Source organism: Variovorax sp. HJSM1_2, from assembly GCF_049316285.1.
Taxonomy (GTDB): Bacteria; Pseudomonadota; Gammaproteobacteria; order Burkholderiales; family Burkholderiaceae_C; genus Rhodoferax_B.
In genome coordinates, this window is sequence record NZ_JBMOXA010000024.1 from 1 (window position 1) to 56,530 (window position 56,530).

Here is a 56,530-nt window from a genome sequence, read left to right on the forward strand (position 1 = left end):
TCTCAAAAAGAAAGCCGGATTCTCCCTCAGGATATCCGGCTATCTATTGTGGATTACCGCAACACCGTCGACCCGGCGGCGTGCGGTATCCATTTGACGCTTACTTACTTCAGCAAAGCCTTGAGCAGCTTGCCCATTTCAGATGGGTTACGCGTCACAGTGAAGCCGCATTCTTCCATCACAGCCAGCTTGGCATCTGCGGTGTCGGCGCCGCCAGAGATCAGCGCGCCAGCGTGGCCCATGCGCTTGCCGGGAGGTGCGGTCACGCCGGCGATGAAACCAACGATAGGCTTCTTCATGTTGGCCTTGCACCAGCGAGCCGCGTCAGCTTCGTCTGGACCACCGATTTCACCGATCATGATGACGGCGTCGGTGTCTGGATCGTCGTTGAAAGCCTGCATCACGTCGATGTGCTTCAAACCGTTGATCGGGTCGCCACCGATACCCACAGCCGAAGATTGGCCAATGCCCAGTTCGGACAGTTGTGCCACGGCTTCATAGGTCAGCGTGCCGGAGCGCGACACCACGCCGATACGGCCCTTCTTGTGGATGTGGCCGGGCATGATGCCGATCTTGATTTCGTCAGGCGTGATCAGGCCGGGGCAGTTGGGGCCCAGCAGCAAGGTCTTCTTGCCACCAGCGGCTTCCTTGGCCTTCATGCGGTTGCGCACTTCCAGCATGTCCTTGACTGGAATGCCTTCGGTGATACAGATGGCCAGGTCCAGGTCGGCTTCAACGGCTTCCCAGATCGCGGCGGCAGCGCCTGCTGGCGGCACGTAGATCACCGACACGGTGGCGCCGGTTTGACCAGCGGCTTCCTTGACGGAGGCGTAGATCGGGATGTTGAAGATCGACTCGCCGGCCTTCTTCGGGTTTACACCAGCGACGAAGGCGTTTTTGCCGTTTGCGTATTCCTGGCACTTTTCCGTGTGGAATTGACCGGTCTTGCCGGTAATGCCTTGGGTGATGACCTTGGTGTCTTTATTGATAAAGATCGACATGATGTTTCCTTAGCCTTTCACTGCGGCGACAACTTTTTGAGCCGCTTCAGCCATGCTGTCGGCGCTGATGATGGGCAGGCCGGATTCGGCCAGCATTTTCTTGCCCAGCTCTTCGTTCGTACCCTTCATGCGCACCACCAGTGGCACCGACAGGTTCACGGCCTTGCAAGCCGTGATCACGCCCGTGGCGATGGTGTCGCACTTCATGATGCCGCCGAAGATGTTGACCATGATGGCCTCGACCTTGTCGTTCTTCAGCATGATCTTGAAGGCTTCGGTCACCTTCTCGGGGGTGGCACCGCCGCCCACGTCGAGGAAGTTGGCCGGCTCTGCGCCGTACAGCTTGATGGTGTCCATGGTGGCCATGGCCAGACCGGCACCGTTCACCAGGCAGCCGATGTTGCCGTCCAGGCTGATGTAGGCCAGGTCGAACTTGGAGGCTTCCACTTCAGCCGCGTCTTCTTCGTCCAGATCGCGGTAAGCGACGATTTCTGGGTGACGGAACAGGGCGTTCGAGTCAAAGTTGAACTTCGCGTCCAGGGCCATCAGGTTGCCCTTGGAGTCGCAGTTCAGCGGGTTGATTTCCACCAGCGACGCGTCGGTGTCCATGTAGCACTTGTAGATCTTGGCGAAGATGTCTACGGCCTGGTCAACGGAGGAACCGGTCAAACCGATGGCTGCAGCCACTTTCTTGCTCTGCTCGGGGGTAATGCCGGTCAGCGGGTCGATCATCTCGGTGACGATCTTCTCGGGCGTGGAATGCGCCACTTCCTCGATGTCCATGCCGCCTTCGCTGGAAGCGATCAGGGCCACCTTCTGCGTCGCGCGGTCGGTCACCAGCGATACATACAACTCGTTCTTGATGTCGGCGCCGTCTTCGATGTACAGGCGACGCACCTTCTGGCCTTCGGGGCCGGTCTGGTGGGTCTTGAGCTGCATGCCCAGGATCTCGCCAGAGATGCGCTTGACGTCTTCAATCGTCTTGGCAACCTTCACGCCGCCGCCCTTGCCACGGCCACCGGCGTGGATTTGTGCCTTCACCACCCAAACTGGGCCGCCGAGTTTTTGCGCCGCTTCAACAGCCTCTTGAACGGTGAATGCAGGAATGCCACGTGGCACCGGCACACCAAAATTGCGCAAGATTTCCTTGCCTTGGTATTCGTGAATCTTCATGAGGACTCTCTCAGGAATGGATGGGGTTTGCCCGGCTGGAAAAGCTCAACTTTTCAGGGCAGGCGCTCGTAAAAAACCCTTGAATGTATCATGCTGCAACGCACCAAACCAGGGTGTCGTTATTCTCTACCCTTCAGCGACCTTGTAGGACATTCCCATGCAGAAAGTTTTTATTGATGGCGAAGCGGGCACCACGGGCCTGCAAATTCGCGAGCGCCTGCAGTTGTTGCCTCAGATCGAAGTGGTCAGCATTGCCCCCGAATTGCGCAAAGATCCGGCCGCCAAAAGCGCGCTGATGGCCCAGGTGGATCTGGTGATCCTTTGCCTGCATGACGATGCCGCGCGTGAATCGGTCGCCATGATCGATGCGCTGCCCGGCAAAAAACCCAAAATCATCGACGCCTCCACTGCCCACCGCACCGCGCCGGGCTGGGTGTTCGGCTTCCCCGAATTGGCCGCTGGCCAGCGTGAAGCCGTGCAGAACGCGCAACGCGTGGGCAATCCCGGCTGCTACGCCACCGGCGCCATCGCGCTGATTCGCCCCCTGGTTGATGCCGGCCTGATCGCCGCCGACACCCCGCTGTGCCTGCCTTCGGTGAGCGGCTACTCGGGCGGCGGCCGCAGCATGATAGAGGCCTACCACGCCGGCACGGCGCCGCTGTTCGAGATCTACGGCCTGGGCCTGGCGCACAAACATCTGCCGGAAATCATGGCCTACACCGGCCTGCAACGTCGGCCGATCTTCGTGCCGTCAGTGGGCAACTTTGAGCAAGGCATGTTGGTACAACTGCCTTTGCACCTCGATCTGCTGCCCGGCGCACCCAAGGCCGCCGATTTGCATGCTGCGCTGCTACGCCACTACGCGGGCAGCGAATGGGTGACGGTGGCAGAGCCCGCCAGCGACGGCAAGCTCGACGCCCTGGCACTGAACAACACCAACAAGATGGAGTTGCGCGTTTTTGCCAACGAAACCTACCGCCACGCGGTGTTGATCGCACGCCTGGACAACCTCGGCAAGGGTGCCAGTGGCGCGGCCGTGCAGAACCTGAAGCTGATGCTGGGCATCAGCTAAACGCCACAAGGGCCCCAAGCCAGGGGCCCGGACGATCTGCCTACAGATCGTCTTCCAAACCCTCAGGCCCGTCGCGCACCACGCGGCGGATCACCTCGGGGGCAAAACCCCTGGTGAGCAAAAACCGCATCTGGCGCACCTTCTCGCGTGCGGCGACTTGCCGGGCGATTTGCGGATCGACCGGCGCTTCGTCAACAGCGCTTTCGTCTGCGGCCACCAAGCGGTGGCCGTATTTCTTGCGCCACACCTCCAGCGCCCGCTCGTATTCGGTGTCGCGCAGCGATTGCACCGCTTCGCTGACCAATGCCTGGCCCAAACCCTTGCGCTGCATCTCTTGCGCCACACGCGCGGCGCCCATACGGGCGCTGCGGCGGTGCACCACCGAGGCGGCCGCCCGCTGGTCGCTGATGAAACCCTTGGCCTGCAACTCGTCCAGCGCCCTGGCCAGCTCGCCCGGCTGGGCTTCATGCGGGGCGAGTTTGCGCTCCAGCTCGTAGCGCGAATATTCGCGGCCACTGAGCAAGCGCAGGGCGCGGCCTTTCAGGCTGATGGGAGGCACTGCCCGGCGCGCCGACTGTTCGTTCATTTGCTTCAACTTCTATAGCTACCCGCGCCTATTGGATAAGCGCAGGAATCCTATTTACTCCTCAAGCTTGGCTTCGGCCTTGGACTTCTTGGCGGGCTTGGTTTCTTCCGCTTCTTCCACTGGCAACAGTGGAATGCCCAGCGACTCGCGCACCTTGTTTTCAATCTCGATCGACAGCGTCGGGTTCTCACGCAAGAACTCGCGCGCGTTGTCGCGGCCTTGGCCGATTTTTTCGCCGTTGTAGGCGTACCAGGCGCCAGCCTTGTCGATGATCTTGGCTTCCACACCCATGTCGATGATTTCGCCGTGGCGGCTGATGCCTTCACCAAACAAGATGTCGAACTCGGCCGTCTTGAACGGTGGCGACACCTTGTTCTTCACCACCTTGACCTTGGTTTCGTTGCCGATGGCGTCGTCACCCTTCTTGATGGTGCCGGTACGACGGATGTCCAGGCGCACCGAGGCGTAGAACTTCAGCGCGTTACCGCCGGTGGTCGTTTCGGGCGAGCCGAACATCACGCCGATCTTCATGCGGATCTGGTTGATGAAGATGACCATGCAGTTGGCCTTCTTGATGGTGGCGGTGAGCTTGCGCAGCGCCTGGCTCATCAAACGCGCTTGCAGGCCGGGCAGGCTGTCGCCCATTTCACCTTCGAGTTCAGCCTTGGGCGTCAGCGCGGCCACGGAGTCGACCACGATCAAATCAACCGCACCCGAACGCACCAGCGAGTCGACGATTTCCAGCGCCTGTTCACCGGTGTCGGGCTGGCTGATCAGCAGGTCTTGCAGGTTCACGTTGAGGTTTTGCGCGTATTGGGTGTCGAGGGCGTGCTCGGCATCCACAAAGGCGCAGGTGCCGCCGAGTTTTTGCATTTCAGCAATGACCTGCAAGGTCAGCGTGGTTTTACCGCTGGACTCTGGGCCGTAGATTTCGATCACGCGGCCACGGGGCAGGCCGCCTACGCCCAGCGCGATGTCCAGGCCCAGCGAGCCGGTGGACACCACCTGGATGTCTTCGATCACCTCGCCTTCACCCAAACGCATGATGGTGCCTTTGCCGAACTGCTTTTCGATTTGGGCGAGTGCGGCTTGCAGGGCCTTGGCTTTTTCAGCGCTGGCGGCGGTTTGGGCTTTGACGGGTGCGTCCATGAGAGTTTCCTTTTAAATCAATGAGTTGGCGCATCTTTTTTACTGGAATTGATCACAGGCTGGATGCTTGAACAGTATTCTATGGCACGAGTCTTAATTCATTTCTACTTTTTATAGTCAGTTTGCCTTATCATTTTTCAAATGACAGATTCAGCTGATTTAGCGCACGAAAACCTTCAGGCCATGCTGGAAGAAACCGGCTGGCGCGAGACCCATCTGGGCCGCCTGATGGGCGACGCGTTGCGCCGTTTTGACGCGCGTGTGCTGAGCCTGATGGCGCATAACGTCGAAGTGCCGCTGGCGTTGAGCAACCTGGCCGCCAAGGCGCAGGTGAGCGCCGCACACGTGCACATCACGCGCCACCTGCCGCCCCAGGGCGCGCGCCTCACCGAACTGGCCGAACGCGCCGGCATGAGCAAACAGGCCATGGGCGATCTGGTCGACCAATGCGCCGCCTGGGGCCTGGTGACGCGTCAACCCGACCCGCTGGACGCGCGCGCGCGGCGCGTGTTGTTCACCGCCACCGGGCTGGCGTGGCTGCAGGCGTTCAAAGACGCAGTGGCCCAGGCCGAAGATGAATTCCGCACGGCGGTGGGGGCCGAGGTCGCCGCCGTGGTGGCGCTGGGCCTGGAGGCTTATGCGGCGTGACGCCCGCGCGTCAGCCAGCGCAGCGTTGTCAACTTCATCGAAGGTAGGCAACCTAGAATTTTCAGCGCACACTTACCAGTTGATGTTTGCCGAACACATTAAGAAGAACTCCAGGAGACAAGCTCATGCGCATCCTCATCGCTGAAGACGACCAGGTGCTGGCCGATGGACTGCTGCGCGGGCTGCGCGCTTCTGGTGCCGCCGTGGACCACGTCGCATCCGGCACCGAAGCCGACGCCGCCCTCATGGCCAACAGCGAGTTCGATTTGCTGATCCTGGACCTGGGCCTGCCCAAGATGCACGGGCTGGAAGTGCTGCGCAAATTGCGCGGGCGCAATGCCTCGTTGCCGGTGCTGATCTTGACCGCTGCCGACAGTGTGGAAGAGCGCGTGAAGGGCCTGGACTACGGTGCCGACGACTACATGGCCAAACCCTTCTCGCTGCAGGAACTGGAAGCGCGTGTACGCGCCCTCACGCGCCGCGGCATGGGCGGCACCACCAGCACCATCAAACACGGTCCGCTGCAATACGACCAGGCCGGCCGCGTGGCCACCATAGACGGCAAGATGGTCGAGCTCTCGGCACGCGAACTCGGCCTGCTCGAAGTGCTGCTGCAACGCGCTGGCCGCCTGGTGAGCAAGGACCAGTTGGTGGAACGGCTGTGTGAATGGGGCGAAGAAGTGAGCAACAACGCCATCGAGGTCTACATCCACCGCCTGCGCAAGAAGATTGAGAAGGGGCCGATCCGCATCGCCACGGTGCGTGGCCTGGGCTATTGCCTAGAGAAGATTCAAACCTAAAAACGTAGCGCCTTACGCATCACCCATAAGCGTTAGAGGTCTTTTTCACCTAAATTTTTAGCCATCTCCATTGAAGATCTTCCAGCGTGAGCAGCGCTCTCTTTTTGGCGAGATCCTCGACTGGATGCTCACCCCGCTGCTGCTGCTCTGGCCGGTGAGCCTGGGGCTGACTTGGCTGGTGGCGCAAAGCATTGCCGGCAAGCCGTTCGACCGCGCGCTCGAATACAACGTGCAGGCGCTGTCGCAACTCATCGTCGTGCCGATGAACAACCGCGCACAGTTCAACCTGCCGCAACCGGCGCGCGAAATCTTGCGCGCCGACGACTCCGACCAGGTCTACTACCAGGTGCTGGGCGGGCGCGGCGAGTTCTTGAGCGGCGAGCGCGACTTCCCGCTGCCCGCAGAAGAAGAAAAAACCATAGACGGCGTGGTGCAGCTGCGCGACGACGAATTCCACGGCATGGGTGTGCGCGTGGCCTATATGTGGGTGCGGCTGGATGTGGGCGGCACGCAGACCGCGCTGGTGCAAGTGGCCGAAACACGTGAAAAGCGCTCGGTGCTGGCGGCCGAAATCATCAAGGGCGTGATGCTGCCGCAGTTTGTCATCCTGCCGCTGGCGGTGTTGCTGGTGTGGCTGGCACTGGCGCGCGGCATCAAGCCGCTGAACCTGCTGGAAGAGCGCATACGCGCGCGCAGCCCCGACGACATGAGCCCGCTGGACGAAAAGGCCGTGCCCATCGAAGTGGCGCCGCTGGTGTCATCGGTGAACGACCTGCTGGAGCGCCTGGCCGACTCCATCGCCACGCAAAAACGCTTTCTGGCCGACGCCGCGCACCAGCTCAAGACCCCATTGGCGGGCTTGCGCATGCAGGCCGAACTGGCGCAGCGCGAAGGCACCAGCACCGACGACCTGAAGCGCTCGCTGCAGCAAATCGGCCGCGCCAGCATCCACGCCACCCACACCGTGAACCAGTTGCTGGCCCTGGCGCGCGCCGAAAACAGCGGCGTGAGCATGAGCACACAAACCTGCGATCTGGCGCGCCTGACCATGGAGGTGGTGCGCGACTCGGTGCCACGTGCGCTGGATAAACGGGTGGACCTGGGCTACGACGGCGCCGAACCCGGCAGCCCGGATGTGCTGCTCGACGGCAACCCCACGCTGCTGCAGGAGCTGGTGCGCAACCTGGTGGACAACGCCCTGAACTACACCCCCACCAGTGCCGAGCGGCCGGGTGTGGTCACGGTACGGGTGCTGACCGCGGCGATTGGCAAAGTGCTGTTGCTGCAGGTAGAAGACAACGGCCCCGGCATTCCCGAAGCCGAGCGCGAGCTGGTGTTCCAGCCGTTCTACCGCACGCTGGGTTCCGAGGCCGATGGCTCCGGCCTGGGCCTGCCCATCGTGCTGGAGATCGCCAACCAGCACGGCGCCCACATCACGCTCGAAGAGGCGCAACCCGGCGCCAAGCTGCCGGGGCTGCGCGTCAACGTGCACTTCACGGCGGTCAGCGGCAGCTAGGTTCGGCTTTCAAAAACCATAGCTGCTCGCGCTTGCCCAGACTTCGTTAGCGGCAGATTTCCCTCAAGCCGTATGGGGCCGAGGCACGCCGCTTGCTTGAAGCCTCACACTCCACTCTTAAATCCAATCCGCACATGCAACGCCGCTCGCTTCTCGCCTCCCTGGCAGCCGCCACACTCTCCAGCACACTGGCGCCCCCCGCCTTCGCCCAGGAAAAACGCGCGCTGCGCCTGGTGGTGCCGTTTCCGCCCGGAGGCGCCACCGACATCACCGCGCGCGCCTTGCAGGAGCCGCTGCAGCGCATCCTCGGCCAACCGGTGGTGATAGACAACCGCGCCGGCGCGGGTGGCTCCATCGGCATGGCCGAGGTGGCGCGTGCCGCCGGCGACGGCCTCACGCTGGGCGTGGCCACACTCTCCACCCACGGTGTGAACCCGGCGGTGTTCAGCAAGCTGCCCTACCAGCCGGTGGCCGACTTTGCGGGCGTGACCGAAATCGTCAAGGCGCCGGGCGTCATCGTGGTCAATCCCAAAGAGCTGCCGGTGGAGAACTTCGCCGCGCTGGTGAAGTACCTCAAGGCCAACCCCGGCAAGGTGTCATACGCCACGCCGGGCACCGGCACCATAGGCCATATGTGGGGGGAACTGTTCAAAAGCAGCACCGGCACGTCGATGGTGCACATCCCCTACCGCGGCGCGGGCCCGGCGTTGAACGACGTGTTGGGCGGCCAGGTGTCGGTGTACTTCGACCAGGTGGCTTCTTCGCTGCCCTATGTCAAAACCGGCAAGCTCAAAGCGCTGGCGGTTTCCTGGCCCGAGCGGCTGGACGTATTGCCGGACGTGCCAACTTATGCTGAACTCGGCTATGCCAACAACAATGAGCCGTCGTGGTTTGGCCTGGTGGCACCGGCCGCCACGCCCGCGACCAGCGTGCTGCGCATACAGCAGGCGGTGGCCCAGGCGATCAAGGAACCAGCGGTACGGGAACGTTTGGCCGGCCAGGGGCTCTACCCTTCAGGCAGCACGCCCGCTGAGTTCTCGCAGCAGATCGTGAAAGAGATCGAGAAGATGAAAAAAGTGGCGGCTTACGCCAAGATCCAGCTTGAATGACCGCCGCTGGTTGCCGTTTTCATCTTCTCGATGACCAGCTTTGAGGTTTGACGCGCTGACCACCAGCGCCAGGCCCGGCCCGTCCGCAAGACGCGCCGGGCTTTTTTTAGGCCGTTCGGAATCCGCTCAGGGCGGCGCCGGCAATACGACCAGCACGACCAGTACGACAACTCGCAGCAGCGACGCCAGAAGTGGTTTGGGGGGGCGCGCTCAGTTGCAGCTGCGCAGCGGTTTGCTGGCCAGCACACTCACCAACTGTGTCTCCACCTGGCTGCGCAGTGCGGCTGTGGCGGCGGGCAGGTGCAGCGTCCAGGCGGGGGTGTCGCCGCGCTCCTGCACCACACGTGCGGTGCGCACGCCTTGGCTGCCGAGTGCCGTCAACGCGCGGTGCGCGGCTTCTTCGGTGGAGTAACGGCCAAGCGACAGGCCGGGTTCCAGCGACGGGTTGTTGGGGCGGTCAAAGTCGACCTTGCGCGCACGCAATTCGGCGCGTTTTTTGTCTAGCGCGTCGTTATCGGCAAACTTGCCCATGTAGACCATCCAGCGGCCACTGACGGGCGTGGCGTCCAGCGTCCAGCTACCGGCGGGCAGGCTGGCAGCGGCGCGGCGCAGGGCGTCGGTTTGGGCTTCGTCAAAGGCGCCGGCCTGCAGGCACACCGTAGGCTCCGGCGTGGCACTGGCCGCGCTGGTGGAGGCGGCCTGCACGGGCGCTGCAGACGCCAACGGCGCGCTAGGCGCGCTGGCAGCGGCCGCAGCCGATGCGTCGGGCGCGCCAGGCTTGGGCGCCTCGCTGGGGGTGAGCACCTGCAGCTTCTCCGGCGCCACCTGTTGCTCCAGCCGCTGCGGCTCGGTTTGTGCCACCGGCCCCATGCCCAGGGCCAGCAGGTAGTTGTGCGACCAGGCGTAGTAACCGGCGTTCGCCAGCAGCAGCACCAGCACCGTCAAGCGCAACATGTTCAGCCTTCCGTGGGCGGTGCAGCGCGTGTAGGCCGCACGCTCACCTCGTTGCTGTGTATGGCTTGCAAGCCCGTGGCGCTGCGCACCAGCAGCACACCGTCGTCGCCCACACCTTCGGCCGTGCCGGCGGTGCCATCGCTCAGCAACACCTCGCGGCCCAACAAGATATCGCGGCGCGCAAAGCGGCTGCGCAGCGGGGCGAAGCCGTGCTGCTCGAACGCCAGCAGGGTGCTCACCAGCGGCGCGGCAATACGCGCCAGTGCGGCGGGCGCATCCAGGCCGGGCACCAGGTCTTGTAAACCCACGGGCGGGGTGGACAAACCGTCGCTCTGCGGCGCCTGGATGTTGATGCCCACGCCCACCACGACAAAACGCGCAGAACCCGGCTGCGGCAAGTTGGCGGTTTCCACCAGAATGCCACCGAGCTTGTGGTCACCATCGGTCCACAGGTCGTTGGGCCACTTCAGGCCCACACGCTTGGGCTGGGGCGCATCAGGCGCAGGGATTTGCGCCTGCAGGCTTTCGGCCACGGCCACACCGACGGCCAGCGACAGGCCCGACCAGTCTTTGGGCGCCAGCGGCAAACCGAGCGAGAACATCAGCGAGGCGCCCACACTGTTGCGCCAGGGCCGGTCCATGCGGCCACGACCGGCGGTTTGGTTTTCGGCCACCAGCAACACCGGCTCACCCTGGCCCGCGCGCGCGCGGCGCATGAGTTCGGAGTTGGTCGAGTCTATGCTGGGCACCACCTCCACCGTGAACGTGGGTAGTTGCGGGTAGACCGCTTCCCAGATCGCCTCGGCCGGCCAGCGCATCACGGGCGGCGGCTCCCGCTTTTAGCGGTTTTGGCGGCTTTTTCAGCCTTCACGGCCTTGGCGGGTTGGGCCGGCTCGGCCACCGGCTTGCGCCAGCCGCGTTTGGGCGCCAGCAGCGTGCCGCGGCAGTTTGCACTGCCACACCAGCAGGGGTACTCGGCCTTGAGCTTGGGTGTGTAGCGCTCGTCGATGATCAGGCCGTAGTCGTAAAACAGCTCACTGCCGGCGGCAATCGGCACCAGCGCCTTGATGAAGATGCGGCCGTCGACTTCGTCGGCCATGCAATTCGGGTCGCAGGCGTGGTTGATCCAGCGCGAGGAATTGCCGCCAAACTTGGCATCGATCACCCGGTCGGCATCGATGTGGAAGTAGAAGGTGTGGTTGGGATCTTTGGGGTCGTGGGGGTGGCGATCCTGTGCTTCTTGCCAGGATACGATTTCGCCCACGTATTCGATGATGGTCTCGCCTGCAGCAATGTCCTGCACGGCAAAGACGCCCTTGCCATGCACCCCGGAGCGGCGGGTCTGCACGCGGCGGCCACTGGGAACGGCAGCCTTCACGGCCGTAGCCTTTGAAGCCTTGGAGACCTTAGGTTTGGCAGCTTTTTGGGTGGATTCTGGAGGCACGGGCAAAACTCTGTTAACTTAAAAGGGCACGGGTGCGCGCATATGCGTGCGCGCGCAAGAGCCCATTGTAGGAGCCTGCCTTCTGTTTCGTGGACACTGCCCCCAGATATTGGGGCGTTCATCCCCCAGACCGGGCCGCTCCGCAGCCGAATTCGAGAACGAACAAAAGTTATGACTAAGACCTTGGTGATCGCTGAGAAGCCTTCGGTAGCGCAGGACATCGTCCGGGCGCTCACACCGACAGCCGGCAAATTTGAGAAACACGAGGACCACTTCGAGAACGAGAGCTACGTCGTCACCAGCGCCGTGGGCCACCTGGTGGAAATCCAGGCGCCCGAGCAGTTCGACGTGAAGCGCGGCAAGTGGAGCTTTGCCAACCTGCCGGTGATTCCGCCGTTCTTCGACCTGAAGCCGGTGGACAAGACCAAGTCACGGCTGAACGCCGTGGTCAAGCAGGCCAAGCGCAAAGACGTGTCGCAACTCATCAACGCCTGTGACGCGGGCCGCGAAGGTGAGTTGATCTTCCGCCTGATCGAGCAATACGCCGGTGGCGCCAAACCGCTGGGCAAGCCGGTGCGCCGCCTGTGGCTGCAGTCGATGACGCCGCAGGCGATCCGTGACGGCTTCAGTGCCTTGCGCTCCGAGCAGCAGATGAAGGGCCTGGCCGATGCCGCGCGTTCACGCTCCGAGGCCGACTGGCTGGTGGGCATCAACGGCACACGCGCCATGACCGCCTTCAACTCGCGCGACGGCGGCTTCTTCCTGACCACCGTGGGCCGGGTGCAAACGCCTACGCTGTCGGTGGTGGTGGAGCGCGAAGAACAAATTCGCAAGTTCGTCAGCCGCAACTACTGGGAAATCCACGCCGGCTTTGAAGCCCAGGCTGGCACCTACCCCGGCAAATGGTTCGACCCTGCCTGGAAAAAGGGCAGCGCCCCGTTGCTGCCCAATGGCGAACCCGACCCCGAGCAACGCGCCGACCGCGTGTGGTCTGAAGCCGAAGCGCTGGCCATTGCCAATGCATCGCGCGGCAAGCCCGCCAGCGTCACCGAGGAAAGCAAGCCCAGCACACAAGCCAGCGGCATGTTGTTTGACCTGACCTCGCTGCAACGCGAGGCCAACGGCCGCTTTGGCTTCAGCGCCAAAACCACGCTGGCGCTGGCGCAAAGCCTGTACGAGCGGCACAAGGCGCTGACTTACCCGCGTACCGATTCGCGCGCCCTGCCCGAAGACTACCTGCCGGTGGTGAAAGACACCATGAACATGCTGGCCAACAGCGGCATGAAGCACCTAGCACCGTTTGCCAAGCAGGCGGTGGACGGCAACTACGTCAAGCCCAACAAGCGCATCTTCGACAACGCCAAGGTGTCGGATCACTTTGCCATCATCCCCACGCTGCAGGCGCCTAGCGGTTTGTCTGAAGCCGAGCAAAAGCTCTACGACTTTGTGGTGCGGCGCTTCTTGGCGGTGTTTTTCCCCAGCGCCGAATACCAGGTCACCACACGCATCAGCACCGTGACCGAGGCAGGCAAGAACTACGCCTTCCGCTCCGATGGCAAGGTGCTGGTCAAACCCGGCTGGATGGCCATCTACGGCAAGGAAGCCACGACCGACGAAGACGAAAAAGACGGCAAGAACCTGGTGCCCGTGCAAGCTGGCGAGAAGGTGCGCACCGACACGGCTGACGCCAAGGGCCTGAAGACCCGCCCACCGGCACGCTACTCCGAAGCCACGCTGCTCGGCGCCATGGAAGGCGCTGGCAAGGCCATAGACGACGAAGAACTGCGCGCCGCCATGCAAGAGAAGGGCTTGGGCACACCAGCCACGCGCGCAGCCATCATCGAAGGTTTGATCGCCGAAAAATACATGCTGCGCGAAGGTCGCGAGCTGGTGCCCACCGCCAAGGCCTTCCAGTTGATGACGCTGCTGCGCGGCCTGGGCGTGGAAGAACTCTCCAAGGCCGAACTCACCGGTGAATGGGAGTTCAAGCTGTCGCAGATGGAGCAGGGCAAGATCAGCCGCGAGACCTTCATGGCGGAGATCGCCGCCATGACCGAACACTTGGTGAAGAAGGCCAAGGAATACGACCGCGACACCATTCCCGGCGACTACGCCACTTTGGCCGCACCATGCCCCAACTGCGGCGGCGTGGTGAAGGAAAACTACCGTCGCTACACCTGCACGGGTGCGGCGGGTGCTGCCGAAGGCTGCGGCTTTTCGTTCGGCAAATCGCCAGCGGGCCGCACCTTCGAGCCGGCCGAGGCCGAGCAATTCTTGCGCGACAAAAAGATAGGCCCGCTGGACGGTTTCCGCTCCAAGGCGGGCTGGCCTTTCACCGCCGAAATGGCGTTGAAGTTCGACGAGGAAACCAAGAACTACAAGCTGGAATTTGACTTTGGCGACGACCGCGCGGGCGAAGAAACCGGCGAGTTGGTGGACTTCAGCCAAAGTGTGTCGCTGGGCCATTGCCCCAAGTGCGGCGCGCCGGTGCACGAGCACGGCAGCAACTACGTCTGCGAAAAGTCGGTGCCAACCACGGCCCAGCCTACACCCACCTGCGACTTCAAGAGCGGCAAGGTGATCTTGCAGCAACCCGTGGAACGCGCACAGATGGAAAAACTATTGAGCACCGGCAAGACCGACCTGCTCGACAAGTTTGTCTCCATGCGTACCCGCCGCGCGTTCAAGGCCTTCCTGGCCTGGGATGCCGAAGCCGGCAAGGTGAACTTCGAGTTCGCGCCAAGCAAGTTCCCGCCGCGCAAGCCAGCGGCCAGCAAGACCGGCAACGCCACCGCCGCACTGGCCAAGAGCGCCGCCAAAACGCCAGCGAAAAAGGCCGCCGGCAAAACCGCCGCCAAGACTGCGGTGAAGAAGGCCGCCGCCCCCAAAGCGCCGCGTAAAACCGGCGCTGGCCTGACGCCCAGCGCCGAGTTGGCGGCCGTGATTGGCAACGACCCGGTCGCCCGCACCGAGGTCATCAAGAAGATGTGGGACTACGTCAAGGCTAACGGCTTGCAGGATAGCAAGGACAAACGCGCCATCAACGCCGACGCCAAGCTGCGCCCGGTGTTCGGCAAAGACCAGATCACCATGTTCGAGCTGGCCGGCATTGTCGGTAAACACCTGACCGCGTCCACCAGCGAGGCCTGATGCCAGAACAAGACTTACCCTCGCGTGCCCTGCCGCTCAGCGGCGCCAGCAACTTCCGCGACCTGGGCGGCTACCAGGGCATGGATGGCCGCACGGTGCGCTGGCGGCGTGTGTTCCGCTCCGACCACCTGGCCGGCCTGACCGCACAAGACCAGGCCACGCTGGCCGATTTGGGTGTGCGCCACGCCGTGGACTTTCGCGGCGAACACGAGCGCAGCAAACAGGCCTACGCGTTGCCCGAGGTGCACCACGTGCCGCTGACCATAGAGCCGCGGGTGATCCGCCGCGTACAGGCCCTGCTGGACGCGGGCACGCCGCCCAGCGCGGCCGAGACCGTGGCCTTGATGCAGGACACCTACCGCGGCTTTGTGCTGGACAACGCCGAGCGCTTCACGGCCTTCTTCCAATTGCTGCTGGCACACGACACACCGCTGGTGTTCCACTGCACCGCCGGCAAGGACCGCACCGGCTTTGCCGCCGCGCTGTTCCTGCTGGCGCTGGGTGTGCCGCGTGAGGTGGTGATGCAGGACTACCTGCTCACCAACACACTTTACCGCCGCCCTGCGGGCCTGGAAAGCCTGGCCCCGCCCCATGTGCTCGACGCGCTGTGGCGCGTGGAGGAAAGCTACCTCGACGCCGGCCTGGCCGAGGTCGACGCCTCGTTTGGCAGCCTGCCGCGTTACCTGCAAGAGGTGCTGGGAGTGGACGCGGCCGCGCTGCAAAAACTGCAAACGCGCTACTTGCAGGGTTGATAAAGATCGGCTGCCGCTGCTGGCGCGACAAGCGCATTTTCTTTTTGCGCAGGCCTCAGCTGCCGTCAGGATGTGCTCCCGCTCACAAGTTCCCAAAAACCGACCCCATCCACATCTCGTTGAGATCGGGAAAACGCCATTCCGCCGGGTCTTCGCGGCGCACGATCTTGTCGCGGCAGTTTGGCGCCGAGAGGTCTATGAGCTTGGGCATGATGCGGTTTTCCGTCACGGTGGAGTAGAACGCCCGCACACGCGGCGTCATCAAGGATTTGGTGCTTTGTTCGATGACGATGGCCAGCAGGCCTGATGCGAGGCGGACCAGCGAGCCGGTGGGAAAGATGCCCACACTTTTCACGAACGCGTGGAACACCTTCTGGTCGAAGTGGCCTGGCGCCCATTCGGCCATCTTGCGCAGCGATTCGGCGGGATCCCAACCGGCTTTGTAAGGACGATTCGAGGTGATGGCGTCGTAGACGTCGCACACCGCGCCCATCTTGGCGTAAAGGCTGATCTCCTGGTCGCGCAGGCCCTTGGGGTAGCCCGAACCGTCGACCTTCTCGTGGTGGTGCAGGCATACGTCCAGCGCCACGGGGTCCACGCCGGGCGCATTGCACAACATTTCATAGCCGCGCAAGGGATGGTCCTGGATGGTTTGGTATTCGGCGTCGGTAAGCTTGCCGGGCTTGTTCAGCACGGCCATGGGCATCTGCACCTTGCCCAGGTCGTGCAGCAAGCCGGCGACACCGGCCGAATGCACCTCGGCGTTGTTGAGGCCGAGTTGCCGCGCCAGCACCACCATCAGCGCACACACGGCAACCGAGTGCATATAGGTGTAGTCGTCTGCGGTCTTCAAGCGCGCCAGGCTGATCATGGCGGCGGCATTACGCGTCACCGAATCGGAGATTTCGGCCACCAGTGTTTTCACGCCCACGGTGTCGATGGCACGGCCCATACGTGCCTCCTGGAACATCGAGGACACGGCCTTTTTCGACAGGGCGCAGATTTTAGCGGCTTTGTGAATCTCGCGCGCCAGCGCTACCGGTTCGTTGCGGCGCTGGTCCAGGTCGGCCAGTTGCCCCAACTCGCTGTCGACCTGTTCCTCGACCTCGGCCTTGCTCAGCGAGACCGTGCCCGCAGGCACGTCTACACCCTTGGCGACATCGATCCAGACCTCGCGCACGCTGGTGCTCAGGATGTTGTCCAGCTCCTGGGGCTTTTGCAATACAAAGCCCGAGCGCCAGAACGGATGCTCCACCCAGGCACCACAAAACTCTTCTATATACATGCCCAATCTGAGCTGTTGAACGCTGATTCGCTTGAGCATGTCGTGAGTTTCAATCGATTTCTGGGGTGGCCATAGAGCCCAAACCCCGAGCCTATGTGGTGCGGCCCGGACGGGAACGGTGGGGCCAGCACGGTGCCCAAGCGGGGCTCACCTCGTCGTGCACAGCTGCGGCCCTTTGCTTGCGCAGGCCGCCAGTGTCGCCATGGCTGAGCGAAAAATCGTGTCGGGATTGTGTCTGGGCTTTGGGACCAACCCCAGCCAACGGAGGACGCGGCGCACGCCCAGATCCAGATGCATTTTCTGCCGTTGGCGCAGCAGAAGCATGCGGTGGAAGCTACAAAATCAATAGTGTTTTGGGTCAAGCCATGGCGGGATCGCAACGCCCCAGCGGGTCCAGTATGACTTGCAGGTGCGCTTCGGCCAGATGCGGGCCAAGGCGCTCGCCAAGATCGCGCACAGCGGTGAATTGGCCATCCAGAAAAATAAAGGTCAGCCCTTCGGCAATGTTTTGCAGCGCAGCCTCTACCGTGGCCAGGCCGTGGCCGTTGGTGTGGTTGCCATCGAGTTCATAGGCGAAGCCATCACCTTGTTCGCGCAGCCAACCGAGATCTATGACCTTGTGGCGCACGTTGCTGGCGTAGACGCGGCCTTGGATGGTGAAGAGGGTAAAGGTTTGCGGGGGTTGCGCTTGGGCAGCGGCAGCACGGGCCATGGAGGGTCTCCTACGGTGAACGGCGGAACCCCCATCCTAGGCCGCACCGTTCACCAGCCCTGTAGGAAAAGGCCGCTGATGTGGCGCCGTGGGAGTTTGCGGCTAACGCAACAACGCCTGCCGCAGCAGGCGCGCCGCGCGGTCGCGGATGCGGCCGGGCAGATGCTGCGCGGGTTGCGGACGGCTACGCGCGGCGCGCGCGGCCCCCAGAAAGTCGTACAGGATGGCGGTGTCGTCCAGCGTGTTTTTCTGGTCGCGTTTGTGGAACTCGGGATGCCATTGGGTGGCGGCGATGTAGCCGCGGTTGAGGCCATCGCGCCGGCGTATGGCTTCGGGCACACGGTCCGGCAGGCTCCAGGCCTCAACCTGAAAGTCGGGCGCCAGGTCCTTGATGCCTTGGTGGTGAATGCTGTTGACCCGCGCGCGTCTCACCCCGGGGTAGAGTGCCGCCAGGCGGGTGCTTTGCACGATTTCGATTTCGTGGAAATTCTGGTCGTAGGTCACCGGGTCACGGTGGCGCAGCGAACCCTCCAACTGGGTTTCTATGTCTTGGTACAGCGTGCCGCCAAAGGCCACATTGATGAGCTGCAGGCCGCGGCAGATGCCGAAGATGGGTTTGCCGGCCTGGGCAAAGGCTTCGACCACGGCGAGGTCGTAGAGGTCGCGCACCCGATCGCCTATCCAGGCGTCCTGCAGCGGCTCTTCACCGTAGGAACCAGGCCAGACATCGGCGCCGCCGTGCATCACCACACCATCCAGCCATTCGGCGTAATGCGCCAGCGTGGCGTCGCCACGTGCGGTTTCGCCGGTAGGGCAAGGCACCATCACCACCATCGCGCCGTAGGACATGATCCAGTGCGCAATGGACTGCTCGACATACTGCAAGGTCTTGCCGGTGAACAACGAACGCGTAGGGTCGGCGTGGGAAAAACAGGCGGACAAACCAATTTTCAGTCGTTGAGCACTCATCTCGGATTTCCAATCTGGCTATCAGACAATTGCACAGGCAGTGACGTGCAGTTTAGGGTGAGGTCCCCAACTCGGCAATTGGTTCAGTGCGCGTTGTAACGCTGCGTCAACGCCTGCAACGCCAGCAAAAGTTCATCGACCACGGGGGCCCAATCACCCTCTCGTGTTTGCCGAAACAGCCGCATCACACCCGGGTACCAGGGCGAGTCGGTGCGCTGGTCCAGCCAACGCCAGTCGGTCTGGTAATGCGGCAGCAGCAGCCAGCATGGCTTGCCCAAAGCGCCGGCGAGATGGGCCATGGCGGTGTCCACAGAAATCACCAGATCGAGTTGCGCCACCAGCGCGGCAGCATCGGCAAAGTCGCGCATCTGCGGCCCGAGATTGACCACCGGCAGCCCGGCCGGTGGCTTGGCGGCCTCGTCTTCACCCGCCGCTTTTTGCAGGCTGATGAAGTGCACGCCGGAGACTTCGCCCAGCGGCGCAAGGCACAACAACGAGGGCAGGGAGCGGTCCGCATCATTTTCAAAGCGCGGGTTGCCCTTCCACACCAGGCCTACGCGCAGACCGCCGGCCGGCAGCGACCCCGCCCAATGTGCCACCAGCGCGGGCTCGGCCTGCAGATAGGGCAACACGGTTGGCGTGTCGGGGCGGATGGCAAAGAGATAGGGCAGGCTCAGCGGCGGCACCCAGTAGTCGTAGCCGCAGTCAACCGGCAAGCTTTCGTCAAACCCCCACACGTCGTCGACCGCAGTCAGGCTGTGCATCAAGCGTTTCAGCGCCGGGTGGCACAGCAGGTCGACCCTGAGCGCCCCCGCCGCCTTGAGCTGCGCCGCATAGCGGCAGAACTGGATCATGTCGCCATGGCCCGCTTCATAACCGATCAGGATGGAGCAGCCCGCCAGGGGCTCGCCCGACCAGCGCCGACACGGCAGGCGCTCGGCCAGCGCGGCATACCAGTCGCGCGCCTCCAGCCCCATCCAACCGTCGCCCCAGCGGCCTTGGCGCAGGTGCAGCACACCGCGGTTGAACAAGGCCTTGGCATACGCCGGGTCGAATGCCAGCGCCCGCTCGTAACACGCCTCGGCTTCGTCGTCGAGACGCCGGGCCGCGTACAAAGCCCCCAGGTTGGACCAAAGGCCGGGTTGCTCCGGCAGCTCGCGCAACCCTTGCGCATAAACCATCTCGGCTTCATCCAGGCGCTTTTGACGGGCCAATAATCCGCCGTAGTTCAGGCGTGTAGTGGCGCTTTCAAGTGGCGCGAGTGGCAAGGCCAAAGCACGCTGGTAACAGGTTTCGGCCTCGGTGTCATCGCCGGCTTGTTCGCGCAACAAAGCCAGGTTGACCCAGGCCTGTGCCAAATCGGGCGCAGCGGCGACGGCGGCGCGAAAGTGCTGTTCGGCCTGGGCGAGTGCATCGCGCAGCACTTGTTTCTGCCGTTCAGTGTCATGGCCCGCCATGGCCGAAACCCCGGCCACAAAGGCGGCGGCACCAGCAGACTCCCCGGGCGAAGGCGTGGCCCGACTCATAAGAATATCCGGCCTCGTCCTACGGCCACACTGCATAAGCGCGCAGGCGCATGGGTGCTGTGCGCTGGCAGTCCAAGGCTACCGGCGTTTCTAAGCTTGAGGTATTGAAACCGTAAGGAGTCGGCCATGTTGCTCACTAGTCAAAATAATGCGGTGTACGAAGCGCATTGTGATGTGTTGGATTCGGAATTCTTCAACCAGCCCAGTTGGCGCACCGTCGTCGTGGCGTGTGTCCTGGCCATGTTCGCCTGGACGGCCAAAGCCCAGGCGCCGCAAGTGCCGGCCAACCTGCCGGGCACGGCCGGCATAGACGCCTCGGGCAACACCCAGCAAGAGCGCAGCGCCTGCCTCAATGGCCAGACGCAGCAAGACCAGGCCACCTGCCTGCGCGAAGCCAATAACGCGGCACAAGACAAAAACCAAGGCAAGCTGACCACAGAAGGCCCGTTGGGTGCAAATGCGGTACGCCGCTGTGAACCCCTGGCGGCTGATGACCGCGCGGCCTGTGAAGCGCGTATTCTGGGCGCGGGCAGTACCAACGGCAGCGTCGCGGGCGGGGGGGTGATTCGCCAGGTGGAAACCGTGGAAGTGCCGCCCGGCGCGTCGTCCATCACCATTCGCAAACAAACCGACGGCCCGGTGTTGGTGGTGCCTGCGCCACGTTGATGCCAGGCCTGGGCCGTCAAATGCTCCCGTCAAACAAGCTGGCTTGATTTGTGCCGCGTGGAGCGGCGACGCGCCAGCCACACGGCCACGGCCCAAGCCCAGAGCGCCAGGCCCCATACCCAAGACATGGCACCGCCACCCCCACCGCCGCCGCTGGTGCTCACCGGCGTATCGCTGGCAGTGGAGACCACCGTCACCATGCTTTGCGCCGTGCGGCCCGCCGAATCGGTCACCGTCAGGCTGAAGCTAAAGCTGCCAGCCGTGGAAGGCAGCGTGACGGTGGCGACGGCGGCGGTCGCGTTCTGTATGCCGACGATGGCACCCGCGACCTGGCTCCATTGATAGCTGCGCAAACTGGTGTTGGCCGCTGCAGTGCTGCGGCTGCCATCGAGTTGCACGGTGCTGCCCGCGGGCACACTGCTCAAAGCTGCGATCAGCGCTTCGGTGACTTGGCCGCTAGTCGCTATCGCCACCGCCGCAGCGGCATCCAGCAGTCCGGCGCCGCAGGTTGCCGTGGTGCAATTGCAGGCTACGCTGCCGGCTGCGCTACACGACAAGGCGCCGGGCACGTTCACATGTGGCCGGGTGCTTTGTTTCATGCGTTGGATCAATTGATCAGGAGTGAGGTTGGGGTTCACCGCCAGCATCAACGAGGCCACAGCTGTGGCCTGCGGCGCAGAAAAACTGGTGCCCAGGTATTGGGTATAGCTGTCCGCACCGGGGGCCTTGTCGCCGAGATTGCCGGTTGAATACAGCGGCTGGCTATTCGTGCCACCTGGGGCCAACAAGGCCACGGCAGAACCCAGATTCGAATAACTGGTCTTGCGGCCATCGGCCTGCGCCGCCCCTACGGCGAGCACACCGCGGCAATCGGCCGGCCGCATCGGTGCCGAAGACTCGTTGCCGGCCGCCACCACCAACAACGCCCCCGCCTTGGTGATCTCGTCGATCACATCCTGGTAGGCCGCCGAGCAAGGCTGGTCGCCACCAAAGCTCAGGTTGATCACCCGCGCCGGATGGCTGTTGGCCGGCACACCGTCCACCGACAGGCCCGCCGCCCAGCGCATGCCGTCGAGCAGGTCACTCAACAACGCGCCACATTTGCCGGCCACGCGCACGGGCAATACCGGGCCGACCCAGTTGATGCCCGCAATGCCCTGGCTGTTGTTGGCCACAGCGGCAATCTGGCCGGTGATGAAGGTGCCGTGCCAGGAGCTGGCTTCCACATCGCAGGTGCTGAAGCGCGCGGGGTCGTTCGTGCGGTCCGCCGCGCTGACCCAGTCGCCCGGGTCGCTGGCGTCGGCGTCACGCCCATTGCCATCGTTGGCGTAGACAGCATCGCTGACGAAGTCGTAACCCGGCCATACACGCCCCGCCAAGTCGGGGTGGCTGAAACGCACACCGGTGTCGAGCACGGCGACGGTGATGGCACTGCTGCCGGAGGTGCTGTCCCAGGCCAGCGGCATGTTCAGGCCCGCCGCCGCCACACTGGGCGACTGCAGGTTCCATTGGCTGCTGTAGCCGGGATCGTTGGGCGCTGCCAGGCGTTTGATGCGCACATCGGGCTCGACCGACAAAACATCAGGCTGTTGGCGCAGGCGCGCCAATGTGGCTTGCAGTTGGCTGCCCGATTCGGCACTGGCCAGGCGCAGCAGGTGATGGCCCTGGCTGCCCACGCTGCGTTCGCTTTGCGGCAGCACGCCGGCCGCACGCGCGGCGTCGATCAGGCGGCCGCGTGCAGCGGCGCTGCTTTCACGTTGCGCCGTTTCGGATAGCGGCGCGGCAGATGTAGGTTTGAGTTTGACTATCAGTCCACTCACCGCTTCTGGGTTGGACTGGGCGAATGCCGATCCCGCCAGCAGGGCCATGGCCCCCAACACAAATGCAAAACGGTGGTTCATAAAACAACTCTCTGGAACTTTGGTCACGGCTGTGCTGTCAGCCTCTCACCACATCGTGCCACAAGATCGAGCCGCCACGTTCGATAACATGGCCCTTGCATCAGCAGAAGAAAAGGTGGATTCCATGCCTCATCCCGTGCCAGATCGCAACAACCGCCGCTTTCAACCCCCTGCACCAGCACGCGCACGCTGGCCGCGATGGCTTGTCGCCCTTGTGCTGCTTGGCGCGGCGGGATTCGGCTGGCAATGGTGGCAAAACAACCACAAAACGGCCGCACCAACACCGACGCCACAAACCGCTGCGCCGCCGGCACCCGCGGCCCCCGCGCCCGAAGTCGCCGCCTCCGGACCGCAACACCCGGTGGACACCCTGGCCCCGGCAGAACCGGGCTTGCCAGCGTTGGCCTCGTCGGATGCCAAGCTGACCGAAGTGTTAAACAGCTTGCTCGGCGCCAAATCGGTGACCAAGTTTCTGGTGCTGGACGGCTTTGTGCGCCGCGTGGTGGCCACGGTAGACAGCCTGCCACGTGAACATGCACCCACCTTGATGTGGCCAGTGCAAAAAACAGCTGGCCGCTTTGGCACACAAGCGGTGGCAGAAACCCAGGTCATCACCGTCGACAACAGCGCCCGCTACGCGCCATTTGTGGCGTTTGTAGAACAGGTCGACCTGGAGAAAGCCGTGGCCTTGTACGCCGGCCTGTACCCGCTATTCCAGCAAGCCTACGAAGAATTGGGCTACCCCGGCAAATATTTCAACGACCGCTTGGTGGCGGTGATCGACCATCTGCTGCAGGCGCCCGAGCCCACCGCGTCGATCCAGGTCAAGCTGGTGGAGGTGAAAGGCGACGTGCCCTCGATTCAACCCTGGGTGCGCTACGAGTACGTCGATCCGCAACTCCAGGCCTTGTCTGCCGGGCAGAAGATGATGGTGCGCATGGGCCACGTACACGAGCGGCAGTTGAAGGCGCGGTTGACCAGCTTGCGCGCGCTGCTGGTGAAGGGGAACGTGACAACAGCAGTACAACCCGCCGCAGCCGCTTCCAAGCCCTGAACGGCAAAACGGCTGGCCGCCACTTGCATGGCGCCAGCCGTTTTTTAATCGCCTAAAGAATTAAGCGATGACGCGGACCATTTCCAGCGTCTTGTTCGAGTAGCCCCATTCGTTGTCGTACCAGCTCACCAGCTTGACGAAGGTGCCGTCCAGTGCGATGCCGGCGTCGGCGTCGAAGATGGAGGTGCGTGCGTCACCGCGGAAGTCGGTGGCGACCACCTTGTCTTCGGTGTAGCCCAGCACGCCCTTCAAGGCGCCTTCGCTTTGTGCCTTGAACTCGGCGCAGATGTCCTTGTAGCTGGCTTCGTTGACCAGTTCCACCGTCAGGTCGACCACAGACACGTCGCTGGTCGGCACGCGGAAGCTCATGCCGGTCAGCTTCTTGTTCAGCTCGGGAATCACCACGCCCACGGCCTTGGCAGCGCCAGTGCTCGAAGGGATGATGTTTTCCAGGATGCCGCGGCCGCCGCGCCAGTCCTTGTTGCTCGGGCCGTCCACGGTTTTTTGCGTGGCGGTGGCAGCGTGCACGGTGGTCATCAGGCCGCGCTTGATGCCCCACTTGTCGTTCAGCACCTTGGCCAGCGGAGCCAGGCAGTTGGTGGTGCACGAAGCGTTGGAGATGATGGCCTGGCCGGCATAGGTCTTGTCGTTCACGCCGTAGACGAACATCGGGGTGTCGTCCTTGCTCGGTGCCGACATCACAACCTTCTTGGCGCCTGCGTCGATGTGTTTTTGCGCGGTTTCCTTGGTCAGGAACAGGCCGGTGGATTCGACCACCACGTCGGCGCCGACTTCGTTCCACTTCAGGTTGGCTGGGTCACGCTCTTGCGTCAGGCGGATCTTCTTGCCGTTGACCACCAGTGCGCCGTTGTCGATCGACACCTGGCCTTCAAAGCGGCCGTGCACCGAGTCGTACTGCAGCATGTAGGCCAGGTAGTCGGGCTCGAGCAGGTCGTTGATGCCCACAATCTCGATGTCCTTGAAGTTCTGCACTGCTGCGCGGAACACCATACGGCCAATACGGCCAAAGCCGTTGATACCAATCTTGATCGCCATTTTCTTTACTCCAAAGTTAAAAATCGACCGGCGGCGTCATGCTACTGGCGTAGCACGACGCGCTACATGCTTAGCTATTACTTCGAATTGCGCAGGGCTTGCTCAACCGTGTCGGCCACGTTTTCAGGCGTGAAACCGAAGTGCTTGAACAGCACCGGCGCGGGCGCCGACTCACCAAAGGTGTCGAGGCCCACCACGGCCGCACAGCCGTACTTCCACCAGCCGTCGCTGGAGCCCATTTCCACGGCCACACGCGGCACACCGGCCGGCAGCACGCTGGTCTTGTAGGCCACGGCTTGGCGGTCGAACGTGGTGGTGCTGGGCATGGAGACCACACGCACGGCGATCTTGCGCTCGGCCAGCAGCTTTTGCGCGGCGATGGCCAGTTGCACCTCGGAACCCGTGGCGATGATCACCGCCTGGGCCTTCTTCTTCAGGCCGGCGTCAGCCGGTTCGGCCAGCACGTAGGCGCCCTTGTTGATGGCGTCCAGGCCCGAAGCGTCAGGGGCCACGGCCGAGTCGCCCTTGGCGATGTAGGCGATGTTCTGGCGGCTGAGCAGCAGCGCGGTGGGTTTGTCCTTGTTCTGCAGGGCCACGGTCCAGGCGACAGCGGTTTCGGCCGTGTCGGCGGGGCGCCAGACATCCAGGTTAGGGATCAGGCGCAGGCTGGCCGCGTGTTCGATCGACTGGTGGGTTGGGCCGTCTTCACCCAGACCGATGGAGTCGTGGGTGAACACGTGCACCACGCGCAGCTTCATCAGCGCCGCCATACGGATGGCGTTGCGGCTGTAGTCGCTGAACGTCAGGAAGGTGCCGCCGTAGGGGATAAAACCACCGTGCAGCGCCACGCCGTTCATGATGGCGGCCATGCCGAATTCGCGCACGCCGTAGTTGATGTGGCGGCCACCGACCAGTTTGCCGTCGGTGGTTTCGGTTTGCACCACTTCACCGTCGCGGTCGAAGCGCAGCGCAGGTGTGCTCTTGGTGTTGGTGAGGTTGGAGCCGGTCAGGTCGGCCGAGCCGCCCAGCAGTTCGGGCAGTGCAGCGGTGAACGATTCCAGCGCCAGTTGCGAAGCCTTGCGCGAAGCCACGGTTTCGGCCTTGGTGTGGGCAGCGACCACGGTGTCGACGGCGGTTTGCACAAAGTTCTTCGGCAGATCGCCCTTGATGCGGCGCAGCAGTTCCTTGGCCAGCTCGGGGTAGGCGGCCTTGTAAGCGGCAAACTTTTCGTCCCAGGCGGCTTCGGCGGTTTGGCCGGCGGCAACGCCATTCCAGTCGGCAGCCACTTCCGCAGGAATCTCAAACGGGGCGTAAGGCCAGTCCAGCGCTTCACGCGTGAGCTTGATTTCTTCTGCGCCCAGGGCTTCGCCGTGCGCCTTGGCCGTACCCGCACGGTTGGGCGAGCCCAGGCCTATGGTGGTCTTGCAGATGATCAGCGTGGGCTTTTCTTTCGAAGCCTTGGCTTGTTCCAGTGCGGCCGACACGGCTTCCACGTCGTTGCCGTCGATCGGGCCCAGCACTTGCCAGCCGTAGGCGGTAAAACGCAAGGCGGTGTTGTCGATGAACCAGGGGGCCACCTGGCCGTCGATGGAGATGCCGTTGTCGTCGTACAGCGCAACCAGCTTGTTCAGCTTCCAGGCGCCAGCCAGGGCGGCGGCTTCATGGCTGATGCCTTCCATCAGGCAACCATCGCCCAGGAAGGCGTAGGTGTGGTGGTTCACCACGTCATGCACCACTTCAGCGCCTTCTGGCGTGGTGGTCACACGGTTGAATTCCTTGGCCAGCAGCTTTTCAGCCAGCGCAAAACCCACGGCATTGGTGATGCCTTGGCCCAGCGGGCCGGTGGTGGTTTCCACACCAGGGGTGATGCCGTATTCGGGGTGGCCTGCGGTCTTGCTGTGCAGTTGGCGGAAGTTCTTCAACTCGGCCATGGGCAGCTTGTAGCCGGTGAGGTTCAGCAACGAGTAGATCAGCATCGACGCGTGGCCGTTGGACAGCACAAAACGGTCGCGGTCAGCCCATTGCGGGTTCTTAGGGTTGTGCTTGAGGTGACGGCTCCACAAGGCGACGGCCATCTCAGCCATGCCCATGGGGGCGCCGGGGTGACCGGAATTGGCTTGTTGTACGGCGTCCATTGCGAGTGCGCGGATCGCATTCGCCATCATTCGAGTATTGGCCATCAGGGCTGCTCCGGGTGTGTACGGGTTCGGGAAAGCCCGCATTTTAGCGGCGCAGCCTCCGGCCCCGCGCCCCGCCCGGTTTACCCCCCTCACATGCTCTACAGTGGAGGCTTCATGCATGGCCTCCATCTCACCGCTGACCTCACCGATTGCCGCTGCGACCCGGCCTGGCTCACCGACGCGGCCCGCCTCGGCGCCTACTGCCGCAGCGCCGTGGCCGATGTGGGTCTGCAGGCGGTGGGCGAGCTGTTCCACAGCTTTGGCCGGCCCGATGAGTCTGCGGGTCCCGCAGGCGTCACCGCCACCATACTGCTGGCCGAATCACACCTGTGTGTCCACACCTGGCCCGAGCTGGGTGCCGTGACACTCGACGTCTACGTGTGCAACTTCGGTGGTGACCATTCGGCGCGCGCCAACGCGTTGATGCAAGGCTTGCAAGAGCTGTTCCAACCCGGCCACGTGCAGTCACACCGACTGCTGCGTGGCCAGCCCGCTTCTGTTGATTCATGACCCCCAAAGCCCTGATCCTGGCTGCCGGCCGTGGCGAGCGTATGCGCCCGCTGACCGACAACACACCCAAACCCCTGCTGGCCGTGCAAGGCCAGCCGCTGATGGCCTGGCACATGGACGCCTTGTCGCGCGGCGGTGTGCAGCAGGTGGTGGTCAACACCGCCTGGCTGGGCACACAAATCTCAAGCTTTTTTGGCCCGCAGCGCACAATGGATGAGCGGCACCCGCTATCAATTTCATACTTAGACGAGCAGCAGGACTTTGGCGGTGCCCTGGAAACCGCCGGGGGCATCGCGCGCGCCTTGCCTCAGTTGGGCGAGATCTTCTGGGTGGTGGCCGGCGACGTGTACGCACCCAACTTTGTGTTCGCCCCCGAAGCCGTGGAGCGTTTTGCGGCCAGCGGCAAACTCGCCCACCTGTGGCTGGTGCCCAACCCGGCGCACAACCTCAAGGGCGACTTCAGCATCGACGCGCAGGGCATTGCCGGTCACCAGCCAGACGGCAGCCCACGCTACACCTACAGCACCATAGGCCTGTACCACCGCGACCTGTTCGCCCAGCCCTGGTGCGACATTGCCCCTGGCAACCCCGAGGGCGTGAAGGCCGCGCTGGCACCCCTGTTGCGTGCGGCGATGGACAATCAAAAAATCACCGCAGAGGTGTTCCACGGCGCCTGGACCGACGTGGGTACACCTGAGCGTTTGGCACAACTGAACAATGTCACCACGGACTTGAAAACACCATGAACACCGCAGCCAACCACTCAGCAGCAATCTACGCCGCCCGCCGCGCCAAACTCGCCGCCCAACTCGGCGCTGGCGGCATCGCCATCATCCCCACTGCGCCCGAGCAGCAGCGCAACCGCGACAGCGACTTCCTGTTCCGCCACGACAGTTATTTCTACTACCTGACCGGCTTTTCTGAGCCCAACGCCTGGTTGGTGTTGACCAGCGAGGGCGAGGCCACGCTGTTCTGCGCGCCCAAGGACCTGGAACGCGAAATCTGGGACGGCTACCGCCTGGGCCCGGACGCCGCCCCTGCAGCGCTGGCCGTGCAAGCCGCGCACTCGGTGGCCGACCTCGACACCCAACTGCCACGCATGCTGGAAAACCGCAACACCGTGTGGACGCCGTTTGCCACACACAAGGGCCTGGAAGCACGCATAGACAACTGGCTGAGCCGTGTGCGTGCCCGCGTGCGTTACGGCGCCTTGTGCCCCGAAACCCAGCGCGACCTGTGTGGTGTGCTGGACGAGATGCGCCTCATCAAAGACGCGCACGAGCAAGACATCATGCGCCGCGCATCGCAGATCAGCGCCGCTGCCCACGTGCGCGCCATGCAACTCTCGGCCCGCATGCTGCGCGCCGGTGAAGATGTGCGCGAGTACCACCTCGACGCCGAACTGCTGCACGAATTCCGCCGCCACGGCTCGCAATACCCGGCCTACGGCTCCATCGTCGCCGCCGGTGCCAACGCCTGTGTGCTGCACTACCGCGCCGACGCCGCCCCCGTGTGCAACGGCGAACTGGTGCTGATCGACGCCGGCTGCGAACTCGACGGCTACGCCAGCGACATCACCCGCACCTTCCCGGCCAACGGCAAGTTCACCGGCCCGCAACGCGCGCTCTACGACCTGGTGCTGGCCAGCCAGGACGCCGCTGTGGCCGCCACGCGCGCCGGTGCGCGCTTCAACGACCCACACGACGCCACGGTCAAAGTGCTGGCCCAAGGCATGCTCGACGTCGGCCTGCTCGACAAAAACAAACACGGCACCGCCGACGACGTGATCGCCAGCCGCGCCTACTTCGCCTACTACATGCACCGCACCGGCCACTGGCTGGGCATGGACGTGCACGACTGCGGCAGCTACGTCGAGCCCACAGAAGTCGGCAAAACCAGCGAACGCAAAGACCCGCTGAGCGGCGAAACCATCACCAACCGCCCCAGCCGCATCCTGCACCCCGGCATGGTGCTGACCATAGAGCCCGGCCTGTACGTGCGCCCCAGCGCGGATGCGCCGGAACAGTTCCACAACATCGGCATTCGCATCGAGGATGACGCGATCGTTACGGCCACTGGTTGTGAGTTGATTACGCGTGGCGTGCCGGTGAAGGCGGATGAGATTGAGGCGTTGATGCGTGATTGAAGGGTGGTTGACGCCTGTTCAAAGTCCTAGAAAACTGAATGTAGTTTCATGCGCTTAAAAAAAGTAACGCTCAAAAATTTCCGATGCTTTGAACATTTGGAGATAGAGCTGCATCCACGCCTAACCGTCATTGTGGGAGACAACGGCGCAGGTAAAACAGCTGTGCTGGATGGAATTGCTACAGCGCTCTCCCCAGTTCTTTCGAATCTGTCATCCACCAACCAACGGCTATCAGGTCGCGGCATCAAAGACTCGGACTTTCGACTGGAAGCAACAACAGTCAGAGGGAATGAGAGATGGATCGCAGCAGACTTCGCTCAGGTGCAAGCACAGACCTACGATAAATTGGAGTGGGACTATTGGCGCCCCTCTAGCTCAGGAAAAGAGCCACTGCACAAGATCGGAACGGCCGAACTAAAACAGCGACTACAGGAAGTTTCGGACAGCTACAAAACGGACGCACCTCACTTCACGCCTGTAATTGCTTATTACGGCGCTCGCCGTGGCTACATTGAAGTCCCTGAACGCATCCGTACAGCACGCGAAAACTATGAACACCCTGCTGCAGCATTGGTTGGATCGTTGGATGCACTGAGCAACTTTCGAGAAATGCTCGCATGGTTCGACCAAGAAGAGTCAGCAGAACTTCGATCTAACAAAGGCGTTGTAGACGAGAATTTTGAGGAGTTTTCTGCCTTAACAGCCGTACGCGCTGCGATCAGCAGCCTACTCGGCAACTCCTACCATGACCCTCACTTCAACAAAGACCATAAGTTTGTCTTGAGGCGCATTTCGGACGATGCGCATTTACTAGTCAACCAACTTAGTCAGGGCTACCAAAGCATGCTGGCCCTGGCGATGGATTTCTCTCGCCGGCTCTCCATCGGGAACCCACATCTCAGCTATGGCAGCACATACTCAAACAACGCTTTGTTTAATGCGATAAACGAACTGCGCGCGCTTGACGCCAGATTCGACGAGACGATTGAGACTGCACTTCTGGATGCTCCGGCAATGAGTGCTCCGGCCATTATGTTGGTTGACGAAATTGATCTCCACCTTCACCCGACATGGCAACAACGCATCTTGGGTGATCTGATGCGCACTTTTCCGCTGACGCAGCTCGTTGTGACGACCCACAGCCCACAAGTGCTGAGCACTGTTGCACGCGAAAACATCCGAGTACTCCGTGAGACGGACAAAGGCTACGAAGCCACTATTCCAGAGTTCAGCCCACTGGCCCACGAATCCGGGGATGCTTTAGCAAAAATCATGGGCACTCAGCGTGAGCCCGAATTACCAGTGCAGGAACTAATTCGCAGCTATGAACAACTGGTGCGTAGCGGAAACGACAAAACGCCTGAAGCCATTCAACTTAGCAAAAAACTAAATGAAGCTGGTTATGAATTTCATCAGAGCGATCTAGATACTTGGCGATTTTTGGCGCAACGAAAAAGCGAACAGAAAAAATCTTAACCATGGTTGAGCTTGAACATCGCGCACAGGAACCCGCTGTGCTAACCCAGTTTCGCGCTGACCACCCTAATGCAGGCCCCGCAGATTTTGATGACTTATCGAAGCCTGAAATCAAGGCTGCGCTGAACGAAGATCAAGATGGCCTATGTGCGTACTGTGAAATGGTGCTCCCCGCCAATGGTGGGCAGATTGACCACATCAAACCCAAAGGCGGAGCCAACGCCCACACGCATCTGTGTTTTACGTACACAAATTACGCGCATAGCTGCGTCAATCCAAAAACCTGTGGCCAAAAGAAAAAGAGTGGCTTGCTGCCGATTGAACCTGGGCCTGGTTGCAACAATGAATGGGAGCTGTTTACTGACGGGACGATTGAACCTATTGCCAATCTGGCCAGACAACGCGTTCACCAAGTTAAACAAACTCGTGACATGCTTGGCTTGAACGCTGACTCAAATCTTGTGGACGAGCGGAAAAGGTGGTTTGCACGAACGATCGAAGTGCTGAAGCAGGCACCTGACGATATTCAGCTATTTTTAGACACTGCCCCTTTCCGCCACATTTTGGCAACGGCACTGTGACCGATAACGACGCACTGATATAAAGACGCTCGTTATTGGGGGGCTATGGCAACTTCGGCGCGCTGATCTTCCCGACGTTTGCCGCGATGGTGGTGGTTTTTTACTTGATGGTGGCAAAGCCTGGTTGGGCTTAGCTGCCCGACTCAAGCCAACAGCTTCAACACCTCTTTCGCCACCGCCACAGAACTCGCCGGGTTCTGCCCGGTCACCAGGTTGCCATCGACCACCGCATAGGGCTGCCAATCGGCCACCTTGCTGTAGTTGCCACCCAGGCGTTTGAGTTCGTCTTCCACCAGGAAGGGCACAACCTTCGTCAGTTGCACGGCCTCTTCTTCGCTGTTGGTGAAGCCGGTGACGTTTTTGCCGGCGACCAGGGGCTGGCCGTCCTGGCGGCGCGGGCGGCGCAACACGCCGGGGCCGTGGCAGACGGCGGCGACGGGTTTGCCGGCGCTGTACATGGCTTCGATCAAGGCGATGGAGGCCGGGTCTTCGGCCAAGTCCCACAGCGGACCGTGGCCGCCGACGTAGAACACGGCGTCATATTCCGCTGGTTGAAGGGTGTTCAGCTTCAGCGTGCTGGCCAAGGCGGCTTGCGCGGCGCTGTCTTTGCGGAAGCGCTCGGTGTCGTGGGTTTGGCTGGAGGGTTCGTCGCTTTTCGGGTCTAGCGGCGGTTGGCCGCCCAGAGGAGAGGCCAGGCTGACCTTGGCGCCAGCGTCCAGAAACGCGTAGTAGGGGGCGGCAAACTCTTCAAGCCAGAAACCGGTTTTCTTGCCGGTGTCGCCCAGCTGGTCGTGGGAGGTGAGGATCATCAACACGTGCATGGCTGCTCTCCTGGATGGACTAGCAACGTGCACCGCGCCAGGATGACGCAATACACGCTGCTTGGCCGCACAGTATGAACCCGCCAAGCCGCGATGGCAGCGGATTTAACGCGGCTTACTTGGCTTTGAGGAAATCGCCTACTTCGAGCAGGATGAGTTCGTTGTCATCCGCTTTGTTCGGATCGCGGCTGCTGGAGAACGGCAGGTTGTTGTCGTTGCCCACGACGATGTGTGTGGCGTCGACCACATCGACGTTTTCAATCGTGAAGAACGGGAACTGCAGCACACCGTTGGTCAATGGCTTCTTCGTCAGCTTTTGCGGGTCGGCAATGTTCAGCAGGTCGATGTAGCCGATCTTGCGCACCGGGCCGCCCACATTGGCTTCCGTCATTTCGATCTTGTAGACACGCTTGAACTTGGGCAGGTCGTGGAAGCAGTCGGTGCGTTTTTCGTTCGCGGGGCAAGCCTTTTCGGGCACGCCTTCGCCGTTGTCGCGCTCGATGATCAGGCCCGTGGTGTCGTCCACCATGTTGAAGTCGCCGATGGCATTGCCGTTGGCTTCCAGCGGGTACATCCACGAGCGGCCGCTCCACTTGCCGGCCTTCACATCAAACTCGAGCACACGCAGGGCTTCCTTGCCGTCCACACGTTCGTAGTCCTTGGCGTCGGCCTTCCACACCGGGCCTTCGAGCAAGGCGTAGAGCTTGCTGCCGTCTTTAGACGCGGCCATGCCTTCAAAACCCTTGGAGCGCTTAACTTCAAACTTGACTTCACCGCCGGGTGCGCCGGGCGTGGTCACGGCGGGGTGGTCAGGGGAGCGCACGAGCTTGCCATCCACCATGGTTTCATACACGGCCAGCACGCGGCCCTTCAAATCGGCCTTGATCAGGAAGGGGCCGAACTCGTCGCCTATCCACAGCGCGCCGTCGGCGAACTGGAAGCTTTCGGTGTCGAAATCAGAGCCGGTGAGGTAGCGCTCTTTTGTGCCCTCGTGGACGATACGGAACGGCACTTTCTTGTCGGGGTCGTGCAGGAAGATGGTGTTCAGGCGCGTGAAGGCGCCGCTCTTGAAGTCCACCTTGTAGTGGTTCAGGTAGAGCATGAAGTCGGGCGAGTTGGCCTTGGAGCCGGCACCGTTGTCGGTCAGTATCCAGAAGCTGCCGTCGGGCATTTTCTTGATGCCCGAGTGGCCTTGCAGCGGCTGGCCGTCAAACGGCACACCCACGCCTGTGGGGCGGCCGGCCGACAGGCCCATCACCGCGCCCAGCTTTTCTTCGCGTGCACCATTGGTGAACTTGCCGCTGTGCTTGAGGTCTTCGGGCGCATCCTTGGGGGCGGGCACAAAAGACTGCGCAGGCAGCACGGCATGGCCGGCCAGCGTGGCGGGAAATGCGGTCTGGGCACTCTGCGCCTGGGCTACACCAACAGCCAGCACGGCACCGGCCAGCAAGGCCAGACGGAACGGCGTGGCAAAACGACGGGAAGTCACAAACATGGATAGGGTTTCCTGAAATGAAATGGACCGAATGCATCGCTACGTCAGACTGCGCCAAGATCTTGGGCAGAGACAGCGAGTCGGCGCCCAGCATCGTGACGGCCTTGCGTGACAACGCCATGACGCGAGGGGGGGTTGCGGAGACAACTTTTTGTGGCAGCAGCCATAATCGGCACCACGCGCAGGCCACCTGCGCAGGCTCCATCCCGTTTGCCTTTGTCTGCGCGCATGCCCGTCCAATTCATTTCCACCGACTACAACCCCTGGGTTGTGGCGCTTTCCTTTGCCATTGCCGCGTTTGCCTCGTTTGTGGCACTGGACATGGCGCAACGTGTACGCACACCCGACAAGACCATGGCCCGCGGCTGGTGGATCGCCGGTTCGCTGGCCATGGGCACGGGCATCTGGTCCATGCATTTCATAGGCATGCTGGCCGTGGCCCTGCCCTTTGTGGTGGGTTTTGGTTATGTGATCACAGGCTTGTCGTGGGTGGCGGCGGTCCTGGTGTCGGCGATTGCCTTGCACACGGCCAGCCGGGCCCGCTTGACGCCGCTACGCCTGGCCGTGGGCGCGCTGGCCATGGGGGCGGGCATTTGCATCATGCATTACAGCGGCATGCTGGCGATGGACATGTCGCCCGGCATACGCTGGTCGGCGACCTGGGTGCTGATCTCCATAGGCATCGCCGTGCTGGCCTCGGCCGCGGCGCTGTTGATCTTCTTTGGCTTGCGCAAACTGCATGGCCACTCCGCACGCTGGGGCCAGTTTGCCGCAGCGCTGGTGATGGGCGCGGCCATTTGCGGCATGCATTACTCTGGCATGGAGGCCGCCAACTTTGCGCAGGGCGCGGTCTGCCTCAGCGCCGACCAGTTGCGCGGCGACAGCCTGGGTGTGCTGGTAACGCTGGCCACGCTGGTGTTGCTGGGCCTGACGATGTTCACCTCGGCGCTGGACGCGCGTATGCAGGCACGCGCCAACGAGCTGGCCAAATCGCTGCAAAGCGCCAATTCCGAACTGCAGCAACTCGCCTTTCGCGACGCGCTGACCGGCCTGCCCAACCGCTTGCTGTTTGACGACCGCGTCAACCTGGCGGTGGAACGCTGCACCCGCGACGGCTCGCGGCTGGCCGTGTTGTTTGTCGACCTGGACGGCTTCAAGCCGGTGAACGATTCTTTTGGCCACCGCGTCGGCGACGAGGTGCTGTGTGAAATGGCCCGCCGCCTGGCGGCGCAGGCGCGCACCACCGATACCGTGGCGCGTGTCGGCGGCGACGAATTCGTGCTGCTGCTCGAGGGCAACCCCGACACCACGGCTGCGGCACAGATCGCCCAGCGCATAATCGACGCGATCACCCTGCCGGTGACGGGCGGCGCCCACGAGGTGCGGCTGTCGTGCTCCATCGGTATCGCCATGTTCCCGTCCGACGGACCACGCGAACAACTGCTGGCGCATGCCGACGCCGCCATGTACGCCGCCAAGCGCGGTGGCGGCACCAGTTATGCGTTTTTTGAGTTGCACATGAATGCCGGGGTGCGCGAACAGATAGAGCTGCAACGCGATTTGCGCCTGGCGCTGGAGCGTCAAGAGCTGGAGCTGCACTACCAACCCAAGGTCAGCTCCGAACGCAAGGTGATCACCGGTGTGGAAGCCCTGGCGCGCTGGAACCACCCGGTGCGCGGCATGATAGGCCCGGCGGTTTTCATCCCCGTGGCCGAACGTTTCAGCCTGATCAACGCGCTGGGCAACTGGGTCATAGACGAGGCCTGCCGCCAGATCGCCCAATGGCGCGACGAGGGCTTGCGTATCCGCGTGGCGATCAATCTGTCGGTGCACCAACTGCGGCAGGATGACTTGGTGCAACGTGTGCAGAAAGCACTGCAGCGCCACACACTGGACCCGGCACAACTGATCTTCGAAATCACCGAATCGGTGGCCATGGAAGACGAGGCGGGCACGCTGCGCACCTTTGAGCGGCTGGGCGAGATCGGCGTCAAGCTGTCGATCGACGACTTCGGCACCGGCTATTCCAGCCTGTCGTATCTGCGGCAGTTGCAGGTGAGCCAGCTGAAGATCGACCAGTCGTTTGTGCGCGACCTGGAAAGCAGCGCCGACGCACGCGCCATCGTGCAGGCGGTGGTGGGCTTGGCCCACGCGCTAAACCTTAGCGTGGTGGCCGAGGGGGTGGAAACCGCCGCACAACGCGATGTGTTGACCGCGCTGAAATGCGACGAACTGCAGGGCTACCTGTATGCCAAGCCCATGAGCGCCAAAAGCATGGGCCAATGGGCGCGCGATCTGAATCCGCCGTCGAACGTGCAGTTCGGCAACTCGACATTTCTCGATCTTTAAACTGCCGAGCCGGCGCGGTGCCCCGAGGTGAACGCCTCTTCAAACACCGAGTAAGCCGCCAGGTCGCTGTGTGCAAACCGCAGCCGCTGCCACGGCGCGGCCAGCGGTGCGCGCAGGGCCGCCAGCGCCGCGCTGCTGCGCAGACCCGGCACCGGGGTGGCCATGGCGTGGCCGTAACGCATGATGTCCAAACGTGTGGCTTTGGCAGCCAGGTCCGGGTGCGGCACAGCCAGTTCGGCCAGGATGCTGTCGCGCCAGCTGGTCCAGGGCTGCTCCAGCAGCGCGCGGCGGCGGTTCGGGTCCAGGCCCAGGGCGCGGTAGCAGGTGAGCACCGTGGGGCCAGGTGTGCTACGCAGGCTTTGGTGCATGGCGTCCACGTAGCCCAGGCTTTCCAGATTTTGGCTTTGGGGCTGCGCTTCGCTCTGGCCGTGGTAGAGCACGTTGTCCCAGCTCGGGGCCGCACCGGGCCGGTCGTCGAGCGCGGCGCCGATATGCAGATTGGCCACCAGCCAGGGGGCGTAACGCAGCTGGCTGGCCGCCTCGACCAAAGCCGGTGGCGGGTTTTGCAGCACACGCGCGGCAACAAACAAGGGCAGGGCCACGATGCAGCGGTCGGCCTGCCAGCGTTGCATGCGCTGCGCCGCAACATCCAGCACATCGACTTCCACATGGTGCTTTTCGGCGGCGATACGCGTCACCACCTGGCCGCTGTGCAAGCGTGCGCCCAAAGGTGCCGCCAGGCGCTGGCCAAGCCAGCCATTGCCTTCGGGCCAGGTGAGTACGCCGCTGCTGTCCACATCGCCTGGTGCTTCACCCGCCGAGGGCGCGCGAAAGCCGTGGCGGCTGGCAAAGTAATGCAGCCCGGCCCAGGCCGACACGCTGGTGATGCCGGCACCGTAGTCGTCGCGGCAGCAGTAGCCGAGGTACCAGCGCAGATGTTCGTCCGTCAGTTGATGCTGGTCCAGCCATGCCTCAAAAGTAATAGCATCTTGCGCTTGCTGCTCGGGCGTGAGCGGCCGATTTTCCATGGGCATGGCAAAAGCCGCCGTGTGCACAGCGGCGGCCACCAGCGCGGCAAACTTTTCGTACTGGGCCAATGTGCCGGCGCCAACACCTTGCAAGGGCAGCAGCCCCTCCTGCCACGCGCCCTGGAAAAACAAGCGTTCTTGCGGGCTGTGGCATAGATGGCGCTCGTCGTAGACCCAGCGCCCCGCCACGCGCTGGCGCAGGCCGAGTTCTTCAAGCAGGTTTTGCACCTCGGCTGCGGCCGGGCCGGGCACCGGCAGGTAGTGCGCCCCCAGCGGACAGGCGATGCCGGCCACCTGGCCGCCACGGCTGTTGCCACCGGGGCGGTCTTCAAGATCGAGCACGGCAAAGTCTTCCATGCCTCGCAGCCGCAAAGCGCGTGCGGCAGCGAGGCCGGCGACGCCAGCCCCAAGGATCAACACCCGTGTGTGCTGCTGCGTGGCACCGGCTGCAGGCGCGGCTGCGGCCGGGTTTCGCAAGGCATCACGCAAGGCATGGCCGCGCAACACCGATTGGCCGATGAAGCCGCCCTCGATGTCAGGTGTGCGTTGGCAACCAGCCAAGCCTGCCGTGGCCGCTGACGCGCTGGCCAGAAAGCCACGCCGGCGCAGAACCGGAAGCTGCACGGGCGAGGTCAATCGGCCCAGCGGTTGCGTACTTCCAGCAACTGGGGCAACAAATTGGCAAACAAGGGCGTGAGTTCGGGGTCGAAGTGTTTGCCGCTTTGCTCGGCGATATAGGCCATGGCGGCCTCGGGTGACCAGGGCTCTTTGTAGGGGCGGCGGGTGGTCAGGGCGTCGAACACATCGGCGATGGCGATGATGCGGGCCTCCAGGGGAATGGCTTCTCCGGCCAGGCCATTCGGGTAGCCCGAGCCATCCCATTTTTCATGGTGCGTCAGCGCTATCGTGCTGGCCATGCGCAGCAGGCCGCTGGCGTGGTCCTGGCCCAGGATTTCGGCACCGATGCGCGGGTGCTGGCGCATCACGTCCCACTCCGCCGCGTCCAGCGGACCGGGCTTGCGCAGCACCGCATCGGGAATGCCGATCTTGCCGATGTCGTGCATGGGCGCGGCGATCAACAATTCATCGGCCCAGGCCGCTGAGGCGCCCGCCGCCAACGCCAACAGCTTGGCGTAGTGGCTCATGCGGATGACGTGCATGCCGGTTTCGTTGTCCTTGTACTCCGCCGCGCGGCCCAGGCGCTGCACGATCTGCAGCCGCGATTCGCGCAGCTCATCCACCCGCACCAGCGACAGATGGGTGCGCACACGCGCGCGCACCACCACGGCGCTGATGGGCTTGGTGATGTAGTCCACACCGCCCGCCTCGAAGCCTTCGGCCTCGTCCTGGCTGTCGGACAAAGCGGTGACAAAAATCACCGGGATGGCTGCCGTCAAGGGGTCGGCCTTGAGGGCACGGCATACCGCAAAACCATTGGTCTGCGGCATCATGATGTCGAGCAGGATGAGGTCGGGGCGCTGCTCCTTGGCCAGTTGCAGCGCACGCGCACCATCGGTGGCAAACAACAAGCGGTAGTCGTTGCTGAGCACCTGGCGCAGGACCTGCAGATTGGTGGGTTCGTCGTCCACCAGCAGCAAACGCTGACGCTCGTCTGGAAGCGTGGTCATGTGGTCAACTCCTTGCGATCAGCGGACCATTGGGCACGCAGTTGCAAAAGCACCTGCTGCGCCTGGTCAAAATTAAAGGTATCCAGTGCTTCGCGCAAAGGTTCCAGGCACAGGGCGGGCAAATGGGTTTCCAGCGCCTGCAGCGAGGAATCCACCAACTCGCCCCGCGCCAGCGCCCGGGCGATGTCGTCCATGGCGCGCAGCACGTCGGCGCGCTCGGCATCACTGAGCACCACGGCCGCTTCTGCGGCGGCCGTCGCGGCGGGCGCCACGGCAGACGATTGGGTCGGGTCCAGGTGCTGTTGCACGGCCTGCAGCAACTCCGGCAATTCGAGGATATGCTGCTGCGCCGTGGGCACGTCAGCCGCTGCAGCCGCCGCCTCCAGCCGCTCGGCACAGGCTTGTAATGGCCCCAGCGCGAGGTTGCCAGCCACACCACGCACGCGGTGCGCCACGGCGCGCAGGCGCTGCCAATCCTGCTTGTCGTGCAGCGATTGCAACTGCTCGGGCAGGTTGACGTGTTCACGCATGAAGCGTTCAATCGCGTCGCGCAGCAACGCCTCTTGTGCCCACAGGCGCACCCCGCGGTTCCAGTCTATGGGCGGCAGCGCTGCCTTGTCGCCCGCTTTGGCAGCGGCGAGCAACAGCGGCGCAGGACGTGTGACGGGGGCGTCGACGGCCTTGGTGCGTATGCCCAGCACCCGCGCCATCTCCAACTGCAGACGGCCGGGCTCCAGCGGTTTGCTGGCAAAACCGTCCATGCCGGCGGCCAGTGCGTTGCGCCGGTCCTGCTCCATCACGCTGGCCGACAAGGCGATGATGGGCACACGTTTCAGCCCATTGGTTTGCTCGTAGGCGCGGATGCGGCGGGTGGCTTCCAGCCCGTCGACACCGGGCATTTGCAAGTCCATGAGCACGATGTCAAACGACTCGGCCATGAAGGCTTCTACCGCCACTGCGCCGTCTTCGGCCAGCGTCATGGTGTGGTGGCCGCGCGCCAGGTGGATTTGCAGCAGCTCCAGGTTGTGTGGCACATCGTCCACCGCCAGCACGTGCAGGTTGGGCAGGTAGCTGCGCGCGCTGGCACTGTGCGCCACGCTGGGCAGCTCTTGCGCCAGAGGCATGGCCAGGCGCACACGGAAGGTGCTGCCCTCGCCCACCACGCTGGTGGCCTCGATCGAGCCGCCCATCAACTCGGCCAGTTGGCGCGAGATGGTGGTGCCCAGGCCGGTGCCGCCATACTGGCGCGTGGTGGACACATCGGCCTGCGCAAACGGGTCGAAGATCCGCTCCAGGCTCGCCGCTTCTATGCCTATGCCGGTGTCGGTCACCTCGAGCACGGTCACACCTTCCGCATAGTCCACACGCAGGGTGACACTGCCGCTCTGCGTGAACTTGATGGCGTTGCCCAGCAGGTTGAGCAGAATTTGCTGCACCCGCATGCCGTCGGAGCGGAAAGCGCTGGGCACATCTGCGGGGTAGTCGAGCACCAGCTTCAAACCCTTTTTGGCGGCCGTGATGCGCAGCGACGACTGAATCTGGTCGCACAGTTCGCGCAGCGAGAAGTCGTCGATCTCCAGCTCCACGGCGCCTTTTTCGAGCTTGGCGGTGTCGAGAATGTCGTTGAGCAAACGCAGCATGGAGCGCGAGGCGTAGTGCACCGTGCCCAGATGGCGGCGTTGCGTCGGGTCCAGTTGGGTGTCGAGCAGCGCTTCGGTGAAGCCGATGATGGCGTTCATCGGCGTGCGGATTTCGTGGCTCATGTTGGCCAGGAAGGTGCCACGCGCGGCGGCAGCGGATTCGGCGCGCTCCTTGGCGCCGCGCAGCTCCACTTCCATGGCGCGGCGCTGGCTCAGGTCGGTGGCGAACTTCACCACCTTGAAGGGCTTGCCCTCGGCATCAAAGATCGGGTTGTAGGTGGCTTGAATCCACAACTCTCGCCCACCCTTGCCCAGCCGCAGGTATTCGTCGGCCAGGAACTGCCCACGCGACAGCCGGTCCCAGAATGCGCGGTAGGCCACATGCGCCACGTAGTCAGGGGTGCAGAACATGCTGTGGTGCTGGCCTTCGATCTCGGCCAGGGTGTAGCCCGTCAGATCCAGATAGTTCTGGTTGGCCGTGAGCACCCGCCCCTGCAGATCAAACTCGATCACCGCCAGCGCACGGCTGATGGCGTGGACCGTGCCTTCAAACTCGGCATTGCGTGCCTTGGCGGCCGTGTTGTCTATCATCACGCCATCGATCCAGCGCCCTTGGCCGTCACCTTCGCCGGCGCTGCCGCGGCCACTTTCGGTGATCCAGCGCATCTGGCCGCTGCGATGGAACATGCGGTATTCGACGTGGTAGGGCTCGTTGCGCGCCAGGGCCTCGGCAATGACCTGGGTCACGCGCTCCAGGTCATCGGGATGTGTCAACTGCGCGCAGTTGACACGGTTTTCCAGAAAGTCTTCGGCGGTCCAGCCCGTGAGCACACTCACAGAGTCGCTGATGAACAGCATGGAAAAAATGCGGTCGTTGCGGCAGCGGAAGGTGACCCCGGGAATGTTGCTGATCAGCGAACGGAACTGCTCTTCGTTGCGGCGCAGCGTTTGCTCCATGTCGCGACGCACCGAAATGTCGGTCAGGAATCCGACCAGTATTTGCTGGCCCGGAATGTCGACCTTGCCCACCGCCATGCGCACCGGGACCAGCGTGCCGTCTTTGCGCAGCGCCGCGGTGTCGCGGCCCTGGCGGAAACGTTCGTCGTCGCCGCTGGCCAGGAAGTATTGCAGCGCCTCGTTGCGGCTCTCCTTGGCTGCGGGCGACATGATGGTGGAGATGTCTTGCCCTATGATTTCATCGGCGCGCCAGCCCAACATACGCTCGGCGGCGCCGTTGAAGCTCTGGATCTTGCCCTGTGCATTGACCATGATGATGCCGTCGACCGCCGTTTCCACCAGCGCGCGCAAGCGCGACTCACCCAGGTGGAGTTGCAGGTAGAGGTGGCGGTAGCGCAACATGCCGTTGATGGCGATCACCAGAATCGACACGGCAATCGCCACCAGCGTGATCGGCAATGCCAACGCACCACCGGGCGCGGCGCTGTTGATCTCCACGGGCCCGACAAAACGCAGCGCGGCCATGCCGGTGTAGTGCATGCCGGCAATGGCCAATCCCATGACCACGCCGGAAATGGTGGACACCACCCAGCGCCGCAGATCAAACAAGGCCTGCAGCTTGGAACGTACGGCCAGCGCCACAACGGCCAGCACCACGGCCACCACAATCGAAGCCAGGAACCACCAGGGGTCGTAACGCATCACGTCCATCAGCGACGAAGCCGCCATGCCCAGGTAGTGCATGGTGCCAATGCCCGCACCCACCAGCACACCGCCGACGATCAATTGGCGGCGCCCCAGCGAAGGCTGCGTCAACAGGTGCAAGGCCACCAAGGAGGCGAACACGCCGGGCGCCATAGACACCGCGGTGATCAAGGGGTTGAACGTGCCCAGGGCACACACCTGGTAGGCCAGCATGCCCACAAAGTGCATAGCCCAGATGCCGCTGCCCAGGGCCACTGCGCCGGTGATCAGCGCAATGCGCCGCATGGCCGGCGTCTGGGCGGTTTGCGCCAGCGTCGCCATGTGCAGCCCCATGGCCGACGAGGCAATCGCCAACAGCACGGAAAGCGCGACCAGCCCGGGATCGTGCTGCACCCATAGGAGCGAGTCCTGGGGCAGACCGTTGACGAAAAATTGCGTGAGCATAAAGGTGGAGAATTTGGCGGAACAACGTATTTTCAGGGTTCCGCTGACTTTTGGTAGCAACTTCGCAAGCGCCGAACCGCAAGCTAACCTTAATTTGTCACGCTTCCCCACTCTCTTTCGTAGGTATGAACCAGTACCTGGTTGGACAAACGGTTGACTTCACTGGGTAGCCGTGCCATGTCCAGCGGAAAAGAGAACAACAGCGGCAGGCTGTCCGGCGCGAGAAATCTGAGGCCCTGAGGCCAGGCCGCCTGCCCCGTCGCTGCGGGGCTGGTGGGCAAACGCCAGGGCCGGTGGCTGGCGACCACAAAACCCCATTCGCCAAAACTCGGCACATGTGCGTGGTAGGGCGTGGCCGTCAGGCCCACCGATTCGATGGTCTGCACCACCGTCCAGAAGCTTTGCCGCGCCACCAGGGGCGAGGTGGTCTGCACCACGGCGTAACCGCTGGCGGCCAGGTGCGCATCCAGCAGCGCGTAAAAGCTGTTGGTGTAGAGCTTGCCGATGGAGAAGTTGGTCGGGTCGGGAAAGTCGACCACGATCACGTCGAACACCTCGGACGTGTTCTGCAGCCACTGGAAAGCGTCGGCGTTGACCACCTGCACCTTGGGGTTGTGCAAAGACTGGGTATTGAGCCGCGCCAGCATAGCGTTGTCTTTGAACAAACGCGTCATGGCCGGGTCCAGCTCCACCAGCGTCACCGATTCGACCGACGGGTACTTCAGGATTTCGCGCACCGCCATGCCGTCGCCACCGCCGAGCACGGCGACACGTTTGGCCGCCCCGTGCGCCAACATCACTGGGTGCACCAGGGCCTCGTGGTAACGGTATTCATCGCGTTCGGCAAACTGCAGGTTGCCGTTCAAGAACAAACGCACTCCGCCATGCCCATTGGTCACCACGATGCGTTGGTAGGGCGAAGCGGTGCTGAGCACGATGCGGTCGTGGTAGAACTTGTCTTCGGCAAAACGCGTGATGTGCTCCGCGCCCACCAGCCCCGCCAGCAGCGTGGCCAGCACCAGCACACAGGCCGTGGCGTGCGCCTTGAACTGGCGCAGCTCATGCCGAAACAGGCACAGCGCCCACACCGCCACGGCGGCATTCATCAAGCCAAACAACAGGCCGGTGCGGATCAAACCCAGTTGCGGCACCAGCAGCAAGGGAAACGCCAGCGACACCGCCAGCGCGCCCAGGTAGTCAAAGGTGAGCACCTGCGACACCAGGTCCTTGAACACCAGGTTGCGCTTCAAGATACGCATCACCAGCGGAATCTCCAGGCCTACCAGTGTGCCCACCAACAACACCATGCCGTAGAGCAACACACGGAAGGTGCCGGGCGCATAGGCATTTGCAACAAAAAGAATAGCTGGCAACGCACCACCCACAAGCGCCACCAGCAATTCGATGCGCAAAAAGTGCGCCGGCAACTGGCGCTCAAAATAACGCGACAGCCAGGAGCCTATGCCCATGGCGAACAGGTAGGCGCCGATCACGGTGCTGAACTGGAACACCGAGTCGCCCAACACGTAAGAGGCCAGCGCGCCAGCCGACAGCTCGTACAACAAGCCACAGGCGGCAATCACAAACACGCTGGCCAGCAGCGCCACGTCGATCGGCCGCGCGCGCACCGAGTCTTGAGAGCTGGCTGTAGATGCCGGGGACAAGGTGCTGCTCATACGGGGAAAGCGAAAAATGCGGGGAAACTCAGCGTAGCCTCAATGGATGGCGGCCGCCACGATGATGCTGATGCCCAGGCACATCGCAGCCACCACCAACGCCAGCGCACGGTTTTGTTTTTCGACGATTTCCAGCCACAGGTCGTAGGGCGTGATTTTGTCGAAGATGATGAAACACAGCCAGAACACCAGCACGCCGATCAGGGCGAACAGGATAGAGCCAAAAAATGCGGCGGGCCGCAGCCATTCGAGTTCCATGAAGTGCTCCTTAAAGCGAAAAGGTTTTACTTGTGGCCGCCACCGGACGAATACCCGCCGGACGAGCCACCCGAGCTGCGGTAGTAGGTGCTGCCAGATGATCCACTGCAACTGTTCATCAACACCAGCACCACGATCAAAATAAACAAGATCAGCAGAATGGTGCCGCAGCCAATGCCCTTGCGCACACCGCCATCAAGCGCAATGTTCAACGGTGCCGCATCGCGCCGGCGCGCGGCTTCGGCTTTGCCTTGCAGCTTGAAGGCCTCGACCACCTTGTCACTGTTGATTTTGTTGCCCACGCTCCAGGTGATTTCGCGCGGGCTTTGCTCCATGGACAACAAGCTGTTGCCGTTGCCGAAGTCGCGGTTGTAGGTCTTCTGGCCGCGCACCACGGGCCAGTAAAACTCGCCCGCCACGTAGGTGGTTTCGGCGTTGTATTGGTACTGCAGGACGTAACCCTTGCCCAGGTACTTTGCCGTGCGCTCCAGTTTGTCGAGTTTGGGCGCACCAGTGGCCGGGCGCACCAAACTCCAGCCGTCTTCCGAGTCCACCAGGAACGCAAAACCGCGCTGCAGGTTGTAGAGCAAATACTCTTCCCAGCCAAACAATTCATCATCACCCGGCTCGGCACCCATGCGGTGCTGAAAGCCCACCACCTGCCAGGCCACACCTTCCAGCGTGCCCTTGCTGCCCAGCGGAATGAGCAGTTGCACCGGCTCGTCCTGCTCGGCGTGGAACAACTCGCCGCCCACACCTTGGCTCAGATCGATGAGGCTGTTGCAGGCGCGGCAGGTCAGGCTTTTGGTGCTGCTGAGTTTGACTTCCACCGGCGCGCCGCAATTCGGGCAGTTGAACTGGCGGCCGGTTTCTTCTTTGCTGGACGTATCTTTGATCCCCGTCAGCGCCAGCTCTTCCAGCATGACGGCGCGGCCAGACTCCAACTGCGGCGGGTTGGCGCCGTAGTCAATGCTCAGCACCTCGCCGTCGTCCGAACGCAGCTCCACCACCGTGAACGGCTGGCCCAACGGCGGCAGCTTGGGCAACTCGCCTTCGGCCGCAATCAAGCGCGCCGTAAGCTTGCTGGCGACTCTGTACAACTTGCCGCCAAACGAGGTCGTCATGCCCACACGCAGGTGGTCGGCCGCGGGCACTTCACGCCCGGGTTCGCGCGGGCGGCTGAACACGTAGGCGCCGTTGTCTTCGCTCAGCGCGGCGGAGGTGCCATCTTCAAAAATCGCGATCCACTCGGCCCACGGGCCACTCTCGCCTTGGTACTGCAGGCGGCCGATCAGCGTGAATGGCTGCTTGCGTTCCTGGAAAAAGATAGACCCGCTGGCCATGAGCTGCAGCGGGCTGTGGTCGTCGAACAGCTCGGCCATCTTGCCCACACGCTGCAGCACTTCGCCGCTGCGCACCACCGTGCTGTGGCAATAGGCACAGACCGCATGGGTAGACTGCGCGCTACGAAATTCCACCGGCGCGCCACAACCGGGACAGGGCGCACGGTAGCTGCGTTGAGTCGATGCACCGGCCATTATTTCTTTAAGCTTTTCTGGCCTCTAAGGCTTATTGGAGCTGCGTAAGAAGCTATCAAAAATGATAGTTAAACCAGCTTCTTCAAAAGCTCGGCCTTCTTCGCATCAAACTCTTCCTGCGTGAGAATGCCCTTGGTCTTCAGCTCGCCCAGCTTCTCCAGTGTGGCCATCACTTCATCGGGCCGCACACCAACCGAGGCTGCGGCGGCCGACGCGGCGGCAGCGGGTGCGGCCTGCAAACCGGCTTGCAGGTTTTGCGCAAGCACCTGGCCCAAGGCCACGCCGGCACCCAGGCCCATGGCGTCGCCCGCCACACCGCCGCCGCCGCCCGCGCCTTCGGCAAACTTCGGAATCGCCTGCGCGGTTTGGTACTGCATGAACTTGCCCATGTCGTTGCCCACCATGCCCATGCCAATCTTCTGGTCGAGGATCTTTTGCAGCTCTTCGGGCAGCGAAACGCTCTGCACCGTGAGCCCTTCCAGCTTCAGGCCGATCTTGGTGAACTCGGGCAGCAGTTGCTGCGTGAGTGCCTGCGCAAACATGATCTGATTCGCCGCCAGGTCAAGAAAGGGAATGCCGCTGGCAGCAATGGCGTTGCTGATGTTCTGCAACACCAGGCCACGTAGCTGGCCATCCAGGTCTTCCACGGTGTATTGCTCACGCGTGCCCGAAATCTCGGTGTGGAACAGCTTGGGGTCGGCCACACGGAAATTGAAGTTGCCAAAGGCGCGCAGGCGCACGGCACCAAAGTCTTTGTCGCGGATGGTGATGGGCTGCGGCGTGCCCCACTTCTGGTCAACCTGCTGGCGTGTGCTGAAGAAGTAGACATCACTCTTGAACGGAGACTCGAAGAGTTTGTCCCAGTTCTTCAGGTAGGTGAGTACCGGCAGCGTCTGCGTGGTGAGCTTGTACATGCCGGGGCCAAACACGTCGGCCACCTTGCCCTCGTTGACAAACACCGCCATCTGCGACTCACGCACGGTGAGCGAAGCGCCGTTCTGGATCTCCATCTCGGCCATGGGGAAGCGCCAGGCCAGCGTGCCGTCGTCGCTCTCGGTCCACTGGATGATGTCGATGAACTGCTTGCGAATGAAATCCATCAAAGCCATGTATGTCTCCTCAGGGGGCCAAAGGTCGGGGCATGATACCTGCGCACTTGCGGCCTATGAGCCCTTTAGGCAAAAGCAATTGGCCGGATCAATTGAGAACCAATATCATTCAGTCACTTCGATAGAAAACCTCAATCAGCCATTCCCCATCGCCCACAGGAGCCTCAGCATGCGCCAATTCGCCATCAGCAATTTGCCAACAATCAAGAAGACCGCCAGCTACTACGTGGTGCACGTTTTTGTCGCCTCGCTGGTGGCTTATGCGGTGACCGGCAACTTCTGGGTCGCCATCACGCTGAGCCTGCTGGAACCGACCGTGCAGGCGTTCGCCTTCTTCTTCCACGAGAAGGCCTGGCAACGCTGGGGCGGCAAGCGTGTGGCGGACGCCACACAGCTCGCCCACGCCACACCGGCCACAGCATAAAAAAAGCGGCCTCGCGGGCCGCCTTGGACTTGGGCGCCAGTCGATTACAGATCGAGCACCAGGGTCGCACTCTTGCAACCCGAGACACACACCATCATCGCCTTGTTGGCGGCCTTTTCCTTGGGGCTCAGCACCGAGTCGCGGTGGTCGGGTTCACCGGCCAGTACCTTGGTTTCGCAGGTGCCGCAAATGCCTTCGCTGCAGCTGTAGGGCACGTCTATGCCTTCGTCCAGCAGCGTGGCCAACAAAGGCTTCTCGGGCGTGATGGTGAAGCTGCGGTTGCTACGCTTGAGTTCCACCACATAGGTGCTGCGCGCCTCGCTGGAGGCGGCCACTTCCACGGCCGCAAAACGCTCAATGTGTGCCTGGGTGTGGCCCAGCTTGGCGCAAACGGATTCAAACGCGTCCAGCATCACGGCCGGGCCGCAGGCGTAGTAGTGGGTGTTGGCGTCGGGGCCACGGCTGGCCAGCAGCACGTTCAAGTCGGGTGGTGCGCCCTTTTCGTCGTTGAAGTGGAACAGCAGGGGGGCACCCAGCGCTTCCAGCTCGGCCACAAAGGCCGCATTCGCACGTGAGCGGGCGAAGTACAGCACTTCAAACGGCCGGCCGAGTTGCTTCAGGCGGCGCGCCATGCTCAGAATCGGTGTGACACCAATGCCACCGGCCACCAGCACCGAGTGCGCGGCGTCTTCATGCAGCTTGAAGTTGTTGCGTGGCGCCGAGATCGGCAACGTCATGCCCACACGCAGGTCCTGGTGCACACTGCGCGAGCCACCACGGCTGGCTGCGTCTTTCAGCACACCAATCACATACCGCCCCTCTTCGCCCGGCTGGTTCAGCAACGAATAGTTGCGCACCATGCCGTTGGGCAAGTGCAGGTCTATGTGTGAACCGGCCTCGAAGCTCGGAAACACAACGCCTGGCGCGGGGCGCAGTTCTATGCTGATGATGTCGGTGGCCTCAAAGCGCAGCGTGTGCACAAAGGCGTTCAGGGTGGTGGTGGACATGGTGGGGGAACTCTATCGGTATCTATACATGGCATCGACGGGCCGCGCCGCCGATGCTGCGTCTCATGGTGTCAGTTGCCCGCCGCTTCCAGTTGTTCGTCGGCCAGCCGGCGCAGGTGACGGCGCAGGCGCACGAGGCCGATGTCGTGCTGGTAGAGGTGCTCGCGCGTGTTGGCGTCTGGCTCCATTTGTTCGAGCATAACCCGATCTTGCTCCAATACCGCCCAGTGGCGCGCTTCCAGCCGGTTGCGGTAGAGGAAGCGCCAGGTGTCGCGCTGCCAGCCCGAGACCTTGCGGCAGCGCCAGAAAAACACCGCCACCAGGTTGGGGCTGATGGGCGTGGCACAGCCCACGATGCCGAAGTTGCCGCCTGGGCCGCCGGTCTTGGGGTACGGAATTTCCAGACGCATCCAGTGCAGCCCGGTGCTGGCCCATTCGGTCCAGTCGAAGTTCACACCGCGCTGGCCCACCTTCTCGAACACAAAACCGATGTCGGTTTCGCGGATCTGGAAGGTGGCGGTGTTGTCGCCTTCGGCCATGGAGTGCGACTGCTTGTGCAGGAAGGTGCCATGCATAGGATCCATCACGTTGTCGAGCGCGTAGCGGTAGTCGCCCTTCCACTCGGCGTAGCAGAGGAAGTTGGAGTATTCGGGCGACGACAGCTCTTCGGGCAGCGTCATAGGGGGCGGCGTTTCGATGTTGGTGTCGCTGTTGTAGAGGAACACGGTGCCGTGTTGCTCCTGCACGTGGAACGACAACGCGGCGCGCGAGCCTTCGAGCTTGCAACCGGGGCTGCCGGGCACCTTGGTGACGGTGCCATCACAGCGCACTTCCACGCCGTGGTAGGGGCAGGCCAGGCGGTCGCCCAGCACCACACCTTGCGACAGCGGTGCGCCGCGGTGCGGGCAGTGGTCTTCAAGGGCGTGCAGCGTGCCGCTGGCATCGCGCCAGAGCGCAATCTTCTTGCCCAGGCGGCGCAGCGAAATAGCGCGTTCACCGATGAAATCGGATGGGCAGATGGGATACCAGAGGTTCTTCAGACCGACGGTGAGCAAGGCATCAACCGGATCGGCGTGGATTGGAATGGTGGCGTTCATGGGAATCTCTCGAATCGATTGAAGTTGCTTGCGTTACTTGCTGAGGCGGGCCATCAGGTCCTGGTAGCTTTGCTCGGTCCAGGGTTCGCCGTTTTCGGCAGACGGCCCGGTACGGTTGAGGCAAGCCACCAGCTCAGGCAAGGTGTGCGCCCCTTGGGCGAATGCACGCTCGATGGCGTCGCCCAACAGATCTTCAAAAGTGGTCGGCTCGCGGCGGCGCGCCTGGTGGGGTTCGAGGTAACGGTCGGTAGGGGCGTTAGACATGGGGGTTTCCTTTCGCGGGGAGGACGGGCTTAGTCGGCCTGGATGCCCAGCTCTTTGATGATTTTTCCGAAGCGCAGGTTGTCGTCGGCGGTGGCCTTGGCCAGACGCGCGGCTTCGCCACCGGCTGGCAGCGCACCAAACACGGCCATCTTGGAGACGATCTCGGGCATCTTCAACACATCGTTCATGTGGGTATTGAGCAGCTTGACGATCTCGGGCGGCGTGCCGGCCGGTGCGTAAATGCCTTGCCAGGCGCCCACTTCCACACCCTTGATGCCTTGTTCGGCCAGTGTGGGCACGTTCGGGGCGAGCGACGAGCGCTGTGGATCGGCCACGGCCAGAAGCTTCATCTTGCCGTTGGCCAGGTAGGGGGCCACCGGGCCGTAGGTGATGAAGGTGGCCGGCACATGGCCACCCAGCACGTCGTTGATGGCCGGCGCCACGCCACGGTAAGGCACGTGCGAGAGTTGCGCACCCGTGGCCTTGTTGAACATCTCACCCAGGATGTGCATGGGCGAACCGCTGCCGGGGCTGGCGTAGGACAAGGCCTTGGCCTTGGAAGCGCCCACCAGCGCGGCCGTGTCCTTGGTGCCCGCGTCGGCGTTCACCGCCAGAAACAGCGGCTGCACGCCGGTCATCACCACTGGCGCGAAGCTCTTCACTTCGTCGTAAGCCGAGCCCGAACCGGTCTTGAGCACCAGTTGCGCGATGGCGAAGGTGCTGGGCGCCATCAACAGCGTGTAGCCATCGGCCTTGGACTTGGCGACAAAGGCCGCGCCTATGGTGCCGCTGGCGCCGGGTTTGTTGTCCACCAGCACGGGCTGACCCAGCTTGTGCTGCAACTGCTCGGCGTACACACGTGCCATGGCATCGGTGTCGCCACCGGCGGGGTAGGCCACCACGATGGTGATGGGCTTGGCGGGATAGGCCTGGGCCAGCGCGCTGCCGACGCCAAACAACGCGCACAGCGCGGTGGCAACGGTAGCGAGGACGAAAGCTTGACGACGGATGCTCTTCATGAAGACGCCTTTCAGGGGGGGGGATGCGGTTTTTTGTTGGGGGAATGCAGACAGACTTACTCGGCCACGATGTTGCGGCTCTTGATGATGGGCGCCCAGGTGGCGGCCTCGGCGCGGATCAAATCGCCGAAGGCTGTGCCGGTGTTGATCCAGACTTCCAGGCCCTGCTTTTGCAGTTGAGCTTGGGTGGCCTTGTCGCCAAAAATCTCGGTCACGTCTTTGGCCAGCTGTGCGGCCACGGCCGGTGGTGTGCCCTTGGGCGCCAATACGCCGTACCAGGAGGTGACCTGCACCCCCTTGACGCCGGCTTCACCCAGTGTGGGCACATTGGGCAGTGCCGGGGCGCGTTGTGGGTCGGTCACGGCCAGCGCGCGCAACTTGCCGGACTGGATGTGCGGCAGCAGCGCCGGCAGGTTGCCGATGATCACCGGCACCGTACCGCCCAGCACGTCGTTGAGGCCGGGGGCCGAGCCCTTGTAGGCCACATGCAGGATGTCGGCACCACTTTGCTGCTTGAACAGCTCACCCGCCAGGTGCAGGCCGCTGCCCACGCCGGGCGAGGCGTAGCTCATGCTATTGGGCTTGGCTTTGGACAAGGCCACCAGCTCGGCCACGCTGTTGGCGGGCACGGCTGGGTTCACGGCCAGCACGTTGGCGGCCTTGGCGATCGAGGCCACGGGCACAAAGTCGGCATCCACGCTGTAGCCCAGCTTGGGCATCAGCGTGGGGTTGATGGTGAGGTTGCCTGCGGGTACCACCAGCAAGGTGTGGCCGGTGGGCGCGGCGCGCTTGACCAGGTCGATGCCGATGTTGCCGTTGGCGCCGGTGCGGTTGTCCACCACGGCGGGTTGTTTGTAGCGCGCGGTCAGGCCCGTGGCCAGGATACGCGACAGCGAATCAATGGGGCCACCCGGTGGGAACGGCGCCACGATGTTGAACGGCTGCGCGGACAAGGCGGCCACTGCTTCACCCTGGGCGTGTGCGGTGGCGGCCACCAGCAACGCCAGTGCTGCGGTCGGGATCAGTTTCAGAGCAAGGCGTCGCATGGTTTACTTCCGGTCTGTAATGAATTTGCCACCAGCGGCTTCCGCGCCCTTTTGGCGGCGGGTGTTGCCGTCAATGCCACCGTCGATGGCCCACTCGGCAAACACCGTGGGGCCGGGCTCGAAGGCACGCGGCTCCCACTCGCCGGTGAGTTGGTCTTCGTCGGCGTAGTACTCGGCCAGCGCACCGGCCGGGTTCTTGAAGTACCAGAAGTAGGCCGAAGAAATCGGGTGGCGGCCCGGGCCGAGCTGGGTTTCCCAGCCGCAGCGCGAGATGTGCATGCCGCCGCCAAACACTTCGTGGATGTCGCGCACCTTGAAGGCCACGTGGTTCAGCGCGGCGTCGCCTGCGGGGCGTTGCAGCAGGAACAGGTTGTGGTGGCCGCCATCAGGGGCACAACGCAAGAAGGCGCCACGGCCGGGGTAACGGTCGGAGGCGGCAAAACCCAAACGCTCGGAGTAGAACTTCTCGCAGGCCACCACGTCCTTGACGAAGAACACCACGTGGCCCACTTCTATGGGCGTGGCGCGTTCGTAGGCGGGTGAAGCCTGGTTGATGCGGTCCTTCTTGCTCCAGGTGTTGTAGCTGGCGCTGTCGACCTGCACTTCGCGCTTGCGCGTGACCTGCAGGCGCACGGCCAGGCCGTTCGGGTCGGTACAACCGATACGCCCCGAGCCCGATGCAGCGCTCACAAAGCCCGGCTCGTTGCGGATGTTGTCCTCGTAGCGGCGCAGATCGGATTCGCTGGCCACACCCCAGACCACTTCACGCAGTGTCGGGCCGGCTTCCAGCGCAGCTGGCAAACCGGCCTTGCCGCTGGCGGCGACGATCACGCGGCAGCCGTTCAGCGTTTCAAAGCTCAGTTCGTCTGCGGTTTCCGACACCAGGTGCAGGCCCCAGTCGAGAAAGAAACGGCGACACGTGGGCAGGTCGTCCGCCCCGTAAGTGATTTCGTCAATGCCAAGTACGCTCATGATTTTTCCAATCTCAGTTTGCCCAGCCCAAAGGCTGTTCATTTAGGCCCCAGTACATGGCTTTTTGTTCCATGTATTGCAGGATGCCCAGGCGTCCTTTTTCGCGGCCCAGGCCGCTGTCGCGCCAGCCACCAAATGGGGTGGAAATGGAGAACTGCTTGTAGGTGTTGATCCACACCGTGCCGGCTTGCACCGCACGGCCAATGCGCCAGGCGCGTTTGTAGTCCTTGGTCCAGATGCCGGCGGCCAGCGCGTAGACGCTGTTGTTGGCCTGTTCGAGCAAGGCTTCCTCGTTGTCGAATGGCATGGCCACCAGCACCGGGCCGAAGATTTCCTGCTGGCAGATGGCGTCAGTGTTTTGCACGCCTTCCAGAATGGTCGGGCTGTAGTAGTAGCCACGCTCGTACAGCGCGCCTTCAGGGCGCTTGCCGCCGGTGCGCAGCGTGGCGCCATCACCCAGGCCCATGGCCACGTAGCCTTCGATCGACTCGCGGTGTTTGGCGGTGATCAGCGGGCCCATTTGGGTGCGTTCGTCGGCTGGGTCGCCGACACGCAAAGCGGCGGCGCGTTGGCTCAAGCGGTCCATGAACGGTGCATACAGTTCACGCGCGACAAACAGGCGCGAGCCGGCGATGCACGATTCACCCGACGAGCTGAAGATGCCGAACAACACACCGTTGACGGCGTGGTCCAGGTCGGCATCGGCCAGCACCATGGTGGCCGACTTGCCGCCCAGCTCCAGCGAGACCGGCATCATCTTGTCGGCCGCGATGTGGGCGATGTGTTTGCCGGTGCTGGTGCCGCCGGTGAACGACACACGCTTCACCAGCGGGTGTTTGGTGATGGCGTCGCCAATCACCGAGCCACGGCCGGGCAACACGCTCAACATGCCCTTGGGCACACCGGCTTCTTCACAGATGGCGGCCAGCTCCAGCGCCATCAGCGGCGTGGCCTCTGCGGGCTTGATGACCACGGCATTGCCCGCAGCCAAGGCGGGCGCCACCTTTTGCGCTTCGCTGGCTATGGGTGAGTTCCACGGCGTGATCGCGGCCACCACACCCATGGGCTCGTAGACGCTCATGGTCATGTAGTCGCCGCGCGCAGGGGTGAGCGTTTCTTCCAGTGTTTCGCAGGCAGCGGCGAAGAACTGGAAGGTGCCGGCGGCACTGGCCACCAGGTTGCGCGTTTCGGAAATCGGCTTGCCGTTGTCCAGGCGTTGGCGTTGCGCCAAAGGCTCGGCGCGTTCACGGATGATTTGCGCCACGCGGTACAACACGGCCGCACGTTCGTGTGGCTTCTTCTGCGCCCAGCCGCTGGTGCGGAAGGCGTGGTCGGCACGTTCAATGGCCTCGTTCACGTCCTCCAGGCTGGGGGCGCGCAGGCGGGCCACGACTTCGCCGGTGGCGGGGTAGAGGGTGCTGCTCTCGCTACCAGCACCCAGGCGCATTTCGCCACCGATGTTGATGGGGAGCAGGTCGTTGCGTTCTGTGATCAGCATGTGTTTTCCTCAGATCGACACCGCGTGTGCGCGGTTGCGAATGGCGCGTACCGCGCTGTAGACGGTGAGTGCCGAAGTCTTGGGGTTGGCAGCAAGAGGCTTGCCACGCATGGTCAGCTCGAAGCTGCCGAAGGCGCCGCGCGCCAACACGTGGTGCACGTTCTCGGTCACGCCAGGATCGGCGTACAGCTCCACCTTGGTGCCTTGCAGGCCCAGGCCGGCCAGGGCCAGCGTGGCCGCCACGTTGGCGTTCTTGGGGTAGAGCTGCGCGGCTTGCTCGGCGCTGCCCGCAAAGATGCGGTGCGCGGTCTTCAGGCTGTCGAGATCACATTCCTTTTCACCCGGCGTGCCCTTCCAGGCGCCCGGCGGCTTGCGGCCGGTGTAGACCACTTCGTCCAGGCCGCCGATACGTGCGGCGGCCAGGGCGTCGATGGCACCGATGGCACCCGACAACAATTGCACTTGTGTCTTGCCCTGGCGTGCGGCGGCTTCGAGCGCGGCGAACATGCCGTCTTCGCTCAAGGCGCCGACCGAGGCCACCACGGCAGGCACGCCGCGTTGCAGTGCGGGCACCACGTGTTCACCGATGGCACTGTGGCCAGCGCATTCGACCACCAGGTCGGGCGCGTAGGCCCCTTGGCCTACGGCGCTGGCGATCTTCGCCGTGGGCGCCCAGCGCTGCACGGTGGCGTTGATGGCGTCGGTGGTGTAGGGCACAACCACGCTTTGCACGGCCACATCGGCGTCACCGTGCAACAACTCCAGCACAGAGGAGCCAATGGCGCCGCAACCGATCAGGGCAATCTTCAACATGTGCGCCATCCTTTTAGGCCGGAACTTTGGTCGGTGGGCCGGCAAACGCGGTGGTGAAGTTGCCAATCGACAGCATGTCGATTTCCAGCAAGAACGGGCCGGTGGCAGCATTGGCTTTTTCCAGCGCGGCAGGCAGTTCGCTCCAGTTGCTCACGCGGGTGTGTGGCAGCTTCAGCGAAGCCGTCAAACCGGCGTAGTCGGGCGTGTGCAGGTCGACATAACAACGGCGGCCACCGTATTGCGCGTCCTGGATGTTGCGGATCACGCCGTAACGCTGGTCGTTCATCAGCACGTAGACCACGGGAGCGTTTTCTTGCACGGCCGTGGCCAGTTCACCCAGGTTGAGGATGAAACCGCCGTCGCCACACAGGCTGAAGGTTTTGCGGCCCGAGCCGGTGACGGCCGAGGCCACGGCTGCACCTATGCCCATGGCCAGGCCTTGGCCAATGCCGCCGCCCAGGGCGTGCACACCAGCCGTGGGTTCAAACACCTGCAGTTGGCGGTTGCCCCAGGTGCTGTTGGACACCGTGACGTCGCGCACCCAGTTGAACTTGCGGCCAGCGGCCTTTTGCAGCGCAGCGACCAGCGTGGTGTAGGGGCCCAGACCGTCGAGCAGCAGCTTCTCGGCTTGTTCCTTGGCGGCACGCAGATCGGCAGCAAAGGCCGGGTCGATGTTGAGCTTGCCTTCCAGGCGCTCGGCCAGGCCTTCAAGCACCAGCTTGGCATCACCCGTCACAAAATAATCGGTTTCGTAGCAACGGCCTTCGGCGGAGCCGTCCACATCGGCACGGTACAGCGGGCGTGGCAGCTTGAGTTGGTACTTCAGCGTTTCGTTGCCACGCAGGCGCGAACCCACGACCAGCATGGCGTCGCAGGTCTGGTAGAAGTTTTCCACCGGCTTGTGCAGGTTGTAGGCGCCGAGCGAGCGCACGTCGTCTTCGGCGACGATGCCACGGCCTTGTGTGCTGGTGACCACACCAATGCCCATGGCCATGAGGCGTGCCACGGCTGCACCGGCGTGGCGTGCGCCACCACCGAGCCACAACAAGGGGCGGCGCGCGGTGCGCAGGCGCTCGGCCAGGGCGTCGAGGCTGGCGACAGGCGGCACGGCCACACCTATGGGCAGCGGGCTCAGATCGGCCGGTTGGGCGATCAGCGCGGCCTGGATGTCGATAGGGATTTCGATGCTGACGGGGCCGGTGGGCGCGGTCAATGCCACTTGCACGGCCTGCTTCAAGGTGCTGATGGCGGTCTCGACGCTGCGCACGCGGAAGGCGGCCTTGGAGATGGCCTTCAGCATGGTGAGCTGGTCGGGTGCTTCGTGGA

48 protein-coding genes (1 of these 48 cut by a window edge) are annotated in these 56,530 nt (G+C 63.1%); 16 read left to right on the forward strand and 32 right to left on the reverse strand.

The genetic code is table 11. From position 1 onward, the window contains the following. Nucleotides 1-104: 104 nt before the first annotated feature. Together sucD and sucC are read right to left on the reverse strand one after the other, a co-directional pair. A complete protein-coding gene (gene sucD / locus ACFQ95_RS20500) occupies nucleotides 105-1,001 on the reverse strand; it encodes a succinate--CoA ligase subunit alpha (RefSeq protein WP_422833976.1) in 897 nt (298 codons plus the stop codon). 9 nt (nucleotides 1,002-1,010) lie between these two features. After that, nucleotides 1,011-2,174, reverse strand: coding sequence for an ADP-forming succinate--CoA ligase subunit beta (sucC, locus tag ACFQ95_RS20505; RefSeq protein ID WP_422833978.1), 1,164 nt, complete (start codon nucleotides 2,172-2,174; stop codon nucleotides 1,011-1,013). A 157-nt stretch (nucleotides 2,175-2,331) separates the two neighbouring features. On the opposite strand from sucC, the gene argC reads away from it, so the two are divergent. Then, nucleotides 2,332-3,246: an N-acetyl-gamma-glutamyl-phosphate reductase gene (gene argC / locus ACFQ95_RS20510; protein WP_422833980.1), complete on the forward strand. Its 915-nt coding sequence runs from the start codon at nucleotides 2,332-2,334 to the stop codon at nucleotides 3,244-3,246. 40 nt (nucleotides 3,247-3,286) lie between these two features. Here argC and ACFQ95_RS20515 read toward each other — a convergent pair whose 3' ends face one another. Both ACFQ95_RS20515 and recA read right to left on the reverse strand, forming a co-directional pair. Further along, nucleotides 3,287-3,832 carry a regulatory protein RecX gene (locus tag ACFQ95_RS20515; RefSeq protein ID WP_422833981.1) on the reverse strand — a complete coding sequence of 182 codons (546 nt, stop codon included), beginning with the start codon at nucleotides 3,830-3,832 and terminating at the stop codon, nucleotides 3,287-3,289. Nucleotides 3,833-3,886: 54 nt separating this feature from the next. Continuing rightward, nucleotides 3,887-4,981, reverse strand: a complete 1,095-nt coding sequence (recA, locus tag ACFQ95_RS20520) for a recombinase RecA (RefSeq protein WP_422833983.1) — start codon at nucleotides 4,979-4,981, stop codon at nucleotides 3,887-3,889. A gap of 141 nt (nucleotides 4,982-5,122) precedes the next feature. Between recA and ACFQ95_RS20525 the strand changes: the two genes are divergently transcribed. From ACFQ95_RS20525 to ACFQ95_RS20540, 4 genes are all read left to right on the forward strand, one after another. Continuing rightward, nucleotides 5,123-5,629 (forward strand): MarR family winged helix-turn-helix transcriptional regulator, encoded by a 507-nt coding sequence (locus tag ACFQ95_RS20525; RefSeq protein ID WP_422833985.1) that lies wholly within the window; start codon nucleotides 5,123-5,125, stop codon nucleotides 5,627-5,629. A gap of 125 nt (nucleotides 5,630-5,754) precedes the next feature. After that, nucleotides 5,755-6,429 (forward strand): response regulator, encoded by a 675-nt coding sequence (locus tag ACFQ95_RS20530; protein WP_422833987.1) that lies wholly within the window; start codon nucleotides 5,755-5,757, stop codon nucleotides 6,427-6,429. 70 nt (nucleotides 6,430-6,499) lie between these two features. Next, complete coding sequence (locus ACFQ95_RS20535; protein ID WP_422833988.1) at nucleotides 6,500-7,945, forward strand: sensor histidine kinase N-terminal domain-containing protein; 1,446 nt, start codon at nucleotides 6,500-6,502, stop codon at nucleotides 7,943-7,945. A gap of 134 nt (nucleotides 7,946-8,079) precedes the next feature. After that, nucleotides 8,080-9,054: a tripartite tricarboxylate transporter substrate binding protein BugE gene (locus ACFQ95_RS20540; RefSeq protein WP_422833989.1), complete on the forward strand. Its 975-nt coding sequence runs from the start codon at nucleotides 8,080-8,082 to the stop codon at nucleotides 9,052-9,054. 210 nt (nucleotides 9,055-9,264) lie between these two features. On the opposite strand, the gene ACFQ95_RS20545 is transcribed toward ACFQ95_RS20540, so the two are convergent. From ACFQ95_RS20545 to ACFQ95_RS20555, 3 genes are read right to left on the reverse strand one after another with little or no spacing between them, the layout of a single operon-like run. Beyond that, a complete protein-coding gene (locus tag ACFQ95_RS20545; RefSeq protein WP_422833991.1) occupies nucleotides 9,265-10,008 on the reverse strand; it encodes an SPOR domain-containing protein in 744 nt (247 codons plus the stop codon). Between the two features lie 2 nt (nucleotides 10,009-10,010). Continuing rightward, complete coding sequence (locus ACFQ95_RS20550) at nucleotides 10,011-10,826, reverse strand: biotin--[acetyl-CoA-carboxylase] ligase (protein ID WP_422834089.1); 816 nt, start codon at nucleotides 10,824-10,826, stop codon at nucleotides 10,011-10,013. Then, nucleotides 10,826-11,386 (reverse strand): SET domain-containing protein, encoded by a 561-nt coding sequence (locus ACFQ95_RS20555; RefSeq protein WP_422833992.1) that lies wholly within the window; start codon nucleotides 11,384-11,386, stop codon nucleotides 10,826-10,828. The genes ACFQ95_RS20550 and ACFQ95_RS20555 overlap by 1 nt, the downstream gene beginning before the upstream one ends. Before the next feature lie 237 nt (nucleotides 11,387-11,623). Here ACFQ95_RS20555 and ACFQ95_RS20560 point away from each other — a divergent pair, with 237 nt between their 5' ends. Both ACFQ95_RS20560 and ACFQ95_RS20565 read left to right on the forward strand, forming a co-directional pair. Then, nucleotides 11,624-14,602, forward strand: a complete 2,979-nt coding sequence (locus tag ACFQ95_RS20560) for a DNA topoisomerase III (RefSeq protein ID WP_422833993.1) — start codon at nucleotides 11,624-11,626, stop codon at nucleotides 14,600-14,602. After that, nucleotides 14,602-15,354, forward strand: a complete 753-nt coding sequence (locus tag ACFQ95_RS20565; protein WP_422833995.1) for a tyrosine-protein phosphatase — start codon at nucleotides 14,602-14,604, stop codon at nucleotides 15,352-15,354. Before ACFQ95_RS20560 ends, ACFQ95_RS20565 begins: the two co-directional genes overlap by 1 nt. 82 nt (nucleotides 15,355-15,436) lie before the next feature. On the opposite strand, the gene ACFQ95_RS20570 is transcribed toward ACFQ95_RS20565, so the two are convergent. From ACFQ95_RS20570 to ACFQ95_RS20585, 4 genes are all read right to left on the reverse strand, one after another. Beyond that, on the reverse strand, nucleotides 15,437-16,678 hold the full coding sequence (locus ACFQ95_RS20570) for an HD-GYP domain-containing protein (protein WP_422833997.1): 1,242 nt from the start codon (nucleotides 16,676-16,678) through the stop codon (nucleotides 15,437-15,439). 319 nt (nucleotides 16,679-16,997) lie between these two features. Further along, entirely contained in the window at nucleotides 16,998-17,351 is a 354-nt protein-coding gene (locus ACFQ95_RS20575; RefSeq protein WP_422833999.1) for a hypothetical protein, read from the reverse strand. A gap of 102 nt (nucleotides 17,352-17,453) precedes the next feature. Beyond that, nucleotides 17,454-18,320 carry a gamma-glutamyl-gamma-aminobutyrate hydrolase family protein gene (locus ACFQ95_RS20580; protein WP_422834001.1) on the reverse strand — a complete coding sequence of 289 codons (867 nt, stop codon included), beginning with the start codon at nucleotides 18,318-18,320 and terminating at the stop codon, nucleotides 17,454-17,456. Between the two features lie 83 nt (nucleotides 18,321-18,403). Then, nucleotides 18,404-19,846: a tetratricopeptide repeat protein gene (locus tag ACFQ95_RS20585; protein WP_422834003.1), complete on the reverse strand. Its 1,443-nt coding sequence runs from the start codon at nucleotides 19,844-19,846 to the stop codon at nucleotides 18,404-18,406. Nucleotides 19,847-19,972: 126 nt separating this feature from the next. On the opposite strand from ACFQ95_RS20585, the gene ACFQ95_RS20590 reads away from it, so the two are divergent. After that, the gene (locus ACFQ95_RS20590; RefSeq protein ID WP_422834005.1) at nucleotides 19,973-20,512 is read left to right on the forward strand and encodes a hypothetical protein; all 540 of its coding nucleotides are present in this window, start codon (nucleotides 19,973-19,975) and stop codon (nucleotides 20,510-20,512) included. 29 nt (nucleotides 20,513-20,541) lie between these two features. Here ACFQ95_RS20590 and ACFQ95_RS20595 read toward each other — a convergent pair whose 3' ends face one another. Beyond that, nucleotides 20,542-22,413, reverse strand: a complete 1,872-nt coding sequence (locus ACFQ95_RS20595; protein WP_422834006.1) for a S8 family serine peptidase — start codon at nucleotides 22,411-22,413, stop codon at nucleotides 20,542-20,544. Between the two features lie 124 nt (nucleotides 22,414-22,537). Here ACFQ95_RS20595 and ACFQ95_RS20600 point away from each other — a divergent pair, with 124 nt between their 5' ends. Next, on the forward strand, nucleotides 22,538-23,467 hold the full coding sequence (locus ACFQ95_RS20600; RefSeq protein ID WP_422834008.1) for a DUF3014 domain-containing protein: 930 nt from the start codon (nucleotides 22,538-22,540) through the stop codon (nucleotides 23,465-23,467). A gap of 60 nt (nucleotides 23,468-23,527) precedes the next feature. On the opposite strand, the gene gap is transcribed toward ACFQ95_RS20600, so the two are convergent. Next, nucleotides 23,528-24,523, reverse strand: coding sequence for a type I glyceraldehyde-3-phosphate dehydrogenase (gap, locus tag ACFQ95_RS20605; RefSeq protein ID WP_422834010.1), 996 nt, complete (start codon nucleotides 24,521-24,523; stop codon nucleotides 23,528-23,530). 77 nt (nucleotides 24,524-24,600) lie between these two features. Then, nucleotides 24,601-26,703, reverse strand: a complete 2,103-nt coding sequence (gene tkt, locus ACFQ95_RS20610) for a transketolase (RefSeq protein WP_422834011.1) — start codon at nucleotides 26,701-26,703, stop codon at nucleotides 24,601-24,603. Between the two features lie 114 nt (nucleotides 26,704-26,817). Here tkt and ACFQ95_RS20615 point away from each other — a divergent pair, with 114 nt between their 5' ends. The 5 genes from ACFQ95_RS20615 to ACFQ95_RS20635 are packed head-to-tail and all read left to right on the forward strand — an operon-like array spanning nucleotide 26,818 to nucleotide 31,416. Beyond that, nucleotides 26,818-27,213: an S-adenosylmethionine decarboxylase family protein gene (locus tag ACFQ95_RS20615; protein ID WP_422834013.1), complete on the forward strand. Its 396-nt coding sequence runs from the start codon at nucleotides 26,818-26,820 to the stop codon at nucleotides 27,211-27,213. Next, nucleotides 27,210-27,959 carry a nucleotidyltransferase family protein gene (locus ACFQ95_RS20620; RefSeq protein WP_422834014.1) on the forward strand — a complete coding sequence of 250 codons (750 nt, stop codon included), beginning with the start codon at nucleotides 27,210-27,212 and terminating at the stop codon, nucleotides 27,957-27,959. Before ACFQ95_RS20615 ends, ACFQ95_RS20620 begins: the two co-directional genes overlap by 4 nt. Continuing rightward, nucleotides 27,956-29,359, forward strand: coding sequence for an aminopeptidase P N-terminal domain-containing protein (locus ACFQ95_RS20625; RefSeq protein ID WP_422834016.1), 1,404 nt, complete (start codon nucleotides 27,956-27,958; stop codon nucleotides 29,357-29,359). Before ACFQ95_RS20620 ends, ACFQ95_RS20625 begins: the two co-directional genes overlap by 4 nt. Nucleotides 29,360-29,407: 48 nt before the next feature. Next, on the forward strand, nucleotides 29,408-30,835 hold the full coding sequence (locus tag ACFQ95_RS20630) for an AAA family ATPase (RefSeq protein ID WP_422834018.1): 1,428 nt from the start codon (nucleotides 29,408-29,410) through the stop codon (nucleotides 30,833-30,835). 2 nt (nucleotides 30,836-30,837) lie between these two features. Further along, a complete protein-coding gene (locus ACFQ95_RS20635) occupies nucleotides 30,838-31,416 on the forward strand; it encodes a retron system putative HNH endonuclease (protein ID WP_422834019.1) in 579 nt (192 codons plus the stop codon). A 143-nt stretch (nucleotides 31,417-31,559) separates the two neighbouring features. Here ACFQ95_RS20635 and ACFQ95_RS20640 read toward each other — a convergent pair whose 3' ends face one another. Then, a complete protein-coding gene (locus ACFQ95_RS20640; protein WP_422834021.1) occupies nucleotides 31,560-32,237 on the reverse strand; it encodes a type 1 glutamine amidotransferase domain-containing protein in 678 nt (225 codons plus the stop codon). Nucleotides 32,238-32,352: 115 nt separating this feature from the next. Then, nucleotides 32,353-33,732: an esterase-like activity of phytase family protein gene (locus ACFQ95_RS20645; protein ID WP_422834023.1), complete on the reverse strand. Its 1,380-nt coding sequence runs from the start codon at nucleotides 33,730-33,732 to the stop codon at nucleotides 32,353-32,355. Nucleotides 33,733-33,960: 228 nt separating this feature from the next. Here ACFQ95_RS20645 and ACFQ95_RS20650 point away from each other — a divergent pair, with 228 nt between their 5' ends. Continuing rightward, nucleotides 33,961-36,081, forward strand: a complete 2,121-nt coding sequence (locus ACFQ95_RS20650) for a putative bifunctional diguanylate cyclase/phosphodiesterase (RefSeq protein WP_422834025.1) — start codon at nucleotides 33,961-33,963, stop codon at nucleotides 36,079-36,081. Here the strand turns inward: ACFQ95_RS20650 and ACFQ95_RS20655 are convergent. The 7 genes from ACFQ95_RS20655 to ACFQ95_RS20685 form a co-directional block, all read right to left on the reverse strand. Continuing rightward, nucleotides 36,078-37,733 carry an FAD-dependent oxidoreductase gene (locus ACFQ95_RS20655; RefSeq protein WP_422834027.1) on the reverse strand — a complete coding sequence of 552 codons (1,656 nt, stop codon included), beginning with the start codon at nucleotides 37,731-37,733 and terminating at the stop codon, nucleotides 36,078-36,080. The genes ACFQ95_RS20650 and ACFQ95_RS20655 overlap by 4 nt on opposite strands. An 8-nt stretch (nucleotides 37,734-37,741) precedes the next feature. After that, nucleotides 37,742-38,737 (reverse strand): response regulator, encoded by a 996-nt coding sequence (locus tag ACFQ95_RS20660; protein WP_422834029.1) that lies wholly within the window; start codon nucleotides 38,735-38,737, stop codon nucleotides 37,742-37,744. Then, a complete protein-coding gene (locus tag ACFQ95_RS20665) occupies nucleotides 38,734-42,483 on the reverse strand; it encodes a PAS domain S-box protein (protein WP_422834031.1) in 3,750 nt (1,249 codons plus the stop codon). The genes ACFQ95_RS20660 and ACFQ95_RS20665 overlap by 4 nt, the downstream gene beginning before the upstream one ends. 89 nt (nucleotides 42,484-42,572) lie before the next feature. Next, nucleotides 42,573-44,159 (reverse strand): polyamine aminopropyltransferase, encoded by a 1,587-nt coding sequence (locus ACFQ95_RS20670; RefSeq protein ID WP_422834033.1) that lies wholly within the window; start codon nucleotides 44,157-44,159, stop codon nucleotides 42,573-42,575. A 39-nt stretch (nucleotides 44,160-44,198) separates the two neighbouring features. Then, nucleotides 44,199-44,417: a DUF350 domain-containing protein gene (locus ACFQ95_RS20675; protein WP_422834035.1), complete on the reverse strand. Its 219-nt coding sequence runs from the start codon at nucleotides 44,415-44,417 to the stop codon at nucleotides 44,199-44,201. Nucleotides 44,418-44,443: 26 nt separating this feature from the next. Beyond that, nucleotides 44,444-45,955, reverse strand: coding sequence for a DUF4178 domain-containing protein (locus ACFQ95_RS20680; RefSeq protein ID WP_422834037.1), 1,512 nt, complete (start codon nucleotides 45,953-45,955; stop codon nucleotides 44,444-44,446). A 68-nt stretch (nucleotides 45,956-46,023) separates the two neighbouring features. Beyond that, nucleotides 46,024-47,064 (reverse strand): SPFH domain-containing protein, encoded by a 1,041-nt coding sequence (locus ACFQ95_RS20685; protein ID WP_422834039.1) that lies wholly within the window; start codon nucleotides 47,062-47,064, stop codon nucleotides 46,024-46,026. Nucleotides 47,065-47,233: 169 nt separating this feature from the next. Between ACFQ95_RS20685 and ACFQ95_RS20690 the strand changes: the two genes are divergently transcribed. Continuing rightward, nucleotides 47,234-47,488 (forward strand): DUF2061 domain-containing protein, encoded by a 255-nt coding sequence (locus tag ACFQ95_RS20690; RefSeq protein WP_422834041.1) that lies wholly within the window; start codon nucleotides 47,234-47,236, stop codon nucleotides 47,486-47,488. 44 nt (nucleotides 47,489-47,532) lie between these two features. Here the strand turns inward: ACFQ95_RS20690 and ACFQ95_RS20695 are convergent, their stop codons facing one another. The 9 genes from ACFQ95_RS20695 to ACFQ95_RS20735 form a co-directional block, all read right to left on the reverse strand. Continuing rightward, a complete protein-coding gene (locus tag ACFQ95_RS20695) occupies nucleotides 47,533-48,495 on the reverse strand; it encodes a PDR/VanB family oxidoreductase (RefSeq protein ID WP_422834043.1) in 963 nt (320 codons plus the stop codon). A 71-nt stretch (nucleotides 48,496-48,566) separates the two neighbouring features. Next, the gene (locus ACFQ95_RS20700) at nucleotides 48,567-49,592 is read right to left on the reverse strand and encodes a Rieske 2Fe-2S domain-containing protein (protein ID WP_422834045.1); all 1,026 of its coding nucleotides are present in this window, start codon (nucleotides 49,590-49,592) and stop codon (nucleotides 48,567-48,569) included. Between the two features lie 33 nt (nucleotides 49,593-49,625). Beyond that, nucleotides 49,626-49,856, reverse strand: coding sequence for a recombinase-like helix-turn-helix domain-containing protein (locus ACFQ95_RS20705; protein ID WP_422834047.1), 231 nt, complete (start codon nucleotides 49,854-49,856; stop codon nucleotides 49,626-49,628). A gap of 29 nt (nucleotides 49,857-49,885) precedes the next feature. Further along, nucleotides 49,886-50,875 carry a Bug family tripartite tricarboxylate transporter substrate binding protein gene (locus tag ACFQ95_RS20710; RefSeq protein ID WP_422834049.1) on the reverse strand — a complete coding sequence of 330 codons (990 nt, stop codon included), beginning with the start codon at nucleotides 50,873-50,875 and terminating at the stop codon, nucleotides 49,886-49,888. Nucleotides 50,876-50,931: 56 nt separating this feature from the next. Further along, entirely contained in the window at nucleotides 50,932-51,921 is a 990-nt protein-coding gene (locus ACFQ95_RS20715; RefSeq protein WP_422834051.1) for a Bug family tripartite tricarboxylate transporter substrate binding protein, read from the reverse strand. A gap of 3 nt (nucleotides 51,922-51,924) precedes the next feature. Then, nucleotides 51,925-52,893, reverse strand: a complete 969-nt coding sequence (locus tag ACFQ95_RS20720; protein WP_422834053.1) for a VOC family protein — start codon at nucleotides 52,891-52,893, stop codon at nucleotides 51,925-51,927. 13 nt (nucleotides 52,894-52,906) lie between these two features. Beyond that, complete coding sequence (locus ACFQ95_RS20725) at nucleotides 52,907-54,391, reverse strand: aldehyde dehydrogenase (protein WP_422834054.1); 1,485 nt, start codon at nucleotides 54,389-54,391, stop codon at nucleotides 52,907-52,909. A gap of 9 nt (nucleotides 54,392-54,400) precedes the next feature. Further along, the gene (locus ACFQ95_RS20730) at nucleotides 54,401-55,204 is read right to left on the reverse strand and encodes an aspartate dehydrogenase (protein WP_422834055.1); all 804 of its coding nucleotides are present in this window, start codon (nucleotides 55,202-55,204) and stop codon (nucleotides 54,401-54,403) included. A 13-nt stretch (nucleotides 55,205-55,217) separates the two neighbouring features. Beyond that, a protein-coding gene (locus ACFQ95_RS20735; protein ID WP_422834057.1) for a thiamine pyrophosphate-binding protein crosses the window boundary here: on the reverse strand, nucleotides 55,218-56,530 show its 3' portion. Its footprint extends 352 nt past the window's final position; the window shows 1,313 of its 1,665 coding nt (coding positions 353-1,665); its start codon lies off the right edge, out of view — the gene reads right to left on this strand; it ends in the stop codon at nucleotides 55,218-55,220.

Excerpts from the sequence above, each read along its gene's own strand:
- ACFQ95_RS20615 (WP_422834013.1), top strand. The coding sequence starts at position 26,818 with ATGCATGGCCTCCATCTCACCGCTGACCTCACCGATTGCCGCTGCGAC.
- ACFQ95_RS20625 (WP_422834016.1), top strand. The coding sequence starts at position 27,956 with ATGAACACCGCAGCCAACCACTCAGCAGCAATCTACGCCGCCCGCCGC.
- ACFQ95_RS20635 (WP_422834019.1), top strand. The coding sequence starts at position 30,838 with ATGGTTGAGCTTGAACATCGCGCACAGGAACCCGCTGTGCTAACCCAG.
- ACFQ95_RS20515 (WP_422833981.1), bottom strand. The coding sequence starts at position 3,832 with ATGAACGAACAGTCGGCGCGCCGGGCAGTGCCTCCCATCAGCCTGAAA.
- ACFQ95_RS20545 (WP_422833991.1), bottom strand. The coding sequence starts at position 10,008 with ATGTTGCGCTTGACGGTGCTGGTGCTGCTGCTGGCGAACGCCGGTTAC.
- gap (WP_422834010.1), bottom strand. The coding sequence starts at position 24,523 with ATGGCGATCAAGATTGGTATCAACGGCTTTGGCCGTATTGGCCGTATG.
- ACFQ95_RS20685 (WP_422834039.1), bottom strand. The coding sequence starts at position 47,064 with ATGGCTTTGATGGATTTCATTCGCAAGCAGTTCATCGACATCATCCAG.
- ACFQ95_RS20705 (WP_422834047.1), bottom strand. The coding sequence starts at position 49,856 with ATGTCTAACGCCCCTACCGACCGTTACCTCGAACCCCACCAGGCGCGC.
- ACFQ95_RS20580 (WP_422834001.1), bottom strand. The coding sequence starts at position 18,320 with ATGAGTGCTCAACGACTGAAAATTGGTTTGTCCGCCTGTTTTTCCCAC.
- ACFQ95_RS20730 (WP_422834055.1), bottom strand. The coding sequence starts at position 55,204 with ATGTTGAAGATTGCCCTGATCGGTTGCGGCGCCATTGGCTCCTCTGTG.
- ACFQ95_RS20725 (WP_422834054.1), bottom strand. The coding sequence starts at position 54,391 with ATGCTGATCACAGAACGCAACGACCTGCTCCCCATCAACATCGGTGGC.
- ACFQ95_RS20690 (WP_422834041.1), top strand. The coding sequence starts at position 47,234 with ATGCGCCAATTCGCCATCAGCAATTTGCCAACAATCAAGAAGACCGCC.
- ACFQ95_RS20695 (WP_422834043.1), bottom strand. The coding sequence starts at position 48,495 with ATGTCCACCACCACCCTGAACGCCTTTGTGCACACGCTGCGCTTTGAG.
- argC (WP_422833980.1), top strand. The coding sequence starts at position 2,332 with ATGCAGAAAGTTTTTATTGATGGCGAAGCGGGCACCACGGGCCTGCAA.
- ACFQ95_RS20620 (WP_422834014.1), top strand. The coding sequence starts at position 27,210 with ATGACCCCCAAAGCCCTGATCCTGGCTGCCGGCCGTGGCGAGCGTATG.
- ACFQ95_RS20550 (WP_422834089.1), bottom strand. The coding sequence starts at position 10,826 with ATGCGCTGGCCGGCCGAGGCGATCTGGGAAGCGGTCTACCCGCAACTA.
- sucC (WP_422833978.1), bottom strand. The coding sequence starts at position 2,174 with ATGAAGATTCACGAATACCAAGGCAAGGAAATCTTGCGCAATTTTGGT.
- ACFQ95_RS20710 (WP_422834049.1), bottom strand. The coding sequence starts at position 50,875 with ATGAAGAGCATCCGTCGTCAAGCTTTCGTCCTCGCTACCGTTGCCACC.
- ACFQ95_RS20525 (WP_422833985.1), top strand. The coding sequence starts at position 5,123 with ATGACAGATTCAGCTGATTTAGCGCACGAAAACCTTCAGGCCATGCTG.
- ACFQ95_RS20715 (WP_422834051.1), bottom strand. The coding sequence starts at position 51,921 with ATGCGACGCCTTGCTCTGAAACTGATCCCGACCGCAGCACTGGCGTTG.
- ACFQ95_RS20680 (WP_422834037.1), bottom strand. The coding sequence starts at position 45,955 with ATGGCCGGTGCATCGACTCAACGCAGCTACCGTGCGCCCTGTCCCGGT.
- sucD (WP_422833976.1), bottom strand. The coding sequence starts at position 1,001 with ATGTCGATCTTTATCAATAAAGACACCAAGGTCATCACCCAAGGCATT.
- ACFQ95_RS20660 (WP_422834029.1), bottom strand. The coding sequence starts at position 38,737 with ATGACCACGCTTCCAGACGAGCGTCAGCGTTTGCTGCTGGTGGACGAC.
- ACFQ95_RS20665 (WP_422834031.1), bottom strand. The coding sequence starts at position 42,483 with ATGCTCACGCAATTTTTCGTCAACGGTCTGCCCCAGGACTCGCTCCTA.
- recA (WP_422833983.1), bottom strand. The coding sequence starts at position 4,981 with ATGGACGCACCCGTCAAAGCCCAAACCGCCGCCAGCGCTGAAAAAGCC.
- ACFQ95_RS20600 (WP_422834008.1), top strand. The coding sequence starts at position 22,538 with ATGCCTCATCCCGTGCCAGATCGCAACAACCGCCGCTTTCAACCCCCT.
- ACFQ95_RS20585 (WP_422834003.1), bottom strand. The coding sequence starts at position 19,846 with ATGAGTCGGGCCACGCCTTCGCCCGGGGAGTCTGCTGGTGCCGCCGCC.
- ACFQ95_RS20575 (WP_422833999.1), bottom strand. The coding sequence starts at position 17,351 with ATGGCCCGTGCTGCCGCTGCCCAAGCGCAACCCCCGCAAACCTTTACC.
- ACFQ95_RS20590 (WP_422834005.1), top strand. The coding sequence starts at position 19,973 with ATGTTGCTCACTAGTCAAAATAATGCGGTGTACGAAGCGCATTGTGAT.
- ACFQ95_RS20670 (WP_422834033.1), bottom strand. The coding sequence starts at position 44,159 with ATGAGCAGCACCTTGTCCCCGGCATCTACAGCCAGCTCTCAAGACTCG.
- ACFQ95_RS20570 (WP_422833997.1), bottom strand. The coding sequence starts at position 16,678 with ATGCTCAAGCGAATCAGCGTTCAACAGCTCAGATTGGGCATGTATATA.
- ACFQ95_RS20565 (WP_422833995.1), top strand. The coding sequence starts at position 14,602 with ATGCCAGAACAAGACTTACCCTCGCGTGCCCTGCCGCTCAGCGGCGCC.
- ACFQ95_RS20650 (WP_422834025.1), top strand. The coding sequence starts at position 33,961 with ATGCCCGTCCAATTCATTTCCACCGACTACAACCCCTGGGTTGTGGCG.
- tkt (WP_422834011.1), bottom strand. The coding sequence starts at position 26,703 with ATGGCCAATACTCGAATGATGGCGAATGCGATCCGCGCACTCGCAATG.
- ACFQ95_RS20675 (WP_422834035.1), bottom strand. The coding sequence starts at position 44,417 with ATGGAACTCGAATGGCTGCGGCCCGCCGCATTTTTTGGCTCTATCCTG.
- ACFQ95_RS20530 (WP_422833987.1), top strand. The coding sequence starts at position 5,755 with ATGCGCATCCTCATCGCTGAAGACGACCAGGTGCTGGCCGATGGACTG.
- ACFQ95_RS20720 (WP_422834053.1), bottom strand. The coding sequence starts at position 52,893 with ATGAGCGTACTTGGCATTGACGAAATCACTTACGGGGCGGACGACCTG.
- ACFQ95_RS20645 (WP_422834023.1), bottom strand. The coding sequence starts at position 33,732 with ATGTTTGTGACTTCCCGTCGTTTTGCCACGCCGTTCCGTCTGGCCTTG.
- ACFQ95_RS20630 (WP_422834018.1), top strand. The coding sequence starts at position 29,408 with ATGCGCTTAAAAAAAGTAACGCTCAAAAATTTCCGATGCTTTGAACAT.
- ACFQ95_RS20640 (WP_422834021.1), bottom strand. The coding sequence starts at position 32,237 with ATGCACGTGTTGATGATCCTCACCTCCCACGACCAGCTGGGCGACACC.
- ACFQ95_RS20700 (WP_422834045.1), bottom strand. The coding sequence starts at position 49,592 with ATGAACGCCACCATTCCAATCCACGCCGATCCGGTTGATGCCTTGCTC.
- ACFQ95_RS20560 (WP_422833993.1), top strand. The coding sequence starts at position 11,624 with ATGACTAAGACCTTGGTGATCGCTGAGAAGCCTTCGGTAGCGCAGGAC.
- ACFQ95_RS20540 (WP_422833989.1), top strand. The coding sequence starts at position 8,080 with ATGCAACGCCGCTCGCTTCTCGCCTCCCTGGCAGCCGCCACACTCTCC.
- ACFQ95_RS20595 (WP_422834006.1), bottom strand. The coding sequence starts at position 22,413 with ATGAACCACCGTTTTGCATTTGTGTTGGGGGCCATGGCCCTGCTGGCG.